At 41.1% G+C, this 57,671-nt stretch carries 42 protein-coding genes and 1 pseudogene; 16 read left to right on the top strand and 27 right to left on the bottom strand.

The annotated features are described in order from the left end of the window. Nucleotides 1-9: 9 nt before the first annotated feature. The 5 genes from A3775_RS10130 to A3775_RS10110 form a co-directional block, all read right to left on the bottom strand. On the bottom strand, nucleotides 10-606 hold the full coding sequence (locus tag A3775_RS10130) for a DUF3122 domain-containing protein (protein WP_066379021.1): 597 nt from the start codon (nucleotides 604-606) through the stop codon (nucleotides 10-12). Nucleotides 607-734: 128 nt separating this feature from the next. Further along, nucleotides 735-1,451, bottom strand: coding sequence for a bidirectional hydrogenase complex protein HoxU (hoxU, locus tag A3775_RS10125; protein ID WP_066379023.1), 717 nt, complete (start codon nucleotides 1,449-1,451; stop codon nucleotides 735-737). A 129-nt stretch (nucleotides 1,452-1,580) separates the two neighbouring features. Further along, a complete protein-coding gene (locus A3775_RS10120; protein ID WP_066379030.1) occupies nucleotides 1,581-3,200 on the bottom strand; it encodes a NuoF family protein in 1,620 nt (539 codons plus the stop codon). Nucleotides 3,201-3,451: 251 nt separating this feature from the next. Next, nucleotides 3,452-3,973, bottom strand: a complete 522-nt coding sequence (gene hoxE / locus A3775_RS10115) for a bidirectional hydrogenase complex protein HoxE (RefSeq protein WP_066379034.1) — start codon at nucleotides 3,971-3,973, stop codon at nucleotides 3,452-3,454. A 334-nt stretch (nucleotides 3,974-4,307) separates the two neighbouring features. Beyond that, nucleotides 4,308-4,838, bottom strand: a complete 531-nt coding sequence (locus A3775_RS10110) for a universal stress protein (RefSeq protein ID WP_066379035.1) — start codon at nucleotides 4,836-4,838, stop codon at nucleotides 4,308-4,310. A 711-nt stretch (nucleotides 4,839-5,549) separates the two neighbouring features. Between A3775_RS10110 and A3775_RS10105 the strand changes: the two genes are divergently transcribed. The 3 genes from A3775_RS10105 (at nucleotide 5,550) to A3775_RS10095 (ending at nucleotide 11,576) form a co-directional block, all read left to right on the top strand. Beyond that, a complete protein-coding gene (locus A3775_RS10105) occupies nucleotides 5,550-10,862 on the top strand; it encodes a response regulator (RefSeq protein ID WP_066424824.1) in 5,313 nt (1,770 codons plus the stop codon). After that, nucleotides 10,834-11,226: a response regulator gene (locus tag A3775_RS10100; protein WP_066379040.1), complete on the top strand. Its 393-nt coding sequence runs from the start codon at nucleotides 10,834-10,836 to the stop codon at nucleotides 11,224-11,226. The genes A3775_RS10105 and A3775_RS10100 overlap by 29 nt, the downstream gene beginning before the upstream one ends. A 77-nt stretch (nucleotides 11,227-11,303) precedes the next feature. Next, nucleotides 11,304-11,576: a DUF5132 domain-containing protein gene (locus A3775_RS10095; RefSeq protein ID WP_066379043.1), complete on the top strand. Its 273-nt coding sequence runs from the start codon at nucleotides 11,304-11,306 to the stop codon at nucleotides 11,574-11,576. Nucleotides 11,577-11,654: 78 nt separating this feature from the next. On the opposite strand, the gene ftsH is transcribed toward A3775_RS10095, so the two are convergent. Together ftsH and A3775_RS10085 are read right to left on the bottom strand one after the other, a co-directional pair. Next, nucleotides 11,655-13,634 carry an ATP-dependent zinc metalloprotease FtsH gene (gene ftsH, locus A3775_RS10090; protein WP_231866979.1) on the bottom strand — a complete coding sequence of 660 codons (1,980 nt, stop codon included), beginning with the start codon at nucleotides 13,632-13,634 and terminating at the stop codon, nucleotides 11,655-11,657. A gap of 110 nt (nucleotides 13,635-13,744) precedes the next feature. Continuing rightward, nucleotides 13,745-14,464: a dienelactone hydrolase family protein gene (locus A3775_RS10085; RefSeq protein ID WP_066379044.1), complete on the bottom strand. Its 720-nt coding sequence runs from the start codon at nucleotides 14,462-14,464 to the stop codon at nucleotides 13,745-13,747. Nucleotides 14,465-14,862: 398 nt separating this feature from the next. On the opposite strand from A3775_RS10085, the gene A3775_RS10080 reads away from it, so the two are divergent. The 7 genes from A3775_RS10080 (at nucleotide 14,863) to A3775_RS10050 (ending at nucleotide 27,502) form a co-directional block, all read left to right on the top strand. Then, the gene (locus tag A3775_RS10080) at nucleotides 14,863-15,369 is read left to right on the top strand and encodes a universal stress protein (RefSeq protein ID WP_066379049.1); all 507 of its coding nucleotides are present in this window, start codon (nucleotides 14,863-14,865) and stop codon (nucleotides 15,367-15,369) included. Between the two features lie 77 nt (nucleotides 15,370-15,446). Beyond that, nucleotides 15,447-17,198 (top strand): peptidoglycan-binding protein, encoded by a 1,752-nt coding sequence (locus tag A3775_RS10075; protein ID WP_066424822.1) that lies wholly within the window; start codon nucleotides 15,447-15,449, stop codon nucleotides 17,196-17,198. 782 nt (nucleotides 17,199-17,980) lie between these two features. Beyond that, the gene (locus A3775_RS10070) at nucleotides 17,981-19,195 is read left to right on the top strand and encodes a response regulator (protein WP_066424887.1); all 1,215 of its coding nucleotides are present in this window, start codon (nucleotides 17,981-17,983) and stop codon (nucleotides 19,193-19,195) included. A gap of 327 nt (nucleotides 19,196-19,522) precedes the next feature. Continuing rightward, a complete protein-coding gene (locus A3775_RS10065; protein ID WP_066379054.1) occupies nucleotides 19,523-19,885 on the top strand; it encodes a response regulator transcription factor in 363 nt (120 codons plus the stop codon). A 47-nt stretch (nucleotides 19,886-19,932) separates the two neighbouring features. Then, nucleotides 19,933-20,406, top strand: a complete 474-nt coding sequence (locus A3775_RS10060; RefSeq protein WP_066379057.1) for a chemotaxis protein CheW — start codon at nucleotides 19,933-19,935, stop codon at nucleotides 20,404-20,406. 70 nt (nucleotides 20,407-20,476) lie between these two features. Continuing rightward, on the top strand, nucleotides 20,477-23,788 hold the full coding sequence (locus A3775_RS10055) for a GAF domain-containing protein (protein WP_066424820.1): 3,312 nt from the start codon (nucleotides 20,477-20,479) through the stop codon (nucleotides 23,786-23,788). Nucleotides 23,789-23,968: 180 nt separating this feature from the next. Next, entirely contained in the window at nucleotides 23,969-27,502 is a 3,534-nt protein-coding gene (locus tag A3775_RS10050; protein WP_066424818.1) for a hybrid sensor histidine kinase/response regulator, read from the top strand. A gap of 60 nt (nucleotides 27,503-27,562) precedes the next feature. On the opposite strand, the gene A3775_RS10045 is transcribed toward A3775_RS10050, so the two are convergent. From A3775_RS10045 to A3775_RS10030, 4 genes and pseudogenes are all read right to left on the bottom strand, one after another. Then, a complete protein-coding gene (locus A3775_RS10045; RefSeq protein WP_066379065.1) occupies nucleotides 27,563-28,453 on the bottom strand; it encodes an ABC transporter permease in 891 nt (296 codons plus the stop codon). Nucleotides 28,454-28,527: 74 nt separating this feature from the next. Continuing rightward, nucleotides 28,528-29,610 carry a spermidine/putrescine ABC transporter substrate-binding protein gene (locus A3775_RS10040; protein ID WP_066424816.1) on the bottom strand — a complete coding sequence of 361 codons (1,083 nt, stop codon included), beginning with the start codon at nucleotides 29,608-29,610 and terminating at the stop codon, nucleotides 28,528-28,530. Between the two features lie 34 nt (nucleotides 29,611-29,644). Next, a pseudogene (locus tag A3775_RS10035) lies at nucleotides 29,645-29,995 on the bottom strand (four helix bundle protein); the annotation flags it as partial. Between the two features lie 61 nt (nucleotides 29,996-30,056). Continuing rightward, nucleotides 30,057-31,184 carry an ABC transporter ATP-binding protein gene (locus tag A3775_RS10030; protein ID WP_066379067.1) on the bottom strand — a complete coding sequence of 376 codons (1,128 nt, stop codon included), beginning with the start codon at nucleotides 31,182-31,184 and terminating at the stop codon, nucleotides 30,057-30,059. Nucleotides 31,185-31,629: 445 nt separating this feature from the next. On the opposite strand from A3775_RS10030, the gene mrdA reads away from it, so the two are divergent. Further along, nucleotides 31,630-33,447, top strand: a complete 1,818-nt coding sequence (mrdA, locus tag A3775_RS10025) for a penicillin-binding protein 2 (RefSeq protein WP_066424815.1) — start codon at nucleotides 31,630-31,632, stop codon at nucleotides 33,445-33,447. Nucleotides 33,448-33,563: 116 nt separating this feature from the next. On the opposite strand, the gene A3775_RS10020 is transcribed toward mrdA, so the two are convergent. Next, nucleotides 33,564-33,968, bottom strand: a complete 405-nt coding sequence (locus A3775_RS10020; RefSeq protein ID WP_066379072.1) for a biopolymer transporter ExbD — start codon at nucleotides 33,966-33,968, stop codon at nucleotides 33,564-33,566. Further along, nucleotides 33,952-34,605 (bottom strand): MotA/TolQ/ExbB proton channel family protein, encoded by a 654-nt coding sequence (locus tag A3775_RS10015; protein WP_066379074.1) that lies wholly within the window; start codon nucleotides 34,603-34,605, stop codon nucleotides 33,952-33,954. The genes A3775_RS10020 and A3775_RS10015 overlap by 17 nt, the downstream gene beginning before the upstream one ends. 262 nt (nucleotides 34,606-34,867) lie before the next feature. Here A3775_RS10015 and A3775_RS10010 point away from each other — a divergent pair, with 262 nt between their 5' ends. Further along, nucleotides 34,868-36,436 carry an energy transducer TonB gene (locus A3775_RS10010; protein ID WP_066424813.1) on the top strand — a complete coding sequence of 523 codons (1,569 nt, stop codon included), beginning with the start codon at nucleotides 34,868-34,870 and terminating at the stop codon, nucleotides 36,434-36,436. 132 nt (nucleotides 36,437-36,568) lie between these two features. On the opposite strand, the gene A3775_RS10005 is transcribed toward A3775_RS10010, so the two are convergent. The 9 genes from A3775_RS10005 to A3775_RS09965 all read right to left on the bottom strand — a co-directional run bounded on the left by A3775_RS10005 (nucleotide 36,569) and on the right by A3775_RS09965 (nucleotide 47,971). Further along, complete coding sequence (locus A3775_RS10005) at nucleotides 36,569-37,723, bottom strand: glycosyltransferase family A protein (RefSeq protein ID WP_066379079.1); 1,155 nt, start codon at nucleotides 37,721-37,723, stop codon at nucleotides 36,569-36,571. 61 nt (nucleotides 37,724-37,784) lie between these two features. Continuing rightward, complete coding sequence (locus tag A3775_RS10000; RefSeq protein WP_066424811.1) at nucleotides 37,785-39,098, bottom strand: glycosyltransferase family 4 protein; 1,314 nt, start codon at nucleotides 39,096-39,098, stop codon at nucleotides 37,785-37,787. A 227-nt stretch (nucleotides 39,099-39,325) separates the two neighbouring features. Further along, nucleotides 39,326-40,192: a class I SAM-dependent methyltransferase gene (locus A3775_RS09995; RefSeq protein ID WP_082803710.1), complete on the bottom strand. Its 867-nt coding sequence runs from the start codon at nucleotides 40,190-40,192 to the stop codon at nucleotides 39,326-39,328. A 13-nt stretch (nucleotides 40,193-40,205) separates the two neighbouring features. After that, on the bottom strand, nucleotides 40,206-40,970 hold the full coding sequence (locus A3775_RS09990) for a class I SAM-dependent methyltransferase (protein ID WP_066379085.1): 765 nt from the start codon (nucleotides 40,968-40,970) through the stop codon (nucleotides 40,206-40,208). A 69-nt stretch (nucleotides 40,971-41,039) separates the two neighbouring features. Further along, on the bottom strand, nucleotides 41,040-42,341 hold the full coding sequence (locus tag A3775_RS09985; protein ID WP_066424810.1) for a glycosyltransferase family 2 protein: 1,302 nt from the start codon (nucleotides 42,339-42,341) through the stop codon (nucleotides 41,040-41,042). Further along, nucleotides 42,338-43,549 (bottom strand): glycosyltransferase family 2 protein, encoded by a 1,212-nt coding sequence (locus A3775_RS09980; protein ID WP_066379096.1) that lies wholly within the window; start codon nucleotides 43,547-43,549, stop codon nucleotides 42,338-42,340. Before A3775_RS09980 ends, A3775_RS09985 begins: the two co-directional genes overlap by 4 nt. 20 nt (nucleotides 43,550-43,569) lie before the next feature. Beyond that, nucleotides 43,570-45,363 (bottom strand): ABC transporter ATP-binding protein, encoded by a 1,794-nt coding sequence (locus A3775_RS09975; RefSeq protein ID WP_066424808.1) that lies wholly within the window; start codon nucleotides 45,361-45,363, stop codon nucleotides 43,570-43,572. A 59-nt stretch (nucleotides 45,364-45,422) separates the two neighbouring features. After that, nucleotides 45,423-46,526 (bottom strand): glycosyltransferase family 2 protein, encoded by a 1,104-nt coding sequence (locus A3775_RS09970; protein ID WP_197480124.1) that lies wholly within the window; start codon nucleotides 46,524-46,526, stop codon nucleotides 45,423-45,425. Nucleotides 46,527-47,164: 638 nt separating this feature from the next. Continuing rightward, a complete protein-coding gene (locus A3775_RS09965) occupies nucleotides 47,165-47,971 on the bottom strand; it encodes a D-alanyl-D-alanine carboxypeptidase family protein (RefSeq protein ID WP_066379100.1) in 807 nt (268 codons plus the stop codon). 101 nt (nucleotides 47,972-48,072) lie between these two features. On the opposite strand from A3775_RS09965, the gene A3775_RS09960 reads away from it, so the two are divergent. Continuing rightward, on the top strand, nucleotides 48,073-48,996 hold the full coding sequence (locus A3775_RS09960; protein ID WP_066379102.1) for an AEC family transporter: 924 nt from the start codon (nucleotides 48,073-48,075) through the stop codon (nucleotides 48,994-48,996). A gap of 150 nt (nucleotides 48,997-49,146) precedes the next feature. On the opposite strand, the gene A3775_RS09955 is transcribed toward A3775_RS09960, so the two are convergent. Continuing rightward, nucleotides 49,147-49,656 (bottom strand): phosphoribosyltransferase, encoded by a 510-nt coding sequence (locus tag A3775_RS09955; protein ID WP_066379109.1) that lies wholly within the window; start codon nucleotides 49,654-49,656, stop codon nucleotides 49,147-49,149. A gap of 71 nt (nucleotides 49,657-49,727) precedes the next feature. On the opposite strand from A3775_RS09955, the gene A3775_RS09950 reads away from it, so the two are divergent. Continuing rightward, a complete protein-coding gene (locus tag A3775_RS09950; RefSeq protein WP_066424806.1) occupies nucleotides 49,728-51,182 on the top strand; it encodes an MFS transporter in 1,455 nt (484 codons plus the stop codon). Nucleotides 51,183-51,469: 287 nt separating this feature from the next. Then, the gene (locus A3775_RS09945) at nucleotides 51,470-53,779 is read left to right on the top strand and encodes a bifunctional serine/threonine-protein kinase/formylglycine-generating enzyme family protein (RefSeq protein ID WP_066424804.1); all 2,310 of its coding nucleotides are present in this window, start codon (nucleotides 51,470-51,472) and stop codon (nucleotides 53,777-53,779) included. A 246-nt stretch (nucleotides 53,780-54,025) separates the two neighbouring features. On the opposite strand, the gene A3775_RS09940 is transcribed toward A3775_RS09945, so the two are convergent. The 3 genes from A3775_RS09940 to A3775_RS09930 form a co-directional block, all read right to left on the bottom strand. Further along, nucleotides 54,026-54,469 (bottom strand): PIN domain-containing protein, encoded by a 444-nt coding sequence (locus tag A3775_RS09940; protein ID WP_066379115.1) that lies wholly within the window; start codon nucleotides 54,467-54,469, stop codon nucleotides 54,026-54,028. Then, nucleotides 54,466-54,717, bottom strand: a complete 252-nt coding sequence (locus A3775_RS09935) for a hypothetical protein (RefSeq protein ID WP_066379121.1) — start codon at nucleotides 54,715-54,717, stop codon at nucleotides 54,466-54,468. The genes A3775_RS09940 and A3775_RS09935 overlap by 4 nt, the downstream gene beginning before the upstream one ends. Before the next feature lie 118 nt (nucleotides 54,718-54,835). After that, complete coding sequence (locus tag A3775_RS09930) at nucleotides 54,836-56,242, bottom strand: hypothetical protein (protein WP_066379124.1); 1,407 nt, start codon at nucleotides 56,240-56,242, stop codon at nucleotides 54,836-54,838. A gap of 818 nt (nucleotides 56,243-57,060) precedes the next feature. Here A3775_RS09930 and A3775_RS09925 point away from each other — a divergent pair. Further along, nucleotides 57,061-57,270: a hypothetical protein gene (locus A3775_RS09925; protein ID WP_066424801.1), complete on the top strand. Its 210-nt coding sequence runs from the start codon at nucleotides 57,061-57,063 to the stop codon at nucleotides 57,268-57,270. Between the two features lie 91 nt (nucleotides 57,271-57,361). On the opposite strand, the gene A3775_RS09920 is transcribed toward A3775_RS09925, so the two are convergent. Beyond that, on the bottom strand, nucleotides 57,362-57,671 hold a 310-nt coding region (locus tag A3775_RS09920), incomplete at its 5' end, for a zinc ribbon domain-containing protein (protein WP_156481593.1).

Raw genomic sequence — 57,671 nt, 5'->3', positions numbered from 1 at the left:
CCTGCTTCCTCAACCCTCTCCACTCCCTACTCGTTGCCATTCTTGGACGACGCGCAAGGGGACGGAGATGTTAATGGAGCGATCGCCCGGTTGAGGTATGCTTAAGACTAGAGGTTCTGTTGGTAATTTTGGCAAAATATCTTGAAAGTCATACTGACCGATGGTGGGTGCTGGTGCTTCATCTAAGAAAACATCAGCCGCAGACAAGACTTTACCTGTAGCAGTGGTAATTTTTAATGGTTGGGGATGAATGAGTTCGGCGGAACCAGGAAACCCCACCAGCCGCAGGTTTAAAGTTTCGCCTTCACCGGGATAAACTTGTTTAAACAGTATCACCTGCCAAACCTTGCCTGATTGATCATCTAATCGTGTTTGTGAGCGATAAAGAAGTTCTGCTGTTGCTGTTTGTTGTTGCTCAACAGCCGCAATTACCGTTTCTGTAGACAAGCTTCCTAAACCCAGGAACATAAAAAACGTCAATATCCCCAACAACAGTAGCCACCAAAATACACTTTTGATAGAAGTTGGTGACAGACACACAGAAAACCTGGGTAAATTTTTCCGGTTCCTTGTGTACTGGTTCGCTTTGCGTCTGATTTTCATCATCAGATTTACCTCCTAGTGTGCGTAAGAATGGGATGAGGGAGTGGAGGAGCGGAGGAGAAAAACTAATGACCAATGACTAATAACTAATAACTAATGACTAATGACTAATGACTAATGACTAATCCCCACTATAGATTCCATTGCTGTTTTTCCCGTGCGGTAACTAAGAAATCGAGTTTGGCGCGATCGTGTTTCATTTCGCCGACGCTGGAACCTTGGTAAAATAGCGCACCTGTAGGACAAGCACTTACGCATTTACCGCAGGATGTACAAGTTTGGGAAGTTCCCCAAGGTTGGCTCAAGTCAGTGATAACATGGGAATTTGTTCCCCGTCCTGCCATATCCCAGGTATGTGCGCCTTCTATTTCATCACAAACACGGACGCAACGAGTACAAAGTACACAACGGTTATGGTCTAAGCCGTAACGCTCATGAGATAAATCAACTTTGCGGTCGGGGAAATGGTAGGCTAAACGTACATGATCCATCCCCATTTCAATGGCTAGGTCTTGCAGTTCACAGTTACCGTTAGCTACACACACCGAGCAGATGTGATTTCCCTCTGCAAACAGCATTTCGATAATTGTACGCCGATAACTTTGCAGGCGATCGCTCTTAGTCTTCACCTCCATACTCTCTGTAACTTTCGTCACACAAGCCGGAAGTAATCTATTCATCCCCGCGATTTCTACCAAACACAGACGACACGCACCCACATCTCCCACACCTTCTAAATGACACAGCGTAGGAATATGAATACCTGCTTCTTGTGCCGCCTGTAGTACGGTGTCTTCCTCGCGCGCACTCACCATCTGACCATCAATTGTTAGTGTTTTTACGGTCATAATAAATATCCATTAAAACTTGGGCATTGGGGACTGGGGACTGGAAGGGACTGTTGACTGTTGACTGGGAAAATATCCTCTCTCTCATCCCCCTCATCTCCCTCATCCCGCTCATCTCCCTCATCTCCCCTACTCCCGAACCAAAGCCAAATATTCATCACGGAAGTAGCGCAAGGTACTAAAGACAGGATTGGGTGCAGACTGGCCTAAACCGCATAAGCTGGTGTGCTTCACCATGTCGCACAGTTCTTCTAGGAGTTGTAAATCAGCCTGTGATGCTTTACCTTCGCTAATCTTGGTTAATAATCCATGTAACTGCACAGTTCCGACTCGGCAAGGAATACACTTACCACAGGATTCATCCATGCAAAATTCCATAAAGAAGCGGGCGACATCTACCATGTTAGTAGTTTGATCCATGACGATCATCCCACCGGAACCCATCATCGAACCCAGACTGGTTAAGGATTCATAATCTACAGGAGTATCAAACGCGGAGGCGGGAATACATCCCCCAGAAGGGCCTCCTGTTTGTACTGCTTTGGCAATACCACCATCGGGAATACCGCCACCCATTTCTTCTACTATTTGCCTTAAGGATGTCCCCATTGGCACTTCGATTAAACCTGTGTTGCGGATTTTGCCAGCTAGAGCAAATACTTTTGTGCCTTTGCTTTTGCCAGTGCCGACACTAGCAAACCACTCCGCACCTTTACGGATAATCGGCGCAATATTGGCAAAAGTTTCTACATTGTTAATTAAGGTCGGATGTCCCCATAAACCAGATTCCGCCGGATAGGGGGGACGAGGGCTAGGAAGACCACGTTTACCTTCGATAGAAGCCATTAACGCTGTTTCTTCACCGCAAACATAAGCCCCTGCACCGATGCGGATATCAATTTTAAAATCAAAGGGAGAGTCAAAGATTTGACTGCCTAAAAGACCGAGGCGTTGGGCTTGATGTATGGCAGTTTGTAAGCGTTTGATGGCAATGGGATATTCTGCCCGGACATAAATATAACCTTGACTTGCACCCACCGCATAGGCAGCGATCGCCATTCCTTCTAATACCCGGTGGGGATCACTCTCCAACACACTCCGATCCATGAATGCACCAGGATCTCCCTCATCGGCATTACAGATGACAAATTTGCGCTGTCCTTTCGCCTTAGCAACTGTCGCCCATTTCAAACCTGTGGGATAACCAGCACCACCCCGTCCCCGCAAACCACTGCGGCTAACTGTATCGACAACTTCCGCCGATGTCATCTCCCGCAGGACATGATAAAGAGCCTGATAACCCCCAGTAGCAATATAAGACTGAATCCTTTCTGGGTCAACTTTGCCACTGTTTTCTAACACTATCGGCTTCTGATATGTAAAAAAGGGCTGCTCTAGCTTCACCACCGACAGATGAGACTCTTTTCCTTTCAGCGTCCCAATAATTGATGTTGCATCTTCAGGAGTCACTTTTTCATACAGAGTTTCTTGAGTCTCGCCTTTCGACTCTCCACTCCCCACTTTCTCAACTTCCACTAAAGGCCCCTGACAGCACAAGCGCATACAACCCACGCCTGAAACTTGTACTTCCTTCTCCAAACCTTCTGCTTTTACAGCTGCTTCTAGTTGTTGTTTCACCGCTTGAGAGTTAGAAGAAAGACAACCAGCCGCCGTACAGCAACGTATTTGTACTGGTTTGGCTTGAGAACGTTCTTGTCGAGATATTTCTAATAATTCAGTTAGTTCCATGTTTTATACCAACTCTTCAAAAGCGGTCACGTCGCTGCGCTCCGAATTCTTGCATAGCCTACGGCATCGCGTAGCGTCCCGTAGGGAAGGCTTACGCCTACAAAATTCTTGCATTCAATACCCCCACGGATAAATCCGGGGGCTTGAATTAATGTTGTTTCACTTTTTTTCTTCTCCATAAATCAATTTAGGCGGCTCAGATCCTTGTTTTCTTCGGTCAACAGATGTCAACCTGAGAACCCTTATCATGTCTACTGTTCCGAATTTTGAATTGCTGTTAACCATCCTTGTATATGTTGCTCTACTGTTTCCGGGGTTTGATTACCTAAAACCGCACCATCAAACACCACCGCCGGCGCAATGCCACAAGCACCTAAACAGCGTGCCGTGAGTAGTGATAATTCACCATCAGCAGTAGTTTCACCAGGGTGAATGCAGGTAGATTTTTCCAAATTTGTTAAGATGGCTTGCGCGCCTTTGACATAACAAGCTGTACCTGTACATACCACACAAGTATGCTTACCCTGTGGTGCTAAAGAAAATAAATGATAAAAAGTTGCTACCCCATAAACCCTACTAGGTGGTAGTTTCAAGCTATGGGCGATATACAGTAATAAATCCGTTTCCAAGTAGCCAAAGATTTCTTGAGCTTTATGCAGAATTTCAATCAGGGCATCTTGTTGATATTGATGACGCTTGATAGTTGCATCTAGCATCTTCAATCGTTTATCCCCACTAGGATGAGTTTGGTTTGGTTTGGTTGTAGTTGTCATCAGAACCTCCCAGGAGACTCCCGCTTATCCTGACAAGGAAAGCGGTGAGAGGAATGGGAGGTGAATTGTAAAACGTCCCATGAACACATTTTTGTGTTAACAAAAACAGTGATTGGGACAGTTGAACAATTCACAAATTCTCTACATGGCATAAGCATAACCATCTTTTTTGTGAATAGTTTTACAGTATTTATTGCTTTTTAGTTAGGGAATGAGGACTGGGGATTGGGAACTGGGGATTGGGGATTGGGGATTGGGTAAAAGTTTTTCTTCCTCCGCTCCCTCCGCTCCCTCCGCTCCCTCCGCTCCCCTGCCCCCCTGCCCCTCCGCTCTCCTACACCCCTACACTTTCTTGCGTATCTTCTTTGACAGTGGTTTTGGCTGGATTTGCACAATGGACTATGTGAACTGAACAGGGGGCATGGTGGAGGACATAGTTACTTACACTACCTATAACTAATTCTTTAAATCCAGCTAAACCCCTATGTCCCATCACGATTAAATCCGCATTCCACGTAGTCGCGAATTTACAAATTGTGCGTCCAGGGCTGCCTAAGATTTGTTGAAATTCTGTAGATACATCTGCGGTGTTGGCTTTAGCACTGAAAGCTTGTAACATTCTCAAGCCTTCATCTTTAAAGCGATCCCACTGTTTTTGATATACCTCAAAGGTTTGACCGCTTATTCCTGGATAGTAATCATAATTTGTTACCATAGGTATATTAGGACTACCGTCTTCTTCTGCTGACAACACGTGTAACAAGAATAAGCTGGCTTGTGTGGCTTTTGCTAAGGTTAATGCTTGCTCAAAAACCTGTTGTCCTGTTTCCGAGCGATCCAATGCCACTAAAATTTTTTTGAGCATATAGACCTCTGTTATTATTTATTGAGGTTTTTGGTTTAAAATTAAGTTCTTCTATAGGAATCCGATTTGATTATTGAAATTACTTGTTTAGTTAGGGAACAGGGAACAGGGAACAGGGAAAGAGGGAGCAGGGAACAGGAAAAGAGGGAACAGGGGTGTACTGAGTTGTTTTCAGAAATCAAATATGATTCCTATAGTAGTTAGTTTTAGTGAACTGCTGAAAGGCTAGAGGTTAGATATGAGAGTCTATGAGCTAGGATTTTTTACTGAAAATCAGCATCAGCTATAGTCTGAATATACTAACAGCACTCAGCAAAGACTCATTTGCCTCACACTATTGCTTATAAGACAAAAATTTGAGGAACTTGTGAGGAAAATAGCCACTCTCATTTCATCTATAAAAGATGATTGATGTTGATTTTTTGGAAAATATCTACACAGTTTGTGAATATTGCTCGTAAACAGGTAACAAAAATCTTTTAATATTAAGATGTATTGATTTTATTTGTGGATAACGCCAAAACCCTGCTAGTTAGATATTGATATCTTAAGTGTGAATCTATTTCTAAAGTTTGATAAATATTGATATTTGTTAATTAAAATTAATATTCAAGAGTTCCATCATCTAATATAAGTTTAAGTACCAAATATTACTAATTTAGAGTTATCAGTTAGACCATTTGTTGATGATTGTTTAAATCTTAATTTAATATGAAAATTTTAATAGTAGAGGATGACGAATTAAACGCTTATGCGCTCACAGCCGTTCTCACTAACCAAAACTATGTGGTGGAAGTGGCGGCTGATGGTGATGCAGCTTGGGATTTAGTCCAAACCTATGACTATGATTTAATTCTTTTAGATGTGATGCTGCCAAAGCGGGATGGAATTAGCCTGTGTCGGCAAATTAGGTCAAATGGTAAACAAATGCCTATCCTGTTATTAACAGGTTGCGATAGTAGTCACGAGAAAGCAATAGGTTTAGATGCGGGTGCAGATGACTATGTAGTGAAACCCTTTGATGAGGAGGAATTGGTGGCGCGTGTGCGTGCGCTGTTGCGGCGAGGCGCGACAAATTCCCAACCAATTTTAGAATGTGGCGACTTGCGGCTTGACCCTAGCAGTTGTGAAGTGACTTATGGACAAGAGTTACTTTCTTTAACTCCGAAAGAATATGCGCTATTGGAGTTATTTTTACGCAATCGTCGCCGGGTGTTTAGCTGTTCGATGATTTTAGAGCATCTTTGGTCTTATGAAGATACTCCCGGAGAGGATGCAGTTCGCACCCATATTAAAGGATTGCGAATGAAGTTGAGAAATGTGGGAGTGCCTAGTGATTTAATTGAAACTGTTTATGGTATCGGCTATCGACTCAAGCCACAGGAGGAAAGTAAGGGAACAGGGGAGCAGGGAAATAAGGGAGCAGGAGAGAAGAAAAAATCTCCCACATCTCATAGTAAATCTCAAACAGAGACAACACTCACAGCCATAGCGGGAATTTGGCAGAAATTTTATGGACGGGTGGATCAGCAAGTTAAAGTTATCGAACAAGCTGCATTAGCAATTACCCAAGAAGCTCCTGATTTAGAATTATATTCGCAAGCTAGACAAGAAGCCCATACTTTAGCCGGTTCTTTGGGGACGTTTGGTTTACCGGAAGGCTCAAAACTAGCACGCCAAATTGAGCAGCTATTGAAATCTGGTACAAGTTGGACACCAAGAGAAATTAGCAAGTTGCAAAATTGGGTGCAAGCATTACGCCAAGAAGTTGCAGCGCAAAAACCCGCAGCATCTTCACCGTCTGTGACTAATTCCCTTCCCTTGGTATTGGTAGTTGATAGGGATGCTACTTTAGCTGAACAGTTAACACAAGCATCTGCTGACTGGGAATTTCAAGTGACTACTAGCACCAGTCTGAAGCAAGCCAGAAAGATACTCTACCAAGAGCATCCAAGTGTAGTGCTGCTTGATCCTCAAGTTGCGCCTCATCAAGAAGATAGTTTGAGTTTCTTAGCAGAACTAGCCCAATGTAAACCGTCTATACCCGTTATAGTGTTTACAGAACAGACAGGTTTTCAACATCGCCTACAACTAGCGCGTCATGGGGAACACACCTTTTTACAGAAACCCCAAGGGATATCTGAGGTATTGGGGGCGATCGCTCACATTTTACAACAAGTTCCCCACGCCGAAGCCAAAGTCTTAGCTGTAGACGACGACCCCAAAATTCTCGCCCTATTGCAAACTCTCCTATGTCCTTGGGGTTTGAAAGTCATTACTTTAGATGATCCCCGGCGGTTTTGGGAAACATTAAAAGCCGAAACACCAGACTTATTAATTCTGGATGTAGAAATGCCCCATACAAATGGTATTGAATTATGCCAAGTAGTGCGTAATGATGCTGAGTGGGGTGAGATACCTATATTATTCCTCACAGTTCACAGCGATGCCGAAATAGTTAACCAAGTCTATAGCGTCGGTGCTGACGACTTCGTGAGTAAACCCATCATCGGCCCGGAATTGGTGACGCGAATTATTAATCGTTTAGAACGAGTGAAATTATTAAGGCGAGTCAGTCAAAGGCATGGAGCAGGGGAGCAGGGGAGCAGAGGAGCAGGGAAGCAAGGGAGCAGAGGGGAAAAATCCCATACCCAATCCCCAATCCCCAGTCCCCAGTCCCCAGTCCCCAGTCCCTTTTTCACCAACGGACGCGCAATTTTTGATACACAACCAGAGTGTGTGACAATTGTGGCGGCTGATGGTACTTTATTAGAAATTAATCCCGCAGGTGTGGCGATACTAGAAGCGGATAACGCCGCCGCATTGGTGGGTAAATCTATATATAATCTGATTGCGCCGGAGTACCAGCCAGCTTTTCGCCAATTGAATCAAAGTGTGTGTCAAGGACAACAAGCTAGTCTGGAATTTGAGTTGATTACTTGTGAAAATCATCGCCGGTGGATGGAAACTCAGGCTGTACCTTTGCATAACGCCGCCGATGGTAGCTTAGTCCAACTAGCAATTACACGGGATATTACTCATTACAAACAAGTAAAAGCAGAAATACAGCGAGTTTATCGCACATTGCAAACCTTGAGTAATTGTAATCAAGTGCTAGTTCGGGCTGAAGACGAGGATGATTTACTACATCAGGTGTGCGACATTATTGTTCACGTTGGGGGTTATCGTTTGGCCTGGGTAGCCTATGCTGAAGATGATACCATGAAAAGTATCCGCCCGGTGGCGCAAGCAGGTTATGAAGAGGGATATTTGCGATCGCTCAATCTCACTTGGGCTGACACAATTCATGGTCAAGGGCCGACAGGAACCGCTATCCGTACCGGAAAAACTACAATTATTCAGAACATTTTGACTGATAGCCGCTATGAGATTTGGCGGTGTCAAGCCATCAGTCGGGGTTATGCTGCTGCAATTGCTCTACCAATGCTGGCTAATGGTCAAGCCTTTGGAGCTTTAAATATTTATGCCGATGAAGCCGATGCTTTTGATGTCAATGAGGTGAAACTGTTAGAAGAGTTAACGGCAGACTTAGCCTATGGGATTTTAGCATTACGCAATCAGCGCGATCGCCAATTAGCAGAAGCCGCCCTCCAAGAAAGTGAAGAAAGTTTAACCCTGGCTCTCGAAGCCGTTAACCTGGGTATTTGGGATTGGAATCTTACCACCAACCACATCACCTGTTCTGATAGTCATGCGCGGTTATTTGGGTTGGAGCCTGGTAAGTTTAATGGTGCTTATGAAATCTTTAAAGCCTGTATTTCTCCAGAAGATTGGCCGGGCTTAGAGCGAGCATTCCAGACAGCCCAACAGCAAAAAACGGATTTTAATCATGAATTTCGCGTAGTTTGGCCTGATGGCAGTATTCACTGGCTGGAGGGTACTGGCAAACTCTACTATAATGAGCAGGGCGCAGCTGTACGCATCCTGGGTACAACCAGAGATATCAGCAATCGTAAACAAATTGAAGCCGCCCTACAAACCGCGAAGAACGAACTAGAGTTAAGAGTAGCAGAACGGACTGTTGAATTAGTCAACGTCAATCAACAGTTGCATTCTGAACTAGAAGAACGTCAGCGAGTAGAAGCAGCATTACGGATTTCTCAAGTCCGACTCGCCCGGATTTTAGATATTGCCGATGATGCCATCATTTCTATTGATGGTAATCAAAAAATTACTATATTTAACCAAGGAGCCGAGAAAATCTTTGGCTACTCGGCTCAAGAAATTATCGGACAACGGCTGGATGTTCTCTTACCCCAGCGTTTTGTCGAGGCTCACCGTCAGCACGTTACCGGCTTTAGACAAGCTCCCAGCTTGGCGCGACGCATGGGAGAACGGCGAGAAATCTATGGTTGTCGCCAGGATGGAACGGAATTCCCCGCCGAGGCTTCTATCTCGAAACTGCATATAGATAACGAATTAATTTATACAGTTATTTTGCGTGATGTTACAGAACGCAAACAAATTGAGCGCATGAAAGATGAGTTTGTGTCTGTAGTTAGTCATGAACTCCGCACCCCTCTAACCTCCATTCATGGCTCCTTGGGAATGCTCACCAGTGGTTTATTACCAGCCGACTCAGAGCAAGGTAAACGCCTGTTGCAAATTGCTACTGATAGTACAGAGCGTTTAGTCCGCCTGATTAATGACATCCTAGACATTGAACGCATCGAGTCAGGTAAGGTAAAAATGGAAAGAGAAACCTGCAACCTGACCGAGTTGATTGAATCAGCCGTCAGTATTATGCAACCCTTGGCGAATAAAGCAGGTGTAAAACTCTCGATTTCTAGCCCATCGGTACAACTATGGGTAGATCCAGACCGCATTGTGCAAACCTTGACAAATTTGCTGAGTAATGCTATTAAGTTCTCTGCACGGGATAAAACTGTTTGGTTAGTGGCTCAACCATACGGCGATGAAGTATTACTGACAGTCAAAGACACCGGGCGTGGGATTCCGTCTGATAAACTCGATACTATCTTTGAACGGTTTCAACAGGTAGATTCTTCAGATTCCCGTAATCATGATGGTACGGGTTTAGGTTTGGCGATTTGTCAGAGTATTGTACAACAACATGGCGGGCGGATTTGGGTAGAAAGTATTGTAGGTGAAGGTAGCACCTTTTACTTTACGCTGCCGATTTTACCAGTTTCCCCCAGTGTAGAGTTAGTAGATTCTTTGCCTTCCCACTCCCCACTTTCCACAACCCACTCCCCACTCGTCTTAGTTTGTGACGATGATCCGGTGATTCGCCTGGAAATACAAACACTGTTAGAAACAGGGGGATATCGAGTCATGACTGTAGCTAGTGGTGAAGATGCGATCGCCTTAGCATCTGAGGAACATCCTGACGTGATTTTACTAGATTTGCTCATGCCAGGGATGAATGGTTGGGAAACAATGGCACTATTGAAAGAACGAAGCGAAACTAAAGACATTCCGATTGTAATTTGCAGTGTCTACAAGCAAACCAGCACTAGCCAAAACAGTGCAGATTTTGTGGATTGGGTGAGTAAACCAGTCCAAGAAAGCTATCTGTTAGATTCTCTCAGAGGCGTGATTACTAAATCTTCTCAGCGAGCCAGGATTTTGATTGTAGAGGATGATCCTGATTTAGCAGAACTACTCACTACCCTGTTTGAACGCCATGATATTGAAACCTTCCAAGCTAGAACCGGACGAGAAGCGATTCGTCTGAGCCAGGAAGTGAAACCAGATTTGTTAATTCTGGATTTGATTTTACCAGAAAGTGATGGCTTTGCGGTAGTAGATTGGCTACAACAACACAATCACCTGTGTAACATTCCTTTGGTAGTATATTCAGCCAAAGATTTGGATGAATCAGAACGGAAAAGGCTTAAGCTAGGAAATACAGAATTTTTGACTAAAGGACGTGTTACCACCCAGGAATTTGAACAACGAGTCATAGAACTACTTCAGCGAATTACGCACAACTCACAAGAGATAAGCCGTCATGAAAACCAAGCGAATTCTAGTAGTTGATAACGAGCAGTATATTCAAGAAGTCGCCAAAATTTGCTTAGAAACAGTCGCAGGCTGGGAAGTAGTAACGGCGAGTTCTGGTAAAGAAGGGATTAACCAAGCCGCAGCTTGTCAACCAGATGTGATTCTTTTAGATGTGATGATGCCAGACATGGATGGTATCACTACCTTTGAGCAACTGCAAGCTAATCCAGATACCAAAGACATCCCCGTGATTTTATTAACCGCCAAAATCCAAGCTAGCGATCGCCGGCGTTACTCACAACTGGGCATGGTGACAGCGATCGCTAAACCATTCAATCCGTTAGAATTAGCTGGACAAGTCGCCACAGCACTCGGTTGGAATTTAGACAACAAAAATTAAAATCTGCATCGATTTCCAGCTGAAAAAACAGAGTTAAGCTAAAATTAAATCAACTAAAACAGGGGGTTAAAAACATTATGTCAGTTAAACTTTTACCCGACCTGGGCGATTTAGTAGAAGGATTAGGAATTACAGGTATTGTCGGGATAGTTCTCATCCCAGTATTGTTACCAGTCATAGGTAGTGCAGGTAGACCAATAGCTAAAGCCATTGTCAAAAAAGGCATTGCTTTCTATGAAAATAATAAACACACCATAGCAGACTTAGGAGAAACCTGGGAAGACATCATTGCCGAAGCTAGGGCGGAAGTTGGCGAAGAACGCATGAAATCAGCCGAACCTACCCCTTAAAATCTTGCTGATATCTCAAAAAATTAGTCAACATAACTCTTGCGTTCTTCTGTACGCCTCTACTTGCTCAAAAATCAATCATTTGAAATTTTGTAGCTTATTTTGCTGCGGAGGGGTAAACCTACCCACAGGGTATTTTGAATTTTGACTCGATATTATTCCTGTTTGCAACCATTGATCCATTTCTGGGGGACGTTGAACACGATAAAGACGCGATCGCAATTCTTCCCCTTCCAAAATTTCTTTCTCTAACAAAATTTCGGCTGTTTCTCGCAACAGTGCTTGATTCACCTGCAAAATTCTCAACGCCATCTGGTGCGCCCCATCCACTATTTCTGTCACTTCTATATCAATAGCTTCAGCAATTTTTTGACTCACAGCCCGGCGAGGATGGCTCAAACCTTCCAAAAATTCTTGTTGTATCTTCTCAAAAGCTACTGGCCCTAATTTATTACTCATACCATAAAGTGTCACAAAACGTTCCGCCAAATCAGTAGCTTTTTGAATATCATCACTCGCCCCAGTGGAAGCCTTACCAAAAGTTAACTCCTCTGCGGAACGTCCACCCAAAAGTGCGACAATTCGCCCCCGGATTTCATCTTCTGTCATCAAAAAGCGGTCTTCTTCGGGTAACTGGAGGGTGTAGCCCAAAGCACCCACACCACGAGGAACTACAGAGATTTTTTCGACAATTCCCGCACCGGGAAGTAAAGCCCCAATTAAGGCGTGACCAACTTCGTGATAGGCAACGGTTTTTTTCTCTGTCTCATTCAACACCCGTGATTTTTTCTCTAACCCTGTAATCAGACGCTCAATAGCCTCATTAAAATCAGCCATTGTCACCGTTTCATGATTGCATCGGGCTGCTAACAATGCCGCTTCATTAACCAAGTTAGCTAAATCTGCGCCAGCAAACCCCGGAGTTCTGGCAGCTAACCTAGATAAATCGACATTTTCCCCTAATTTCACTTGTTTAGCGTGGATTTTAAGAATTGCTTCTCGACCACTTTTATCGGGACGATCTACCATAATTTGGCGGTCAAATCGACCAGGACGACGCAAAGCAGGGTCTAAAACCTCTGGACGGTTGGTTGCAGCCAGGAGAATCACCCCAGTATTGGGATTAAATCCATCCATTTCCGATAGTAATTGATTTAAAGTTTGTTCGCGCTCATCATTACTACCAATCATCGGCCCACTACCAGCACGAGACTTACCCAAAGCATCCAACTCATCAATAAATACAATGCAAGGTGCTTGTTGCTTGGCTTGCTCAAATAAATTTCTTACCCGTGCAGCACCAATCCCCACAAATAATTCAATAAATTCTGAGCCAGAGATACTAAAAAAAGGAACACCCGCCTCACCAGCGATCGCCTTGGCTAATAAAGTTTTACCCGTACCTGGGGGGCCGATTAACAAAACACCTTTCGGGATTTTCGCCCCTAATCGCTTATACTTGGCAGCATTTTTGAGAAAATCTACAATTTCTTGCAATTCAACCTTAGCTTCCTCCACACCAGCCACATCAGCGAAAGTTACGCCTGTAGTGCCTTCGGAATAAATCCGCGCATTACTTTTACCAATATTTAAAGCAGCCGGGCCACTCATTTGACTGCGACTGAGCAAAAAGCCCCAAATACCGAGAAAAATCAATGGTGGTAAAATCCAAGCGAATAAAGTAGAAATCCAACCAGTACGACTAGGAGGTTGAGCAGAATACTCAACATTATGCTGTCGGAGAATTTGAGGTAATTGCGAATCTGTCGGCAGAGGGATAGTAGTAAACACCCGATTGCTTTTGTCCTCAGATGTCTCAGCATTAGGTGCTGGTTTTAATTCATATTCAATTTTGTCAGAACCGATAACAACACGAGCCACCTTACCAGCTTCCACCTGAGAGACAAAATCACTGTAAGGTACTTGGGGATAGCGAGGTGAGCTAAACAGAATGACATTTAAAAATATTAAAAATGCTAACCACAATATAAAACCACCCCCAAACTGTCTAGGTTCTGGTGCTTTAGTATTGCGATCGCCATTAGTTTTCATAGGCATAGTAAATTGCTCCTGTGTTGGGGACTCTTGACTGGGAAAAAAGGGGAAAGTCCTCTCCCCTTGCTCCCTGCTCCCGGCTGTGAAAGCCTCCCCTGCCCTACATCCCGGCTTCACCTCAAAGACATAGAATGTAGATGTAAATCTCGTGGAGCCAAAGAAGAGAGATAATGTTTAAACCATTGACTAGCTAAACGTCCTACTTCTTCCATCGCTCCAGATTCACCAAACTGGTGAGTTGCGCCGGGAATAACTTCTAACTGCTTGTGTTGTGTAGCAATCTGAGCGATCGCATCTTCATTCATCGCAATAATAGGTAAATCATTCTCCCCAACAATTAACAAAGTGGGAGTTTGTACACAAGAAAGTGCCGTACTTACCAAATCAGTTTGTCCACTGCGGGAAACAATCGCCCTTACCGCCATTGGACGGGTTGTAGCTGCCAATAATGCGGCACCACTACCTGTATCTGCGCCAAAGTAGCCAACATTAAGATTGTGAGTAGTAGGATTTTCCAACAACCAATCAGTGATGCCCACAATGCGAGCAGCCAGAAAAGCCATATCACAACGGAAATGTTTAGTACGTTGGTCAATAGCTTCCTCTTCCTTCGTCAGCAGGTCAACTAATAAAGTCGCCAACCTTCCTTCCTGACGCAAAACATGAGCCAAATAATGATTATAGCTACTATATCGACTGCTGCTACCGCTATGTGTAAACAGCACAATTCCCTCAGCATCAGTAGGTAAAACCAATTCTCCTGTCAGATGAATCCTGTCTAATTCCAGAATCACAATTTGCTCTTCAACATTGGATAAAGGTGTCTTATTCATGGCAATATCTCAAAAAATGAAAGTAACCGCAGCAAAAAATCCTATTTTATTCCCTCATCCCACAATTAATTTTGCAACTACCAAACCTTTGCGTTCCTCCGCGTTTCCTCCGCGTTAAAAAAATCTCCACCTAGAGGATGCTCCTTATTTACTGTAGCTATAAATAACTGCCCAAACCAATTAGCTGTTAGTATGAATAACGAATTGCCAAATTAAACCTTTACCGAATTATTGATAAGTCACTTAGCAATAATTTTCATCCTCAAGATAGATTGCAAATCCTAAAATGAGCATCTAAATCAGATTAAATCTATCTACATAAATGGGAGTCAGCTTTTTCTCTATATTAGCTTTGACTCAATCATATCTACTACCGATATTAGAGGAGACTCTTAATGATGTATCAGAGAATTTTAGTAGCGATAGACCCATCAGAAATAGAAAAGTATATTTTTGAGCAAGGTATATTTGTAGCGAAAGCAACCAATGCAGAAATGATGTTGCTGCATGTGCTTTCACCATTAGAAGAACCTTATGTCAGCCCTATATTCATGCAGCCAGATGCTATATATCCAACCGTACCACCTGAACAGATGGACACATATTTGCAGCAATGGGAAAAACTGAAACAACAAAGACTAGATTGGTTGCGATCGCTCACCAACACCGCCATCAGCGCAGGTGTCAAAACCGGCTTTACCCAAAACGTTGGCGATGCTGGGCGGATCATCTGTGAAGTAGCCCGCAGTTGGCCGGCTGACTTAATTATGCTCGGTCGTCGCGGTCGTGCGGGACTGAGTGAGTTTTTCTTAGGTAGTGTGAGTAACTACGTAGTTCATCATGCACCTTGCTCAGTCATGGTCATCCAAGGAAAAATGCCTACCACAACTGAAATGCTCACATAACCGTACATCTTTGACAGATGGTAAAATGAGTTGTAAATTTTACTCCTCATTAGCCAGGTCTTGGTGATTCCTTAACTATGGACACACTTGCCTACTTGCATCTCGCCGAGAGTTACGCAGCCTCTAGCAATTCAGAACCGGCAACTGTTACTGATTCGGATTTATACATTCCGCAACCAGCTTGGATAAAAAACCACAGTGGAGCAATCATACTAGCGGTTTCTGTAGCTTTGGGTGCGGTGAATTTATCTAACCAAGCTATGGCACTCAAACGAGGTGACAGCAGTTCTCAAGTGGTGTCCCTCCAGCAAAAGTTACAAGCTGCTGGATACTTACAACACAAACCCACAGGATATTTTGGCTCAATCACAGAAACCGCCGTCAGAAATTTTCAGAAAGCCAAAGGTTTAACACCTGATGGCATTGTCGGGCCGAAAACACTGGCGGCTCTAGAGTCTAGTTCTGGGTGGGATAAAATAGCCTCATCTTCCTCCCCACCCACCACCTCGCCAGATGTCGCCCAGCAGCAACAATCACCACCAACATCACAGCGATCGCTCAGACAAGGCGACAAAAATGATCAAGTCATCTCCCTACAACAACAATTGCAAGCGATCGGATACTTTAAACAACCCATCACAGGTTACTTTGACGCAGCAACACAAGCCGCAGTCATCAAATTTCAGCAAGCAAAGCGGCTGACTATTGATGGTATCGCAGGGCCGCAGACATTTTCTGCCCTCAAATCCCACTCTAGCAACTTAGCCTCTGCACCTGTTGTCACCACAAAAACTCAAGTGCCAGTCAAACCGCCAACAGCTACTACTTCCAAACCTTCCCAGGGAATGAAGCACATCAAAACCATTTCTGGGAATATTTCCCCTAAATCAGTGGTTTATTCGGGGAATGGGTTATTTTTTGCCCAAAACATGATGTACAACCACACCATCACTGTATACAACCGCAACTATGAATTAGTTAAAGAAATTTCCGATGCAGTAGATTTATCACAATACGGTTATAGCAAGGTCAAAGGGAAATATAGAGGCGCACCAGTTGAGGCGAGTTTTTCCCATAATGGCAAGTATGCTTGGGTGTCTAACTATAAAATGTATGGCCCCGGTTTTAATAACCCTGGTAGCGATAACTGTTATCCTGCTCAAAAAACCGACAAGAGTTTTTTATATCGCATTAATACAGAAACTCTCGATATTGATCAAGTAATTCAAGTGGGTTCTGTCCCCAAATATGTAGCAACCTCAGCCGATGAGCGACTGATATTAGTCAGTAATTGGTGTTCTTGGGATTTGAGCGTCGTTGATGCGGTGAAAAATCAAGAAATCAAACGCATTAAATTAGGTAAATATCCTCGCGGCATTGCCGTAGATGGGAATTCCGAAACAGCCTATGTTGCTGTCATGGGTTCTTATGATATTGCACAAGTCTCTCTCAGAGATTTTTCGGTGAAATGGCTCAAAAATATCGGTCGTTCACCAAGACATCTCAACATAGATCCCAGTGGTGAATATCTCTATGCTTCTTTAAATGGTGAAGGAAAAGTTGTCAAAATTAGTTTACCCCAAAGAAAGGTTATAGATAAAGTCTTTACAGGTAATGCTCCGCGTAGTATGGCGTTATCTGATGATGGTCAAATCCTTTATGTTGTTAACTACAAAGAACATACCGTGAGCAAAGTTCGGACTAGGGATATGAAAGTGTTACAAAAAGTAAATGTAGAAGCTAATCCCATCGGCATTACTTACGATCCAAAAACTAGAGAAGTTTGGGTAGCTTGCTATTCTGGCAACATCATGATTTTTCAAGATTAAAAAGTAGTGGCGTAGCAAATATCAAATAGTGCAGCATTTAAACTTAACTCAACGTGTAAAAACACATAGTGTCAAAACTGTCTATTTCTAAGCCGATAAATACTGCTCAGACGGATATTTGTGAATGCAGTATTTTAAACCAGTCTTGCTCATGCGGTAGTTTTAAAGAAATATCTGCTTGATATTAGATTATTTAAATGATGTTTTAATTAATTTAACGTTATTAGGTTTGATTTTCTGTTTAAATTTGCTTACACGGATTTTTTAGTTTGTTATAGAAAATATACTAAAATTTATAGTTGTCATTAAGAATTGTAAATAGATTAACTAAGTGAGAATTTTTGGAACCATTTGCCCAAAACTCATATATATTGCGGAAGTATATGATTTTTCTTGAGAAGAAAAATCAGAATTTGTACGGATATAAAATAAATTAACAATCTCTACAATAGTTACATCAAATAAATCTATCTGTATATTGGAGTCTAGACAAAGGTGTAACATTTTTTTTATTTAATAGAGAAAATTTAACGGTAATTTCCACTATTTGAAGAAAAAGTGTTGCATTCTGTTGGCATCAGCAGGATTAATGTCTGGCATTTACAGTTAACTGAATATTTTTACTCTTCAGTCAAGTCTGTTAGATGCCCAGTCATAGAAAATAAACAGGCTGATATTCAACATATTTAGCCAAATAAAGCGATACAGATAAATAATCCTGCTTAAAAAAATGGCTAGGTTGGGTGTTGAAAAGGCTGATGGACAAAGTAAAGGTAGAAGGTATGACCCACCCGGAACTGATGGTATCAAATAACATTTTGAATGAATTTAAAACTTGTACTCAACTACAGTACAACGGACAGTTAGTTATTAGTAGCCCAAAAGGAAACCGATGGGTTTTTTACTATCGCTTAGGCCGGATAGTGTGGGCGACTGGCGGAAAACATCCTTTTCGGCGATGGCGTAGACATATAGCTCAACATTGTCCACAGATTGATGTGGATAAAATGCAGCTACGTCAACAAGATACTGTAACTGAGTATTGGGATTATCGTCTGTTGGAAATTTTGTATAAAAGACAAAAAATTCAACGAGAACAGATTAACACCATTGTAGAGAACACTTTGTCGGAAGTTCTCTTTGACATAGCCCAACAGACAAATTTTGTGTCTGTGAGTTGCACTCGCAACCAAGAGGTGATTCTGGAAACACCCATGAGTTTCACCAGTGCAGATTTGTCAATCAAACAGATGCAGGATTCATGGCAATCGTGGGCAGAGGCTGGTTTGGCGAATGTTTTCCCTGACTTAGCACCAATAATTAGAAGACCAGAACAGCTACAGCAGCTAGTTAGTCCATCTGTTTACAAAAACTTTGTCAGTTTGATTAATGGTAAACAGACATTGCGAGACTTAGCCGCCAGAATGAAGCAGAATGTTGTAGCTATCTCTCGTTCATTACTGCCTTATGTTCTCAAAGGTATTATCGAATTAATAGAAGTCCCTGATTTACCTTTAGCTGTATTAGAAACTGCCAACAAGTCTATATCTGCACCACCAAAAAAATCTCATCTGCCGTTGGTGGCTTGTGTGGATGATAGTCCTCAAGTTTGTCAAATCATGGAGGAGATTATCACTTCCCACGGACTGAGGTTTATCAAGATTCAAGATGCGGTACAAGCTTTACCAACTCTTATCCAAGAGAAACCAGACTTAATTTTCTTAGACTTGGTTATGCCTGTGGCTAGTGGTTACGAAATCTGTACTCAGTTGCGGCGTATCTCCTCTTTTGCTAATACGCCTGTGATTATCTTAACTGGCAATGACGGGCTGTTAGATAGAGTCAGGGCGAAAGTGGTCGGTTCTACAGATTTTCTGACTAAACCTGTAGCTACAGATAAAGTATTGAGTATTGTTCGTAAATACTTGCCTGTACAGGCGCAATCTCAAGCCAACAGCAACTCAGGTTTAGGAGTTGTGCGTGAACGTATAGCTTGAGGTTGGCAAACATCAAGATTTTCATGAGTTGTGGAGATGTTTTCTTCAGCTTTAATTGTTGCGGAATTTTAAAGCTGTGACATATTTTAACAAATATGCGCCAAATCAACCATCTGTAGAGATGCGAGTCATTGTGTCTCTCAAAGTATTTTGGTGATTATTCATGAGATAGGCATTAAATCAAGAAATGTAACAGTCAGTATTTTTACTGAACTAAATTCAGCAGAAACAAATCACAATATAACAAGATAAAAGCCTGTTGGCATCTGGATGCAAGGGCTATTGATTTGATTGTCTGACCACTAATAATTTTTCTAGGTAATGTCTATGACTACTGTTTTAGTAATTGAAGATGGCTTAACTGATATGGAGATTATCAGCCGTTATTTGCAACAAGCTGGCTGTTCTGTAATTAGCGCAACCAGCAGTGAGGAAGCGAAAGTCAAAATCGATAGAACTAAGCCAGATTTAATTTTTCTCGATGTCATTCTGCCGGGTAAAAGTGGATTTGAAATCTGTCGAGAACTAAAAAGTAATCCAGATACGAGCAAAATACCTGTAGTTTTTTGTTCAACCAAAAATACTGATGTCGATAAAATGTGGGGAAATATGCTAGGAGCAGAGGCTTATCTTTCTAAACCGATAAATCAAGAAGAGTTGGCATTAACACTGAAGCAATTCTGTAAATAGGCAGTGTTGTCACTCTAGTAAAGGATAACATCAAAGGACAAATAGCTTTGGATAGTCAGCAAAAGTTTTTAAGTTTTCATTTAGGAGCCAGAGATACAGCAGTAATTTCTTTAGAGAATATCACAGAAGTTTTGCAGGTATCTTTGGGTGATGTATGTAGTATGCCTCAGATGCCTAGTTGTATATTAGGTGTTTATAACTGGCGCGATGAAATGCTGTGGTTAGTGGATTTAGAGGAGATGTTAGGGTATCCGCCTTTGCCACCAGCCACAAATCTGATGACAAAAATGATGACGATTGTATTAGAAAAAAATGGCAAGCATTTAGGGCTATTAGTTAGGCAATTGATGGATATTGAATGGCTAGATATGGAGCAAATGAAAGCACCATCTGCGGAATTATTTTCTCAATCGATATCGCCTTTTTTGCAAGGATACTTTATTAACGACGCAGAGAGAATGATGTTCAATCTCGATGCTGATGCTATTATTCATTCCCCGATGTGGGCTACACATAATTGAGATTTGGGTAATGGCTTTAAAAATTCATTACTAACATTATTAAACTAATAAATGGCTAGAGGTCTATAAAATGACAATTGCGTATCATAACAGTCATGAAAGTGATGATTTAGTTTCTACAGTAGAACCGTTAGAAAAAACTAAAGATGGTGTGAATTTAAGTCATAGTTCTCATCATAATGTATCTAGTGCAATTACTCAAGAATTTAAAACTTGGAGACAGCAACTACAAGACATTACTAACCAGATGCGCCTAGCATCAGATAAAGATGCAGTCTTAAAGGTTACGGTAGCGAAAGTTAGAGAAAAAATTACTTGCGATCGCGCGGTAATTTATCAGTTTTTAGCATCAGATTCTGGGACAGTATTATCAGAATCGCGTACTCTCGGTTGGACACCGGCTGTAGGTGAAATTCTCCCTGGGATTCTATTTGGTTTATATACCAATCAAGACTATGTAGAACCAGTCACAATTGATGATGTGACGCAAGTACAAGTAACTCCCTATCAAAAACAACTGTTCGATAAATTTCAAATCAAAGCCAGTTTAAGTTTACCGATAGTGGTAGAAGGGAAAGTTTGGGGATTACTCGCAGTACATAGTTGTGCTTGTGCCAGACAATGGCAAGAATTAGAAATTACCTTACTATCGCAAGTTACCACAGAATTAACCTACAGACTCCAGAGCTTTGAACTGCATAAAGAATTGCAATTGCAGACTCAGGCTAAACAATCAGTAGCCAAAGTTATCGATAAGATTTTACATATAAATGATATCGAGAAAATTTTCCAAACCACTACCCAAGAAATCAGACAGTTATTGAAGTGCGATCGCGTGGGTATTTATCGCTTCAATCCTGATTGGAGTGGTCAATTTATTGCCGAATCAGTTGGTAGTGGTTGGGTAAAAATAGTGACTCCCGACTATAAAATGGTTTGGGAAGATACTCACCTGCAAGAAACTCAAGGTGGTCGATATGCTAAAGGTGAAAGCTTTGTGGTTAATGATATCTACAAAGCTGGTCATTTTCAGTGCCACATTGAGATTTTAGAACAATTTGAAGTCAAAGCTTACATGATAGTTCCTGTATTTGCAGGTCAACAATTATGGGGATTATTAGCAGCATATCAAAATAGTGGGACTCGTGATTGGCAAGAGTGGGAATTGAGCTTTTTAAATCAGATTGGCTTGCAGTTTGGTGTGGCGATCGCTCACGCCGAATATTTAGACCAAATGCGTTTGCAATCTGAACAATTAAAGCAAATTGCCGAACAAGAAAAAGCCTTTACCAAGATAGTTAACCGCATCCGTCAAGCGCAAGATGTTGATAATATCTTTAAAACCACCACCCAAGAAGTACGGACAGCATTAAAATGCGATCGCGTGGCTGTTTATCAGTTCAAACCAGACTGGGGTGGTATGTTTGTGGCGGAGTCAGTCGGCAACGGTTGGACAAAATTAGTAGGGCCAGATATCAAAACCGTTCTAGACGATACCTACCTGCAAGACACTAAAGGCGGTCGGTATGTCAGAGGTGAAAACTTTGTAGTCAATGATATTTATAAAATAGGGTTGACGCAGTGCCATATAGAAATCTTGGAGCAATTTGAAGCCAAAGCTTACATCATAGTGCCAATATTTTTTGGTGAACAACTCTGGGGTTTATTAGCAGCGTATCAAAATTCTGGCTCACGGGAATGGCAATCATGGGAAGTCAACTTTTTAACTCAAATTGCCTCACAATTTAGTTTAGCCAAATCACAGTTAGACTATCTAGAAGAAGTGCGAATCAAATCTGAGAAACTCGCTCAGATAGCAGAACAAGAAAAAGCCTTGACTAAGATAGTTAACCGCATCCGCCAAGCCGTAGATATAGAAGAAATCTTCAAGATTACCACTCAAGACTTACGGCAATTATTAAGATGCGATCGCGTGGCTGTCTATCGTTTCAACCCTGATTGGAGTGGCGAATTTATTGCCGAATCAGTGGGTCATCTGTGGGTGAAATTAGTCGGGCCAGATATCAAAACCGTCTGGGAAGATACCCACCTGCAAGAAACCCAAGGCGGTCGCTATGCTAAAGGTGAAAACTTCGTAGTTAATGATATCTACAAAGCTGGTCATTTTCAGTGCCACATTGAGATTTTAGAACAATTTGAAATCAAAGCTTACATGATTGTTCCCATCTTTTTCGGTGAACAATTGTGGGGACTATTAGCAGCTTATCAAAATTCCGGCGTGCGTGAATGGGAAGAGTCACAAGTCACCCTGTTATCCAGAATTGGCGACCAATTAGGACTAGCATTACAACAGACGGAATACCTGCAAAAACTGCAAACACAATCAACCCAACTAGCAGAAGCCGCCGCACGAGATAAAGCCGCCAAAGAGTTATTACAACAACGTTCTATTCAACTGCTGATGGCGGTTAGACCAGCTTTACAGGGGGATTTAACAGTACGTGCGCCGATTACAGAAGATGAATTAGGCACTATCGCCGATGCTTACAACAACACCCTGCAAGCATTGCGCCAGATTGTATTGCAGGTACAATCATCATCTCAAAAAGTTGCCCAAACTTCTAGCGACAGTAATGCTTCCTTGGCAGAACTAAATAACCTTGCCAAACAACAGTCGGATGAGATTAACATCGCTTTGGGTGAGATTCAACAAATGGTACACGCTACCCAAGCTGTAGTTAATAGTGCAGATTTGGTACAAGAATCAGTCAAACAAGCCAACCAAACCGTTGAATCTGGCGATGCAGCCATGAACAAGACTGTACAAGCCATTCAAGCGATTCGAGAAACCGTAGCGCAAACTAGCAAAAAGATTAAACGCCTCGGTGAATCCTCACAAAAAATCTCTAAAGTAGTGAATTTGATTAGTAGCTTTGCTACCCAGACAAACGTACTGGCTTTGAACGCTGCCATTGAAGCCACACGCGCCGGAGAATACGGTAAAGGCTTTGCAGTCGTAGCTGATGAAGTGCGTTCTTTGTCTCGCCAATCAGCAGCAGCGACAATTGAGATTGAAAAATTAGTTCAGGAGATTCAAGAGGAAACTGGGGAAGTTGCGGTAGCAATGGAAACAGGAATTCAGCAGGTAGTAGAAGGCACAAACTTTGTTAATGACACCCGTCAAAACTTAAATGCCATTGTGTCTGCAACTGCGGAAATTAGCCAGCTAATTCAACGTATTACTGACGCAACCCAAAAACAAATGGCGCAATCTGTTTCAGTAACTAATTCCATGAAAGATGTTGCAGACATTGCTAACAAAACCTTTGGCGAATCCCAAGAAATTGCGGCTGTATTCCAAGATTTATCAGATATGGCGCAAGAGTTGTTAACAACTGTCAGTAAGTTCAAAGTGAATTAACAATCAGGGAGTGGGGAGTAGGGAATAGGGGAGCGGAGGAAGCGGAGGAAGCGGAGGAAGCAGGGGAAGCGGAGGAAGAAGAATTTTTACCCAGTCCCCAATCCCCAATCCCCTGTTCCCATTCGCAACTCTCCAATACCCAGTCCCCAATACCCAGTCCCCAATACCCAGTCCCAGATTATGATTACAGATACTGAAATTCGTGAGCAGGGCTATATTTATTTCATAGCAGAAGCCCCTGAATTATTGGAAACTATTGAACAGGAATTATTAAATTTATCGACAAGTTATAACAAGGGGACAGTGCATAACTTAATGCGCGCTACCCATACGATTAAAGGTGGTGCTGCTACTGTTGGCTTAGAAGTAATTAAGACCATAGCCCACTCCTTAGAAGATATATTTAAATCTCTATATAATCCAGATGTATTGATAGATTCGGAACTACAAACATTTTTACATCAAGGTTATGAATGCTTGCATTTAGCCTTAACCGCAGAAATCACTGGTAGCGTGATTAATCATGAGGAAATTTTAGAAAGAGCCGCTTCAGTATTTGCCAAAATTCAGGCTAAATTAGGTGATGCTTTTGGTGATGAGCATCATATTCCTACTTCCGAAGAATTGGGTTTTGATATTGTCCAATCTATATTTGAGACTGGTGTTAAACAACGGTTAGAAAATATTGCTGAAGCTATTGAACATAGTTTAAGTCCAACTGAATTCAGCGAGTTGTTAACTGAACAAGCTGAAGTATTTATTGGCTTGGCAGAATCTTTAAATTTACCAGGGTTTGGGGAAATTGCTCAAACAATGCTGTTAGCTTTACAAACTAATCCTGAGCAAGTAGAGCAGATAGCTAAGATTGCTCTGGTTAATTTGCAGGAGGCACAACAAGCAATTTTAGCAGGCGATCGCACCCGTGGCGGTGAACCATCTACGGCGTTACAACAACTCACATTAACTACACAGGCTGTCAATCCTCAATCTTGCGATAGGGAAGCAGAATTTTATCAATTTTTAACAACATCCGGCAAAAATAAGCAGGAGTGCATTCAACCCACAACCGCTAAATTTTATTTAAAAGTTGTGCGCTGTATGCTGGGCTGGTTTAATCATGAAAGGGCAATACCAGAATCAGAATTATCGCTGGAGATGTTGATTACCAATCCTGAAGGCGAAAATTTGCTGAGTTATGTTGATAGCTGGCTGAGTCAATTTTTAGAGTATATTCGTAGTGATGATGATAGTGATAGTCTTTGTCTTTATCGCCACGGAATGATTGCTATTATTCTGCTAGCAGTTGCTAAATTTCACTATTCAACTAAAAAATCTGAGTATATTATTCCTTTTATTCAAGCATTACAAAATAAAATTAGTTTACTAGCAGCAGAATATAAAAAACATCCGCCTGTAAATGCTGAAGACAAAAATTGGTCTGATAGTCCTAAGTTACAAACACTATTAGTTTTTCAACCCATATCAAAGCCTGAATCTATTGCAAATGATCAACTCCTAGAAGAACTATGGGGAGGAGAAACTGAGGAAAACTTAGCAGATGAGCCAGTTAATCAAGATAACAATGAGCAAACAGCTTTAGTGGTGAGTGAACCCACCACTACAGAGATGACAGAAACAGCAATTGATGTTGTGAATGAACCATCAGAAGATAAATCTCTGTCTTATCAAAATAGGAAAAATCAACAGCATACATTTATTCGTGTTGATGTAGACGGACTGCAACGCCTGAATTACTTAGCTGGTGAATCATTAATTTATCAAAAACGACGTACTTTAAATGATGAACAAACTCAAGACATTTTAGAGAGATTGTTGCAACGTCTGAGCAGACATCAAGAAACTTTAAATAAATTACGGGATTTACCGTTACAGATGCAAAGTCTCAATGGACAATATAGCCAAGATTTTGCATCGGTGAAATTTGACGCATTAGAAATGGATGCTTATACAGAATTTCAGTTGACATTACACGAAGCGATAGAAGAGACACTACAATTACAAGAAACTACAGAATCAATTGATTTACTTCTCAAACAAGCTAGCCAAATCAACGACAAGCAACAAAATTTAGCTTTGACGATGATTGATAATTTAGTCGAAGCTAGGATGTTACCTTTAGGTAATATTTTGAATCGCCTTCCTCAGATGGTGCAGAAATTGGGGAATGTTTATCAAAAATCAGTGGAATTGCGCCTGACTGGTACAGGGTTACTGGTAGATAAGGCGATCGCGGAAAAACTTTACGATCCGATTGTACAATTAGTGCGTAATGCTTTTGACCACGGGATCGAATCGCCGCAACTACGCCGGGAACGTGGTAAACCAGAACAAGGTGTGATTGAAATCTGCGCCTACCATCAAGGTAGTCAAACAGTGATTGAAGTTCGAGATGATGGACAAGGATTGAGTTTAGAAAAGATTCGCAAAAAAGCTAATGAACTGAATTTTAACCCAGATAATGAACACTGGCATGAAGCAGATTTATTAGATGTGATGTTTGCGCCCGGATTTTCCACTGCTGAACAGGTGAGTGAGATTTCTGGGCGGGGAATGGGGTTAGATATTGTGCGTTCTCAAATGCAAACTCTTAACGGCTCAATTGCAGTTCAATCCTTACCCAATCAAGGAACAACATTTATCCTGAAAATTCCTTTTTCTATGACTACCGACCAATTAATGTTAGTCCAAGCTGGTGGTACTATTTACGCTTTACTATTAGATAGTATCGAAAAAATTGTCATTCCCTTACCGCAACAAATCAAAGAATTTGAAGGTAAAAAAGTTCTGCACTACCATACAGGGGATGATGAAAATATGGTCAGCCTCTATCAACTATCAGAGTTGATGTCTTATAATAATTCTTTTGATTACAATGTAAATAATCGCTATTTACTGAGTGAGAATAACACAGAAGTTATGAATAATCCTGTGTTAGTGTTGCGGCGAAATCATGGTATTTTTGCTTTAGAAGTTGACCAAATTATCGGCGAACAAGAATTAGTTATTAGACCTTTAGGAAATGCGATCGCACCTCCCAAATACATTTATGGTTGTAGTAGTTTGGCTAATGGTACTCTCATCTTAGTAATTGATGGTGCTTTGTTGCTACAATCTATTGAGATGCAAGCCACACTAGATGTAGGCGCATTACCAGCAGCGAATCCTGCCGATGAGCAAGCCTTACCACAGTCAGAGTCTAACCTAAAACCAATACCACTATTGAGTGCTTCTCAACCGACAAATACTATCAAAGAACCTCCCAACCAATCGATAGAAGCACCGCAGAAAACACCACCAGTAATTTTAGTAGTAGATGATGCTATTAGTCTGCGCCAAACTCTTTCTTTAACGCTGCAAAAATCTGGGTATCAAGTTATAGCAGCACAGCATGGGATAGAAGCTTTAGAACAGTTACAACGACATCCCGAAATTCAAGTTATCATCTCGGATTTAGAAATGCCACGGATGAATGGATTTGAATTATTAAGCAATATTCGCAAATACCCTAACCTCTCCGAATTACCTATAGTTATTCTGACTTCTCGCAGTGCAGAAAAACATCGCCAACTAGCTGAAGAATTGGGTGCTAAGGGTTACTTAACCAAGCCTTATTTAGAACATGAATTGTTAGCTATGATTGAGAAATTACTGCATACAGAACAACAGAAACACCATCAGTTAGTTACTCTGTGAATTATGTAGAGACGTTGCATGCAACGTCTCTACATTTTGTAGATAGTCTCTACTACAAACTTATGCCTTTGGTGTGGCTTCACCAAGTCTAATGAGGAGAGCGATCGCAATACTGACAGCTAAAATTAACGTCATACTCAAAGCTGAACCAAATCCCCAGTTTTGAGTCACGCCCAGAAATTGATTATAAACTAATCGCGCCGCCGTCATACTAGCAGCACCACCTAATAATTCTGGATCGATAAAATCTCCTAATCCTGTGATCAAGACTAGCAAAGAACCAGCCGCAATTCCTGGGAAAATTTGCGGAATCGTCACTTTCCAAAAACTCTGTACTGGATTTGCACCTAAATCGGCTGCTGCTTCTAATAAACGCTTGTCTAACTTTTCCAGGGAAGCATATAAAATTAACACCATGTAGGGTAACAAGCTGTAACTCATGCCAATTAATACAGCCGGCACTCTGTTGAGTAATTCTAGCGTAGGTAAGCCTACACTACTAAGCAAACTATTTAGTAACCCAGTAGGGCGTAAAATTGTAATCCAAGCGTAGGCACGCAGTAGGGAAGAAGTCCACAAAGGTAAAACAAAACCCAATAATAGCAAGTTGCGCCACCGTTGCGGTGCTATTTGAGCTATCCAATAGGCGACAGGGAAACCCAACACTAAACAGATGATAGTTGTACCAACTGCCAACCCAAGCGATCGCACAATCACCTGTAAGTATAAAGGGTCAATTATACGGATATAATTATCAAAACCACTAGGGTTAACTATATCACCTGGTCGAATATTTGGGACTAAACTTAATTGCAAAATTATCAGTGTTGGTAACACCAACAAAAGTAACAACCAAACACCAGCCGGCGCAAGTAATATCAAAGGTTGTAGCCAATTAAATCGGGGGCGATTTAGTTCGTTCTTGTCAAAATTACGAATTTCAGTAGACACGATTTTTAGAAACTAATGACTAATGACTAATGACTAATGACTAATGACTAATGACTAATGACTAATGACTAACTTTAACTGCTAGTTAATTGAGTCCAATATCGCTCATAAACTTCTTCAAAATTACCCAAGGGGCTAATGCGTTCACACTTTTCTAAAATTGCATCGGGAGGAAAAAAATTCACATTATTTTTAATGTTATTTGGCAATAGTTCAAACCCTGCTTGATTAGGTGTAGCAATTTTTAATCTTTGGCTGATGCTAGCTGCTATTTCTGGCTGTAACATAAAGTTAATCCAAGCATAAGCACCATCTATATTTGGTGCTGATTTTAGAATTACCATTGTGTCAGTCCATAATGACGAACCACTGCGAGGAATTACATATTTTAGCTTGGGGTTTTCCTTACTCACTCTGATGGCATCTGCGGAATAACACATTGCGATCATTAAATCACCTGCCAAGATTTGATTTTGCCAAGCGTCAGTATCAAAAGCTGCGATCGCAGGTTTTAATTCTGTTAATTTTTCATAAGCTTGTTTGATTTCATTTTCATTTTGTGAGTTATACGAATAACCCAACATTCGCAATACAGCACCCATAACTTCCCGCACATCATTTAATAATGTCATGCGTTTATTGAGGATATCTTTATTTTGCCAAAGATAATCCCAATCTTCAGGTGCTTGTGGCAAAACTTCCGAGTTATAAAGTAACCCAGTTGTTCCCCAATTAAACGGGATGCTGTAACGGTTGTTAGAGTCATAACTAGGATTTTGAAACTGAGGAAATAAATTCTCTAAACCAATTAGGCGATCATGTTGTAACTCTATTAATAAATTCCTGTCTACCATCTTCTGCACCATATAGTCAGATGGGTAAATCAGGCTATAAGTACCACCACCTCCCGCTAACAATTTTGCTAACATCACTTCATTAGATTCATAAACATCTACTAATACCTTCAGCCCCGTTTGAGTAGTGAAGGTTTGTAATAGTTTTTGATCAGAATATTGTGTCCAAGTGTATATATATAATTGATCGGTGCGCCCAGAGTTAGTAGAAGCCCGCACATCAGCCAACCTCCAGCCACAACCAGCTAAAGATAAAGTAGAAAGTGCTGTTACTCCTTGGATAAAATTACGTCTTTTAGTCATTAGTTATTAGTCATTAGTTATTAGTCATTAGTCATTAGTCATCTGGAATATTGCCGATAGATTTTAGATAGGCGTTTAATTGAGGTGCTAAATCATTAATGATTAGACTTAGTGCTTTTATTTGTTCAGATGTTAACAGATTACGTCTATATGCTCTTCTTAGCCAGTGTTGTGTCTCATACAAAGAACCTCTTGCCATTCTGACAAATCTTCTATTATCTTGATAACTACCTCGACCTACTCCTTCAGCAATATTTGCACCAATGCTATCTGCTGATCGAATAATTTGTCTACCTATTGTATCTTTCGGTAATGACTCCCACTCATTGACAATTTTCCAGATATTATCAGCTAATTTTTCTGCCAATTGATAAACTCGTAACTCTTAAAACCTCCCATGCGGCATTTTCCAGCTTAACCCATAATTAATGACCAATGACTAATGACTAATGACTAATTGCTAAACAATCTTCTTTTGCCCACCAAGCATAAATGGGGGTGTCACGGTCTGGTAAACTGCCAAAAGTATTGGGTTGTAAAACATTAATATTGATACCGTTAATTAATTCCACAACATAATTAACGTGAGTTCCTAAATACATCACATTTACTAGCCTTCCCTCAAAGCAATTGTTGACTGTGCTAGGCTGATATAAGGAAAGCTGAATTTTTTCTGGACGTACACTTACTGCTACAACTTTTAATAATTCTGTGGGTGTATCTTCAGTACGATGCACTGCAATAGTGAGTCCAGTTTTTGTCACAACTTGCACTGTTGAGGCTTCTACAGATGTAATTTCACCACTAAATAAATTGGTATCGCCAATAAAATCAGCGACAAAAGAGGTTTTGGGACGTTCGTAAATTTCGCAGGGAGTACCAATTTGCTCAATTTTACCTTGATTCATGACAGCGATGCGATCGCTTAATGATAAAGCCTCTTCTTGGTCATGCGTCACCATAATGAAAGTTAAACCCAGGTTTTTGTGTAAATTAGATAACTCAACCTGCATTTCCTTGCGTAGTTTTAAATCTAACGCCCCCAAAGGCTCATCTAACAGCAGCACAGCCGGACGATTGACTATAGCCCTGGCCAATGCTACCCTTTGCTGTTGACCCCCAGACAGTTGACCAGGAAAGCGCGATCGCAAACTTTCCATTTTTACGAGTTGTAAAGCTTCCTTGACGCGACTTTCAATTTCTGCCTTACGGAATTTTTTTAAGCGTAGTCCAAAGGCGATGTTATCCCACACATTCAAATGGTTAAACAAAGCATAACTCTGAAATACTGTATTCACGGGGCGACGGTAAGCAGGTACATTAGTCATCGGCTGACCCTGAATCAATAACTTACCCGCATCAACTGTTTCAAACCCAGCAATCAGACGCAGTGTGGTTGTTTTCCCGCACCCAGAAGGGCCCAAAATACTAAAAAACTCCCCCTGTCTGATGTCCAAATCTACACCGTGTACTGCTGGTTCTTGCTTGAAAAACTTGAACACATTACGCAATTCCACATCAAGCGGCTGAAAAGCCAAAATTCCTTTCTGGTGCTGGGTCACAGTTTGAGCCATAATCTTCAGTAGAATGCCACGAGTTTACGTGAATTTGTCACCTAATGTAGCCTATTAAGTAGAACAAAAATCACACTTGGGTTTATTGTATCTGCCGAAAACCACTGTGCATCAAAGAATGTTCCCAATTGTGTCACACTCAACAGGATATGGCAGTTTCTAGGAACTCTATACAAAGAATAGTGATCACTTGTGCTGTCTTTTGTGGTTGACTTTACCTCTGAGTCATGTTTTGCAATACTAGGCTCACAATTATTAGATTTAGCTCATCTCTCAGTTGATAGACTTGTGGAATAAAGGCAATTCCTGATTTGGCATCATCAATTGAGCCATAATTTTGAGTAAAATCCTAGGGCAGAGCGATCGCAATTTCTTTGATTATCAATAATTGACAAGCTGTTAACAGCATCTTACCCAAATCGTAATAACTAATAAATTCTCTCTTATGACTTTGTTACAACCATTTTCTCCACTTGGCGGACAAAAAAATACCCGTACAGTCGGACGTAGTTATCAATCTATATTTTTGATTATCTTTACCCTGTTAATGACGACTGGGATCGGTGTCCGCTTGGCATATTTACAAATTGTGGAAGGAGAATACCACCGCAAGCGAGCCGAAGCTAATCGGATTCGGACACTGCCTAAACAACCAGAAAGAGGTAATATTTTTGACCGAAATGGCAAACTTCTCGCCAGTACACGTTATCCCCATTCTGTATATTTATGGCCAATGGCACATACTAAACCCGCTTGGGCTGTCGTCGGGCCGCGTCTATCCCAGGTTTTGGATATCCCCCAAGCAGAAATCGAAAAGAAACTCGAAGAAGCTGGTGCTAACTCCTCTTCATTGATTCGGATTGCTCGTGATTTAAATGAAGCCCAAATCACAGCCATGAAAGAGTATGAAAACGAACTCCCAGATGTAGAAATACATACAGAAGCCGTGCGCTATTATCCCCACGGTCGAGAATTAGCTCATGTATTGGGATATACACGAGAATTAACTCCCGAACAACTCAAAGAAAAGAGAAAAGAGGGCTATCGTTTGGGAGATGTGATTGGGCAAATGGGGGTAGAGAAAGCCTATGAAACCTTACTGAGAGGAGAATGGGGAGGTCAGCAAGTAGAAGTAGATGGGGCTGGGCGACCATTGCGGGTATTGGGAGAAAAACAAGCCAAAGCTGGTAATGATATTCGCCTCACCATAGATTTAAATGTACAACTGGCAGCAGAGAAAGCCTTGGGAACTCGCAATGGTGCAATTGTCGCCCTTGACCCCAAAAATGGTGCAGTCTTAGCAATGGTGTCTCATCCCACCTTTGATCCCAATATTTTCTCCAAGCAAAAACTCTCACAAAAAGACTGGCAATCTGTACAAGGCGAAGAACATCCTCTAGTTAATCGCGCCCTCAGTGCCTTTCCACCCGCCAGCACCTTTAAAATTGTCACCAAAACCGCAGGGCTGGAGTCCGGGAAGTTTTCTCCCAACACAGTCCTACAAACCTACGGTTCTTTAACTATTGGTGGAACTCGATTTGGTGAATGGAATCATGCTGGTTTCGGCCCATTAGGTTTTGTGGGAGCAATGCAGTGGAGTAGTGATACTTTCTTCTATCAAGTTGGTAAAGCCATCGGCGGCCCTACTTTGATTGAATGGACTCGCAAGTATGGTTTTGGCAAGAAAACAGGCTTTGAGTTTGTCTCAGAAGAATCCAGAGGTTTAGTCCCCGATGACAAATGGAAACAGAAAGCCTGGAAGATGCCTTGGACTGTAGGCGATACGATTAATATGTCTATTGGTCAAGGTGCTTTACTTGCCACACCTTTGCAAGTGGCTGTCATGTTTGCTGTACCTGCTAATGGTGGTTATCGCGTCCAACCACATTTACTTAAAGACAATGAAGAAGCCAGAAGTTGGCGAGAAGCTGTCAAGATGAAGCCATCTACTATCAAACTTCTGCGTGAGGGGTTGCGTAAGGTAATCACTGAAGGGACTGGCAAAGTTTTAAATAAACCCACAGTTCCCCCAGTCGCAGGTAAAAGTGGCACAGCTGAAGCATGGAAGGGTCGGATCAAACAAAATCATGCTTGGTTCGGTGCTTATGCTCCTGCTGATCAGCCAGAAATCCTTATTGTCGCCTTTGCTGAACATTCCGGTGGTGGTGGCGGTAGCGTTGCCGCCCCGATGATTCTCCAAATTATGGAAGACTATTTCCAACGCAAGTACCCTGGCAAGTATCAAAAACCAGCAAGTAATTAGTCATTAGTCATTAGTCATTAGTCATTAGTCATTGGGGAAGGTTGACGGTTGAATGGGTAAAAGTTATTCTCCCTCCGCTTCCCCTGCCTCCCCTGCTCCCATTCCCCACTCCCTGATTACTGCTTTTGAGTGGCGATCGCTAGTTTTGCCCCCTTGACTTGTCTTACCTGATCCATCACGGCTACAACTTTACCGTGTCCTACTCTTTCATCAGCATTAATAATTACCACAACCTCTGAGTTAGAACCAGCTAAATTACGTATCTGTTCGGCTAGAGAATTCACTAAAATTGGTTGACGATTTAGGCTAACTTCTCCTTTTTCGTCCACCGTGATTGTAACTTTTTCAGGTACTTGCTGTTGATTGGCTGTAGCTGCCTTTGGTAAATTAACTGGTAATCCTTCTGACCTAGTTAAAAATAGCGTTGACATAATAAAAAATGTCAAAATCGCAAAAATTACATCAATCATCGGCACAATATTGATTTGTGCTGGCAGATCCGGTTCATCTTGCAGACGCATGGGCTTTTTCTCCTCGTTCATAGCGACGACGATAGAGTAATTCTAACTGTCCTCCGTATTCCTGAAACAAAGCCATCTGTCGGCTATAAAGTCCCCGGAAGGAGTTGGAGAACAACAGTGTAAATATAGCAACCACTAACCCGGCGGCTGTAGACACCAAAGCTTCACTAATCCCAGCAGTCACACCTGCGGTTTTCGTACCTCCGACATCACCAATATCCAAAGAAGCAAAAGACGTAATCAAACCTAATACAGTCCCAAGTAGACCTAATAATGGGGCTAAACCAATGATGGTGTCAAAAATATTTTGAAAGCGTTTGAGTATAGGTATCTCAGCTTGTGCTTCACTTTCTAAAGCTAAACGAAATTCTTCCGGCGTGGGTTCTTCTAATTCCAACGCTGCTAAAAAAATCCGTGCAAGCGGCAAATCTGCATTTTTTTGCAGTTTATCCATTGCACCCACTAAATTGTCTAATCGATAGAGTTTCAATACCTCTTTAATCACACGGCTTTGACGGTTATGGATTCTCAACCAAAACTTAATACGTTCAATAATTAACGCCACTGCCAATATAGAAAATCCCAATAGCGGCCACATGACTATGCCGCCAGCCGTGAACAGATTCTGAATTACCATGCAAAGCCTCGTAATCCCAAACACACAAAAACTACTAGCATCCTCAGCTAAGTTGAGAGATATTGTCAAGATAGTTTCAAGAAATCTGCAAATTTTTTTGCAATTATTTGGGAAGAATTTTCACTAAAAAATCGCTAAAAAACCCTCTATAACTATTTTATAGCCATTTTATACAGCTAAAATCTTAACAAACTAATTACTTGATATTTCTATCTGAGCATTCTACTATGTCTAAGTTAGTAATATTGACTCGCAATAAATCATGACCTTTTCGGGCATAGCTGTTGAACAGCGTTCCAAAGAAACTAACGCTCTCAGGTCTTTTCTGGTTTACAGTCTAATTGGCTCGGTAGCGTTGCATATTGGTATAGTAACTATAGGTATAAGTACGTTATTGCGTAGAACTTCTGAAGTTGAAGTTGAACCTCTAGAGGTAACAATACTTGATTCTCCGATTGAAGAAACAGAACCAACACCACAAGAAATTAAACCAGAACCAAAACCTGAACCAGAAACTCCTTCACGCCCAGTTAAAGCAGATGTCAGCAATAACAGAGAAATTGCATTAGTATCTCCACCACCTACTCCAGTCGCTCCCGTGGCGATCGCTCCTCTAAAATTAAAACCTGAGCCAGTACAAAAGTTTTCTAGTAACCTGAAAACTCCCCCTGTTCAACAGCAACCCGAAAAAACTAGCGTCACACCCGAAAAACCACAGCCAACAACACAACCCAGCCAAGTAACAAAATCTCAACCTGTTAATCCACAGCCAACTACACCGCAAGCTGGAGGAGAAAGCAGTGAAAAATTAAGAAGCTTGTTGAGTGGACTCAGAGATACTAGAGCCAGTCAAGGAAACAACAGTAATACTGCTGGCAGCGCAAGTTCTAACGTTCTTGTCGGTTCCGGCAATGGCGTGAGTCTTGGCACTGGCACAGGAACTGGTAATAATGCTGGGACTGGTAATAATGCTGGTGCGGCAACTGGTAATACCAGAGAAAGTCGTGGCATCATAGCTACAGGGCCAAGACGTAGACGAATAGAAATCCCTCAAACTGGTGATAGTGATAATAGTAAACCTGCCAGCCCAGGAAATGGGCGTGCAGCTTGTCGTGAGTGCGGCACTAAGTACCCTGAAGCAGCTAGAAGAAGAGGCATAGAAGGCAAAGTTGAAGTAGCAGTTGATACTGATGAAAAAGGTAATGTTACTAATGTCAGGATTGTGAACTCCAGTGGTAATCGTGAATTAGATGAGGCAACCCTCAGACAAGCACGTAACTGGAAATTAAAACCTTCTAATTCTGGTAGACAGGGTGTGTCTATAGCTACTGAATATGCTATTACAGGTTCTCGACGTTACCGCGAACTACAAGAACGCAGAAGACAAGCACAAGCAAGAAAACAATCAACCACAGAAGCAGCATCTAGTAGTCGGCAAAGTTCCAGAACATCAAATACATCAAATAATACAGAAGCTGCCGTCAGCAGAAATGCAGAAACTCGCGTCAGACGTAGACGAATAACCCCAACATCATCTCCAAATACCCCGAAATCTCAACCATCAACAGCATCAAGCAGCAACACGAGAACATCCAACAATCAAAGAAGCGTCAGAAATTCTTTACGTAGGGTGCGACGTGAACGTACAGCTACCCAATCATCACCCCCAGCACAACCAACTGCAACTCGGCGACGGCGCAGGATTGAGAAACAAGAAAACTCATCTTCTAGTGCCAGTAGATTACGGAATGCTTTACGTCGTTCTCGTCAGCCATCTCCATCTCAACCGTCATCATCAGAGGCTTCTACCCCTACGGCAAACAATGATTAACAGAATATCATATCATTGTTGACTGTTGACTGTTGACTGTTAACAGTTAACAGTCAGGAACTTTAAGCGGTTGTTTTTATGTTTGGGAGTTCCCTAATTGTGGATCATAAACCAACTGATAAAAAAGATAAGTTATCCTTTATTGATTAGCACCCTCTTAGACAACCAATGAATTCTCATATTTTTATAAATTGTTGACGGCAATATTTTTTGTATTTTCATGAAAGTTTGAGAATCATTAATTGTTAGCTCTTGACGGTGACTATTTTGATTTGAGTCCAAATATTTGGATAAATAGGGAAATATATAATAGATAAACGATGTGAATGCAGCTATTGAAATTTTCAAAAGTTGTGTATATAAATCATGTCGTAACAAGGTCATAAAAAAATCTTGTTCTAAACTCTTGTATAAATAATATAAAGTTTCTAAAGATTTGCCAGATACGCTACTTTTACGAGCTATATAAATATAAAAAAGACTACGAGACCATCGGTAAATAGCATGAGGAATTTCAGGATGTTTTTTCTGAACAGCAGTTAAGACAAATTGCTGCGAATTTATCATTGAAGTATAATTGTGAGACATACTATTAATAGTTTGGCGGTAGCCAATGAGAAATTCAGGTACAACTCTTACCTGATAATGTTCGGCAATTCGCAAATAAAGCTCCCAATCCTCACAACCTTGACAGCCTTTAGCTTTCAATTCACTGTCATAACCGCCTACCCTTTGCAAACAACTACGGCGAATTAAGCTGGAACTGGCATTTCCTAAAAAGTTACTATATAGCAATGCCATATAAACTTCACCTTGATATTCAGAGACATGAAAATCACCACTAGGGGCATCATTCTCATCAATTACAATTGACCAAGCATAAACTAAACCGACAGATGAATCAGATTCTTGAAAACATTTAACTTGTTTTTCGAGATTTTCAGGATACCAAATGTCATCAGCATCAATCGGGGCGATAAATTCTCCTTGTGCATATTTGATGGCTAAGTTACGAGCCGCAGCTACACCAGAATTAGGTTGTTGTAATAAGCGGACACGAGCATCTTTCTGGACAATTGATTGCACGATATCAGTTGTCTGATCACGAGAACCATCGTCTACAACTATCACTTCAATATTTGTGTAGGTTTGATTCAACACAGACTTCAAGGTTCTTTCTATAAAAGCTGCTGCATTATAAGCTGGAATAATTACAGAAACTAATGGGAAATTATGAGATGTTTTGGATAATAATGTTTGATGATTTAAAATGACAGATTCACCCATAAATGTTGTCTAAATTGGTTTAAATAAATTGGTAAAAGTCTGTGTTCGTTCCAGCAAAAAATTAGTAACTTTTCGTCACAATCAACTCACGTAGTTGCTGCCCAATAGCAGCTAGAGAAAAACATTGTTCTGCGCGATCGCGGGCGCGTTTACCCAATTCATACCCCCAAGGCTGGTTATCTAGGATAGTACCCAGGGCTTGAGCTAAGGCTGTACTGTCTTCACGGGGTACTATAATACCCCCAGATAACTCGTTGTCTGCCAAAATATCAGGAACACCAGGGGCATCAGTGGCAACAACGGGTAAACCGCAAGACATGGCTTCGATGGGTGCGACAGGAAAACCTTCGTGGCGAGATGGGAGAGTATAGACATCCGCCGCCGACAAGTAACGTTGAATAACCGTGCGATCGCGCACGTATTCGTTTTTCCAAATTATGCCGGGTAGCTGCTTCTGAGTAATCAGTTGTTTGAACTTCTCGGCATCCGAACCTGTACCGACAAGCAGTAAACACAAATTTCTCCCTGGGCGATCGCGACATAGTTTTTCCCAAGCATCAACCAGAATATCCAAACCTTTGCGGTATATTTCTATACGACCATGATACACTACCACCTGAGCATCTAAGGGGATACCCAAAACCTTCCTTGCTTGAGTGCGATCGCTAGCGTGCCAATTCGCCACATCCATTGGGTTAAAAATCCGTGCTATTTTTCCCAGAGGTAATTTGTAGCGAGACTCTAACCTCTCCACCTCGGTTTGGGTGGCGACTATTAAACCAGCACAGGCTGATAGTGTAAGCGGACGTAGCAAACCTTCCCAACGCGACAGTTGAAAGTCTCCGCCTTGAAAAGTGGCAAACACAGGTAGACCGATGATTTTACCCAATAATATGCAACTATCAAAGCGAGCATATTCATACTCTTGACACAAAATAGCTTGGCATCCTTCCCGGCGCAGTTCACGCCCCAGTGCAATCAATGGTGTAGCTAGATAAGGTGCAGCATCTTTCACCACTGCCAAAAGATGACGACGGATTCCATGCACATCGCCAAATACCTCAGTAATATTCCAACCATAAGGGTTTAACATGGGACGACGCACAACTTGATACAGTTTAGGCGCAGGTAAAACACAGATAGTTGCACCTGTCGGCTTATGGGTATAGCGCACAGTTGTAGTCACCCGTGCGGAAATGCAAAACAACACCGTCCGCACGTTAGCCAGCTTTAAAGCATCGATATAGCCGAACATCCAACCGCCCGTCATCTCATTGCAAAAAGCCTCGAAGCTAACTCCGATGGTGTCTAAAAAATCTTCAATTAAATCACCCCAATGTAAAAGGGCAATGGTAAATTCTGCTTGGTTGCTCATGAGATGATGAAGATTATTTTTGACTAAGGAGAAAAACGTTGTATTTTCATTGCTCAAACTTGAGCCGATTGATTGTGAATAAGTAGCTGGTTGCAATTAAATATAAAATGTGGTATGGGCATACTTCGACAAGACTTCGGCGTGAGCTCAGTCGAACGCTTAGTACAAGTCTTGCCCGTCAACAGGCTAGAAGCCTGTTCCACTATCTAACAATTAATTAAGCCTACTTACTTAGACTTTTTTAAAATTACTAGGTCTTGTGCGCCTACCCAACTTGAAGCACTACCAGACCACAGTCCTGTTACGGGTGCTTGGACAAACTCTAAACCTGCTTGTGTAGCAAACTGTTCCAGCAAGCGCAGACTGTATGCTGTCATATATTCAGGGTTGTCTGGTTTCACCAGGGCAAAATCGCTACCATAACTACCATATTGATAGTCAAAGTTGAAGTCAGGGCGATTAAATCCCAAAGGTCTTGGTTTTCCAGGTTGATAATTGTCAAGTAGAAAAAAACTAAACAAACAACGTCCTTCTGGTTTCAACACCCGCGCCGTCTCTTGGAAGTAATGCGCTGCTATTTCCGGGAGCAGATGGGTAAACACAGAAGCAGCGTAGACAATATCAAAGGAATCATCCGCGTAGGGGAAGCGATAATCACTTGCACGGATTTCTCCATCAGGATTGTAAAAGGTATTATGGATGTTAGCCCAGATGAAACGAAAGTTAGGATAGGCTTTGTGAAAAGTCTGCTCTAGAAATTTGATTTTGTTTTGGCAGATTTCAAAACCATCGTAAGAACCATCAGCAGACAAAATATAGCGGAGAGGAAAAGCTGTGCGACCTAATCCACAGCCTATTTCTAATACAGCACTGTTGTTGGTAATTCCTCCATAAACTCTGAGGAACATACTCCATTCTTCCGCCCAACGAAACCATTCTTCGAGTACACTAATACCTTCCTGACGCATCAAAGCCAAGGGTGGAATTAAGTCTGGTTCATAAGTCACCCAGTCTTTTTGCAGTTTATCTTTTATATGCAGAGTTTGTTTCCAGTGAAATGAACTTTTAACTAAATTTTTCAGGAGACTTTTCATAATAATTATTGCTCTAATTTTTCTGCCAAACGTAAGCTGTTTCTGTTCCTAATGCTTGTGGTTGGTGCAGATAATAACTCAACCATGTTACAGGACTGAGCATCGTACACAAAATGCGCCGACGACGATGGGATAAGTTAGAGAATGCGACATCATGACATAGAACAGTCACAGGATTAATAAAAGTAGCATATTTCTCACAAGGTAACTTGATTAAATCTTTTAATTCTGCTAATGTGTAACCACGTCTTACGTGACCCCATTCCGCCATCACTGCGGCTTCACTGGGACAAAGAGATTTCATAAATTGATAGTAGGGAAACCGCCAATTTTCATTAGGCGTACTAATTAACAGGAAACCATTGGGACGCAATACTCGTAACGCCTCTGATACTGCTTTTTGATCATCTGGGACGTGTTCTAATAGGTCGAACATTGTCACTGCATCAAAGGATTCATCCGCAAAAGGTAAAGCTGTCGCATCTCCACAAACAAAGTTGACTCGCTCTTGCTGGTTGCAAGCAGCTTTGGCATATTCAGGATTAAAGTCTATATTAGTAATTTTGGATTGGGGATATAGTAAAGCTGTTAATCCACTTTGACCACCACCTACCTCTAGAATTGTTTGTAATGGTTGGTTGGGTGCAATATGATGAATAGCACGCATTTTTTCCCGATAAAAAAATCCTTGAGTCAGAGGTTCTGGAAAAGGATTACAGGCTAAAAATTGCGATAAAGGCAGTTTATAATTATCTAGTTTGGTAGATGCTGTCAGCATATTTGATGGTGGTGATTTCCGATTAAGTGATTTTAATTAGCTCAGTTGATGTTAGTTATGAAATATTTTCTAGCTAATTTTATCTGTCCACGCTGGTTTTTTTCGATGATTTATGTAAAACTTAATTCCCGCTAAACAACCAGCAATCTGTACAAATATATAACTAGATTTTGACTCAAAACCATTTTTGACTGTTCGCAAAATTGATGTCAGATAATATTTGGGCAATGTGAGGTACAAACGGCGTAAATTTCCCCAATGTTTGTAATTAGCAAATTGTACTAACAAGGCTGTTACATGACCGCGCATATATTGATAAGCTTGGTCTTGGAAAGCATCAAAATCACGGCGATGATAGTGAAAAACTACTGCTGTTGGTTCATAGCGACATAGCCAACCTTCCGCCAGGATTCTGTACCATATTTCTGAATCTTCACTACATCCAGATGCACCTGCTCCTAGTCGTTCGTCGAAGTATCCCACGATTTCAAAAGCTTGACGACGAAAGGCCATGTTAGCACCTGCTCCAATTCGCCACACAGGGACACCACGATACTTCATATTTTCAAAGAACTCCATCCCAAAGTTTGTAGCGCGGTATTCCCAACTGGAATCTGCTGAACCTTTATGGAAAATGTATTGCGCTTCTGTTTCGAGTTCAGCCGGTAACATCAGTCCAGTCACAGCGAGGACTTTCGGGTTAACAAAAGCTTGCTGTAAACGCACACACCAGTCTGGGTGAACTTCTACATCATCATCTGTAAAAGCAATAATTTCTCCGGTACAATGGCGAATACCTGTATTACGCGCTACGCTTAGTCCTGGTCGTGGTTCTAAGACATACTCAATCTCAGGCATTTGTGCAACTATCTGGCGTGTGCTATCGTCTGCAGGTGCGTTATCGACGACGATAATTTGTTGCGGAGGTTGGGATAAATTCAGCAGCGATCGCAAGCATCGCGCCAGTTGTTCGGGACGGTTGCGTGTACAAATTACTACAGAGATGCTATTGTTGACTGGCTGGTTGTAAGTTTGTTGCAGTTGCTCCAAGGGTTGCTGCAAAGCCAACAAAGCCTGAAAATCTGGTGGTTTATCCCATGCTGGATCGGGATAAACCACTGGTAGAGGTGCGTTGAAACCGTTTTCTAACAGGCGATCGCCTACAGCTGGTGTAATCGCTGACAATGCTAGATTTCGCAGTGCGCTTGGAGGGATGGGTAAATCTGCTGTAAAAATCTCGCGATCGCCCAGGGGAATACCCCGCCACCAAAACACAGCATATATCCCCTGATACTTTGGTTTAGGTTGCAGTTCTGGTATACCTTTACTCAAGTCAATATGCAAAACTTTCCAAGGAGTAAAATTACTCATGAAAATTTCCTCCGAATCATTTCAATTCGTTTTAAAGAACGGCGATATTCCCCAAAAAATCCCATAATACCACCCCAAAGTTCTGCCCATATCATATTTGAGGGTAAAACATGGCGACCTCGCCAACTATCTCTTAATTGCTTGAGTTGATCCTTAATCCACCACAATATTAAACTGCGTAAACGAGAACGTTGAGTCGGATCAGTTTGATAAGCTTTCATCACAAAAGCCATAAATCCTAAACCCCAACTCCAGTATTGACGATGCAATTTTTCGTATTCCCGACGGTGTTGATGATAGATTAAATATTCAGGTTCATACACTAAGGTATAACCAGCCCGAATTACACGGTAAAAAATATCTAAATCTCCCCCACCCGGTAAGGGCGCGCCTGTATCTAGGGCTTCATCAAATCCCCCGATTTTTAATAAAATTTCTCGCCGAAATGCCATATTACATCCTGCCCCAAATATTCCCGCGCCACAGGGATATAAAGGATTACCTGTGACAATTTGACCATAGCGAATTTTTTCAAAACCCCGACGAAATCCGCCTCGACTTTCAAACAAAATTTGCGCTTCTGTCTCTAATTCATAAGGCAATACTAAACCCGTAAAAGCTGCCGCATCAGGATTTTCTCGCCATGCTGTGATCAGTCCTAACAACCATCTGCGATCTACAACCACATCATCATCTAGAAAGGCGAGGATTTCACCATTTGCTGATTGCAAAGCTTTATTTCTGGCAAAATCTAGCCCTGGTTTCGGTTCTCGCACATAACGCACCCAAGGTAATGACTCAACCAATTTTTGAGTGCGATCATCTGAGGGTGCATTATCTACAACTAAAACTTCTAATCGAGCAGTTTGTTTGGCGAATTCCTGTAAAGATTCTAAACAACGTGCTAAATTGTCCGGGCGGTCTTTGGTACAAATGGCAATAGTTATTGAGGGGAAGGGAGTTTGATTAACACCAACATTTAATTCTGCTTGGAGATATTCTTGAATCAGTTTAGTGCTAATTTCTGGAGCAATTAATTTACCTATTGCTTCGCCATCCAGTACAGTTTTTGCTGGTAATGCTTGTATAACAAACCCAATCGGTTTATCTTGGCGGCGGACAATTAAAGCAATACCCGTCTCATCAGGGGATAGTGATACCGTGGGTAAGGGTTCTGTCAACTCGATTTCTTGAATCTTATAAGGCATAAAAATTTACTTAAATTATTTTAGATATTAGCGTTACGGTGTTGCAAATTATAAAGTTGGGCAAATAATCCTTGTAATTGGAGTAAATCTTGAATATTACCTTGCTCAACTACTTTTCCCTCATTTAGCACAATTATTTTATCTGCTTGTTCGATAGTAGCTAGGCGATGGGCGATTACAATTACTGTGCGATTTTCACTGAGAGTATTGAGAGCTTCTTGAATTAAATGTTCCGAAATACTATCAAGCGCATTTGTGGCTTCATCCAGAATCAGAATCTCTGGATTGCGGACTATCGCCCTAGCTAAAGCAATGCGTTGTCTTTGTCCTCCCGATAAGCGCACGCCGCGATCGCCTACTTTTGTATCATAACCTTGAGGCAATTCACTAATAAATTTATGAGCATTTGCTAGTTTTGCCGCCTCTATAATTTCATTTTCTGTTGCATCTAAACGACCATAAGCGATATTTTCTAAAACTGTGGTGCTAAACATATGCACATCTTGGCTAACAATTGCAATTTGATTGCGCCAGTCAGTTAAGTTGAGTTCTCTAAGCGGATAATCATCAACATATATTTGTCCTGATTCTAGATTATAAAACCGACATATTAAGCCAATCAGTGTAGATTTACCCGCACCTGAAGGGCCTACTATAGCCGTGGTTTTACCTTGAGGAATAAAAATTGAAATATCTTGCAGCGCAGGTTTTTCTGCTACGTTGTAAGCAAAGTTAACTGATTCAAAATAAATTCCTTGCTTTAAACTGTTAAAGTTAATCTTACCTGAACGAATATAAGGTTTATCATCGCTATTTAACAAATATATTACATCTTCTACAGCACTAGACAAAGCAATCAGATTTACCCTAGCCCCATCTAGTTGCTTTACTTGAGGCTGCAAGCGGTAGAGAATAAAAATAAATGTAAGTAGTCTTGGTAGAGATGTTTGGTCTTGCAGTAACGTAATGACTAAAATACACACTAATAAAATTGCCGATAAAACCTCAGAAATCGGATTAACAATTCCGGTGAGTGTATCAAGCTGGAAAAATATATTACGTACCTTTCTAGACACCCTATCAAAACGTTCTTGTTCGTAATCTTCACGCCCAAAGGCGCGAATTACTTTCATTCCAGCTAATCCTTCCCACATCCGGTTAGCCAGTCCAGAATTAGTTTCTACTGCTTGCTGACCTAAGTTTTTGACTTGGCGTGTAACTAGCTGGATAATCACAGATATTAACGCCATCAAAATAGCCACTAATATAGTTAGTTGCCAAGAAAGCAACAGCAGCAAAATTATAAACACAAATATCGTACAACAATTGATGATGATACTCACAAATGCTGATAAAGCCTGACCAGTCCGCCAAGTTTCAGCCGCCAAAGTATTCATCAATTTCCCTGATTCATTCCCTTCTAAAAAACTATAGCTAATACTTAAAAGTTGCCTGAAAATTTTGGAACGCAAATCATGGCTGATGCGTGAATTAAACCAAGCAAATAAAACACTATTACTATAAATTAGCAGGTTTTTTAAAAAAATACTGCCGAGAATACAAACAGCAATAACTATTAAACGGTTATTCGGAGTAATATCCACAAATAAGCGATTGAGCCAATCAACTAAAAAATTGCTATTTCCTGTTTGTAAATCTGCCTGTTCTAAGCTTTGCAATAATGGAATAAATAAGCTAATACCTATCCCTTCAAAAAAAGATGAGAGAGTTCCCAGTAAGACAATTACAGGAATCGCCCAATAATAACCTTTTAAAATAAATAAGATATTGCTATATACATGATTTCGTTTCATTATTTTTTATGCAAGTTTATAGATTATTTTTGATTTACAATAGAAAATGAACGTAAAAATTATGTTTTTTGCGACATCATTTCTAATCTTTGAGACAAAATCATGTCATATATTTTCCATGTTTTTTGTTGTTGGATTTTGATTTGATTGATATCAGTTATTTGATAGTTAGCACTCAAAGGTTTACTTGCTTCTAACCTAGAATGAGATTTTTCTTTAATTAAAGTTTTCAACTGCTGAATTATAATATTTAATATACATTTATACACGCCAGGATGCAAGAGCAACATCACATCTAACCTAACTGCTTTGTACAACAATAGTAGAGCATTCCCATAGTCATCACACTTGAGAGTTTGCTGTGCTAAATAGTATTGAAAATAGCTAGCAGACCAATTAAATATATTATTGGGAATCTCTGGGTGTTTTTTTTGGGAATCTTGCATGACTAAGTTATAAGATTTCTCCATTGATAGATATGACCTAGACATACTTCCATTTACCTGACGATAGCCCACTAAAAATTCTCGCACTACACGGAATTTATAATGTTCAGCTATTCGGAGATAAATGTCCCAATCTTCACAGCCTTGAGCATTCTGCCGTTTTAGTTCACTATTATAGTAACCAACTTTGTCAAAACACTCTCGCCGGATTAATGGTACACTAGCATTACCTATAAAATTTGTGTACAAAAGTTGTTTGTACACCTCTCCTTCTATACTATTTATATGTCGATAATACCAAAAGTTATATTTGCCAATAATAGCATCATCTTCATCAATGAATGCTGACCAAGCATAGACTAATCCTACAGAATCATCAGCATTTAATAGGCATTTTACTTGTTTTTCGAGTTTTTGAGAATACCATATATCATCAGCATCAATAGGCGCAATATATTCTCCCTGAGACTTAGTAATTGCTAAGTTGCGCGCAATGGCAACTCCTTGATTTTGCTGTTTTAGTAAGATGACACGATGATCAGTTTGAGCAAAAGATTCCACAATTTCAGCCGTTTGATCAAGAGAACCATCATCAACTACTAAAACCTCAATATTTTTGTATGTTTGAGATAACACAGAATGTAAGGTTTTGCCTATAAATTTCTCGGCATTATAGGCAGGGATAATCACCGAAACTAAGGGAGTATGTGATTTCATAGGCTTGAGGTTATCCTAAAATCAACTCAACTAATATTTGGCTTGTAATTTTAGTAGTTTGATAGTCAACATGAGTACGGACATGAACATATTGATTGCTTTGGTTTCCAAAGCAACTCAATATGTATTTGATGCTGAACAGAGTTGATTGTTTGATTGTTTACTACTCTGTAAGTATCTAATGTCAGTATACCGAAAAGGTTTCCCAAAGTTTTACTATTCCCTCATTTCCTCTTGGGAATATAAGGACAAGTTTTTGGTATACCAACTTTCGGTAGTATCAACTATTTTACTTGATGTGTTTTACATTACCACAGGCTTGTCATTTATTTTGATAAAACTTCTGTAAAGTACAAGACAATAATGATTAAGTAAGTGGATAAGAGAGTCAAAGATTAACTCTTTACCACCTCTACCTTAAATGATTATCATTATTTATAAATTTTTCGGTGCTTCTCACTCAGATGATTAAGCATTTTAGTATTTATTCAGTGTCTCAGATAACTTTGTCATCAGCATGCAGACTTTCAGGTTGTATGTGATTCTTTGTATTACGAGTTTACAAGATGAGAAGCCCAATAGCTCTGAGCAGTTGGGCTTCTAGTGGTACATCAACGATTGAACAATATATACGAATGTTATGGAGATATTTTAGCTGGTTTGATATTTCTGGCTTTATAGAATGTTTCTAAGCTATCGCGATCGCCTACAAAACGCCAGTGCCAAGGTTCATAACTTACCCCTTGGGAATTATCTTTCGTAAAAGACATCTCAAAGCCAAAGCGGGCAGCATTCGCTTGTAGCCATTTAAAAGCTCTGGTATTTTCAAAGATAACTTGTAGATTCGTCGCGGGTGCGGCTCCATCCCCAATATCCACAGCATAACCGGTATGATGTTCACTATACCCAGGTGGCGCACTCAAAGCTGCTCTTTGGGCTGGGGTTTGATTGCGTTGCGCGCCAATGTTAAAAAATAACTGTTCCTGTTCTTTCACAGCACGAAAGCCAGAAATTGGGACTAAAATCACCCCCTCACTCCGTGCCGCTTGAGCCATCGCCTGATACCTTTCGGCGGCAACTTTTCGCAGTCTGACGCGTCTATCGGCGGTAATTGGTACTAATTCTGATTCAGGTGCTTCTGGGTATGCTAAATGTCCTAATACTACCTCACTATTATTGGGGGAATTAGTCGCCATAGGTGTAGGGCTAGGATTAGCTGGTGCAGTTTCAGACTCGGCGGTTGGTTTGGGTGTAGTCAGGGAAAATAAAAAACCGCTAATAATAGCCAGCAGCACAAAGATTGTTACTCCCCCACCCAGCAAAACCCAGGGTTGCAACTTTGATTTAGGCGCGACATCGGGAGTATCGCGTAAAGCTGCTGGAATATCATCATTAGGTTCACTCCATGAGTTTTCCGGTTTTCCAGAATATCCAGCTTTATTCACAGGTCAACTCCTGCTGATGTTCACAATTCATAACAGATTTTAAACTGAATAGAAATAAACTTATTGGGTAGCATTTTACATTTATATCTTCAGACACAACATTGATAAATCTCCTAGAACTATACGTCAAACTTGTGGGATTAGTCTTAGTAGGATTTACGTTGGGACGAAAGTTACCCAATACAGTACCTACCCGTTTAGCTCAATACCTTTTCTGGGTGGGAGTCCCTATCAGTATTATTGCTTTCTTACGTCAAGCTGACTTATCAGGGCAAATTTGGATTGCTCCGGCGATCGCTCATCTTGCTATCCTACTAGGAGCATTGTTAGCATGGCTAGGAATCAAAGTCCAAACATACTACAACAAAACTAGCCCGGAAAAATCCACTCAAGGTAGTCTGCTATTAGCCGCCATGATTGGTAATACCGGTTATCTCGGCTTTCCCGTCACCTTAGCAATGGTAGGTAAAGAATACTTTGCTTGGGCTTTATTTTACGATTTACTCGGTTCTTTTCCCGGTGCTTATGCTTTGGGTGTGGCTTTAGGTGCGCGTTTTGGTGACAATGGCCAACAAAGTCAAATTACTCAAGTCGCTAAAGCTATCTTGATTAACCCCGCTATCTGGAGTTTCGGCGTGGGTTTGCTACTGCGCCAAGTAGCAATTCCTGATGCAGTCGCATTCACTTTAGATAAATTAGCTTGGACTACAGTTGCTTTATCTTTAGTATTAATGGGGATGCGCTTGGCAAAACTTAATACTTCGGTTAACTTGCCCCAGGTGGGCATCAGCTTAATGATTAAAATGCTGATTGTTCCTGTTATTTTAGGCTGGACTTTGCCATTTTGGGGTGTAACTGGGTCTGCTGCTAAGGTAATTATATTACAAATGGCTATGCCTCCCGCTTTCGCTTCTTTGGTGATTGCGGAAACTTTTAATCTTGACCGTAATCTCGCTGTGTCAACTTTGGCTGTGGGAGTTATGCTTTTGTTGGTGACTTTGCCTATGTGGTTGTGGTTATTTTGAGGGAGGAAAGGGAGGGTTTTTTAAACGCAAAGGAGCGCGGAGGAAACGCAAAGGAGCGCGGAGGTTTTATTGGGAGGAGTTACGCAATATTCCAGCATTGTTGACAGTTAACCGTTAACAGTCAACCGTCAACCAGTTTTTGTCTCGTTTTTAACTGTGTTTTGCTGCTAATTCGGCGGGTGTTAGATGTTCGTAATGTTCAAATGGTTGATGTATCCAGGGATTATCTGGTAAATAATCTATGTAATAGTTGGGTGCGATGACTGAGCAAGCTTTATACCAAATTACTGCGCTGCGAATTTCTGCTATTGGGCTGTTGATGTTTTCTTTGAGCCACGGAATTGTTTCTTTTAGGGTGATTCCAGAGTCTACTAGGTCGTCTACAAGTAAAATGTGTGAACCTAGTTTTTCTGTGGTCGTGGTGAGATGACGGGAAAAGGTTAAGTTACTTCTTTCTTGTTTGCCAGGGCCACTGTAAGATGATGTTGCTAAAATTGCCAAAGGTTGTTGATATATGCGGGACAGTATATCACCTACTCGTAGTCCGCCTCTGGCTAAACAGATAATTTGATTAAATTCCCAACCAGAGTGATAAATCTGAGTCGCTAATTGTTCGATTTTATAGTGATATTCTGACCAAGAAACGTAAAGGTCTGGCATAAGGTAAGTATATTTTAGGAGATACTGAAGGCGATCGCAAACTCTATATTTTAGTATGAGGGCGAAACATTATGAATGATTCTGCTGCTGATGATTATCCCCAAACGACTCAAGTCACCCAAAAACTAAACTTACAAACTAAGTTAGCTTATGGTGCTGGTGATTTAGGCCCCGCAATTACCGCTAATGTATCCATATTTTTTCTGTTACTTTTCTTTACCAATGTTGCTGGTATTCCGGCGGGTTTGGCTGGTAGTGTTTTACTAATTGGGAAAATTTGGGATGCAGTTAATGACCCCGTAGTGGGGGTACTGACAGATAAAACTCAATCCCGTCGTTGGGGTCGTCGTCTGCCTTGGATGTTGTATGGGGCTATTCCTTTTGGGATTTTCTTTTTCTTACAATGGATTGTACCCCGATTTAGTAGTAACCAGAGTAGTAATGTTTGGGCTTTGTTTTGGTATTATGTGGTGATTGGGTTGATTTCCCAGGTGTTTTACACTGTGGTGAATTTGCCTTACACCGCACTCACCCCAGAACTTACCCAAGATTATGATGAGCGTACCAGTCTGAATAGTTTTCGGTTTGCTTTTTCTATTGGTGGGAGTATTCTATCTTTAATTCTGGCACAGATAGTTTTTTCCCGCATTCCTGACCGCCAACAACAATATTTAGTTTTAGCGGCAATTTGTACTGTCATCTCGGTGATATCATTATATTGGTGCGTTTTTGGTGTGCGCGATCGCGTCCTGGCTTTTGAAGCTAAACGCATACAACGTGAAGAACCTGAATCTCTCCCCTTTCTCCAACAACTTAAAATAGTATTTACCAACCGTCCCTTCTTATTCGTCATTGGTATATATCTGTGTTCTTGGCTAGCAGTACAAATCACCGCTAGCATTATTCCTTACTTCGTGATTAACTGTATGTCTCTCCCAGAAGCAGATGTACCTACAACTATGATTGCAGTTCAAGGAACGGCTTTACTCATGTTATTTGTTTGGACATCTGTAAGTAAAAAAATCGGCAAAAAATTAGTTTATTTTCTGGGTATGAGTCTATGGATAATTGCAGCTGCTGGACTCTTTTTCTTACAACCCGGTCAAATCAGTTTAATGTATATCATGGCTGTCATGGCGGGGGTTGGTGTCTCCACAGCTTACTTAGTTCCCTGGTCGATGATACCAGATGTAATTGAATTAGATGAACTGCAAACCGGACAACGCCGAGAAGGGATTTTTTATGGTTTTATGGTATTATTGCAGAAATTTGGGTTAGCATTTGGTTTATTTTTAGTAGGAAACGCTTTGCAAGCATCCGGTTTTAAAGAAGCTGTAGCTGGACAAACTGCACTACCCATACAACCTGAATCTGCATTACTCGCTATTCGCATAGCAGTCGGGCCGTTACCCACCATCTGTTTAATTTTAGGTTTAGTCTTGACCTATTTCTACCCCATCACCCGTGAAATGCACGCAGAGATTCTGCTCAAACTCAAACAACGTCAACAACACCACAATTCTTAGTAGGGTGCGTTAAAGCATAGCGCAACGCACAGTTTATAAATCATCACAAAAACAGGAAATTCCAAAACCTTGTAGAGACGTTGCATGCAACGTCTCTACACTAAAAGACTGATTGCACTAATTCCGAATTTATACCAATGTTAAAAAAGAATGCAACAGATACACAGGCGCAAACCTTTGTGATATTTATCTTTTTGAATTTTGAATTGGTATAAACCCGTATTGCCAGATTTCATCATTAACAATTACACTAAACTGTAGCAAGCATCTGAGGGTTTACACGTATCGTGAACACGCTGGCGGGACGCTACGAAATCATACGACAATTAGGCGGTGGTGGTTTTGCTGTCACATTTCTAGCTAGGGATAATTTCCAACCCAGCAAACCTTTGTGTGTCGTTAAACAACTACATCCCCACCAGACAGAACCCCGCGTTATTGATTTCTTTGAAAAAGAAGCTGCTATCCTGGAAAGACTGGGTAAACATCCCCAAATTCCCCAACTCCTCGCCCATTTTAACCAAGACGACAATCTTTATATTGTGCAGGAGTTTATTGAGGGACAAGACCTGGGTCGAGAAATTATCCCCGGTAAGCGACTGAGTGAAGGTTATGTCACCAAACTTTTATATGATGCCCTAGAAGTTTTATCTTTTGTACATAATCAAGGAGTTATTCACCGCGACATCAAACCCCAGAACCTGATGAGACGAAAACAGGATGGTCAGATTATCCTGATTGACTTTGGGGCTGTGAAAGAGCTTACTACATTCATGCTGAATGCTCAAGGTAAACTCAAGACTAGCGTTCTTATTGGTACAACTGGTTATATATCCTATGAGCAATTTCGGGGTAAACCTTGTTTTGCTAGCGATATATATGCGTTAGGAATAATTGCTATTCAAGCTTTGACTGGTCTTCTACCGTCACAATTAGACGAAGACCCCGAAACATATGAGATTATCTGGCAAAATCAGGCACAGGTGAGTGATTCTCTGGCTGAGGTGTTAACTAAGATGGTGCGCTATCAATCTAGTTCGCGCTATCCTAATGCAGCCGAGGCTTTGCAAGATTTAATGTCAAGAGCATCGCCGATACCGCCCACGATTATAGTCGATATTAACAAGGAATTATATCTGCAAGAAGTCACCCTACGTGCAGAACAACGTCAAGGTAATTTGTCTGTGTTTGCTTTGAGAATACTAGAATCGAAGCGGGTGGAGTTGGGGTTATCTGAGGAGGAAGCAAAAGAAATTCAAGCACAAGTTCTGCAACCCTATCGGGAGTATGAACGGAAGTTAAAGGAGTATGAACAGGCGTTAATTGATGCGGTCAAGGTAGAATATCCCTTTAGTCAAGCTACACAAAAGGATTTGCAAGAATATCAGCAATATTTGGGGTTACGAGATGAAGATATTGCAGCGATAGAAGCACGGGTATTTGCGCCGAAACTAGCTGAATTACAGCGTCAGCAGGAAGCGGAAAGGTTACGTCAAGAAAAACAGCGACAAGCTGAATTACAACGTCAGCAAGAAGCGGAAAGGTTACGCCAAGAACAACAACGACAAGCCGAATTACAACGTCAGCAGCAGGAAGCGGAAAGGTTACGTCAAGAACAACAACGACAAGCTGAATTACAACGTCAGCAAGAAGCGGAAAGAGAACAACAACGACAACGAGAATGGGAAGCATCTAAACCTAAATCTCCCCCAGGTATTCAAACCCAAACTTTTGAATTTGACACCGCCACTATAAAGTTAATGAGTTCAGGGTTTTTAGGTTTAGGCAAAAAGTATGAAATTAACCGCAGTCGCAGATATGCTGAGTATTTCCGGGAAGACTTGGGTAATGGTGTCTTTTTAGATATGGTAGCTATTCCTGGCGGTAAATTTCTCATGGGTTCGCCAGAAGATGAGGAAGGACGATATGATTCTGAAAGTCCACAGCATAACGTCACTGTAAAACCCTTTTTCATGGGTAAATTTCCCGTCACCCAAGCTCAATGGCAAGCTGTTGCTGCTTTTGCTAAAGTCAAGATTGATTTAAATCCCAACCCATCACGTTTTAAAGGTGCTAATCTTCCTGTAGAACGTGTGTCTTGGCATCATGCGGTTGAGTTTTGCGCTAGACTATCTCAAAAGACTGGGAGAATCTATCGTTTACCCAGTGAAGCGGAATGGGAATATGCTTGTCGTGCTGGAACAACTACACCATATTACTTTGGCGACGCTATCACGACAGATTTAGCAAATTACAATGGTAATTACACCTATGGTTCTGCTCCCAAGGGTGAATATCGTCAGCAAACAACAGATGTGGGAAAATTTCCTGCAAACCCCTTTGGTTTATTTGATATGTGTGGTAATATATGGGAGTGGTGTCAGGATGAGTGGCACGAAAATTATATAAAAGCACCGGATGATGGTATTCCGTGGCTATATGGTAAAAATGAATACCGAGTGCTGCGCGGTGGTTCGTGGGACGACTTTCCTGGTAATTGCCGTTCTGCTAATCGCTACGGGGTCAACCCCGCCTTCGACTACTTCAACGACGGTTTTCGGGTGGTTTGCGTGGGTGCTGCGGCGAGGACTAAGTAGCACTTTACACTTTTGCCCTTTTGCTCTTTACACTTTTTTCTTTTCCCTTCTTAAGTTCTCGCGCTTGGCGCGATCAAATTTTTTGGCGATTTTTGGATGAGTAATTAACATAATACATGATGCTAGGGATTTTGGCAAGTGATGTAACTCAAGACGCTTCAGGTAAGGGTGATTGTTGGGGATAATTGCTATTTGAGGAGGCGATCAATAGCTTCTCTACAATGTAGGTTGTCGGTGATGTTCGCTTTACCCTATCTCTAACTCACCTACTACCAAAATCCTCAACTCTGTTACTCGTTTCAAAGCTACATCATTAGTCAAAAAAGCATCACAGTTACTGGTTAAAGCGATCGCTATCTGCAAAGCATCGGCTAACTGAAGGTTGTAACGTATTCGGATGTTAGCAGCATCCCGCGCGATCGCCGCATTAATATCAATAAATTTTACCTCATCACTCAGTAAAACATCTATAAAAGCTTGCTCTAAATCCTTTAATCCCCAACGGATAGCACCCACCAAACACTCAGACAATGTTATGGGAGATATTACAGCAGTAATATCAGTTTCCAATCTTGCAAAAATTGGGTCAACTACATTGACAAACTGCGGATTACGCTCTACAAAATAAATGACTGGTGCTGTATCGATAAATATCTGAGAAACACCTGTCAATGCTTCACTAATTTTCATTCTTCCGTTTTTAACAAACCTTCGCGATACTCATCTCCTTCTCGTCTAGTTTGAGAAACCCACTCTTGAGCATCTTTACCCAATAGTGGATAGGAAGCCATACCTTTTAAATCGCTCCATTTACGTTTTGATGGTGCTGGTATTACGTGCTGTTTCATCCGTTCTACTAAGTACCCCATCACTGTCAATTGCTCTTGTGGAGTGAGTTTGTCAATTTCGTTTAACATTTTTTGCAGTGATAGACTCATCAACTTTATCCCAATAAATCTGATGTGTACAGAATGCGGTGTGGCGATCGCTCTACGTCTAATTTAGATTTTATTGATGTACAATAACAGCGTCTCGACTCATTTCAACGCTATATATTTACAACCTATAACTGTCTTCAGGCTGCAAACCATACCAGTTATACCAGTGACGCACCGCTAACCAAATAGCAGACAACAAACCCGCGATACTCAAAGTCAAACCGCTAAAGGTGACTAATAAACCGAAAACTGGTAATACTGCTCCGGCGATGGTACAAATAATTGCAGCTATGGATGCACTGCGATTGTAACCCAATCCCCAGGTTAAGGTCAGCAATATCAAGGATATCATCCCCCAAGCCAACCCAGCATCCATGTAGCGGCTGAGATAGGTTAAAGTTAGTATACAAGCAAAGAAAATGCTAGCGGCGATCGCCACATTTTTTAAACTCATGGGGATAGATAAATACAGCAGCAATATCCACCACAAAAACAAAGCCGGCGTTAGCAACAACAACCGAGGTAAGATACCCGTTTGACGAATGGGGTTAGTGTTGGTAAACACGCCAAAGGGATTTTTTACCGCCACATTATCGTCAAATATCCAAGTAAATTGCGTGGTACGTCCATCAACTTTAGTCTCACTGGGAATTATACCACTAGCAAAATCAGCCCCAGGAAAGTTAGCAATTGCTGTCAGGCGAAAGTTAGATAATAACTGTGAGGTTGCGCTATAAACCCAACGTGAACCCCCTTGTGCTTGATAGGTGACACGAAAGCTCGTTTCTTCACCCGGTTGTAACTGGAAAGCAAAGCTATAATTACCCGGTTCTACTGGTTCTAGTCTGGTGCGATCGCGTTCTACTTTATAGTTAGACAGTAAGGAATAACCGATGGGTGGCGGTGCTTCAAAAAAGAACTTATCAATATTATTCAGGCGGTTAACTACTTTATATTCAGCACTATAGTCTACACGATAAACCGCGCTACGGTTTTGAACATCTGTGCTTTGGTCTAACTTGACTTGAATTTGCGACCCAGCCAAGGACAGCAACCGATTAATTTCTCGCTGATCATTGACTTTGACTATCTTACCATTTACCTGAGTCGTATAACTAAATGGCTCTTGCATCACATAACGCACTTGCGGCGCGATTTGTTCTAACCTATCTCCAGCTACACTTTGAGCTACTTTCGCTACTTTCGCTTGTTCCCAGTGGTGATAACGATTGCTTAAAGTAGAACAAAGCAAAAATCCTGCTACCAACAATACTAATACTAGACTTAAATGCTGTAAACCCTGCAACATTTGCGAGTAACGAATAGCCCAGTCACCAATGACAATTGCTGATTCTGCTTTTTGATGACGTAAAGCAAAACTGATTAAGGCGATCGCTATTCCCAAGGCTACCACTAAAAACACCAATAACAGCAACCCTGGTAGTAATTGCGAACCAATCTGAATTAACTCTGTTGGATGTGTAATATCAGGTAATCCGGGAATACCCTGACTGGTAGGAGACATTAGCAGTTTTTGAAATAATTTACAACTGTAAGACTGCTAAAGCCTCAGTCAAGTTTCTGTAAAAAAACTGTTACTTGTTAAAATTACTGAGGAGTTTTCACAAAATATTACTAATTATCAACATTCAAATAAGTATATTTACTCTCAAAAACCGTAGTGGAACAACTACGGTTTTTTTGAGTGGAACACTGAACTCTAAACCTAGGTGAACAATGAGAGCCTTACAACTTCAGCTCTTTACCTGAAGTAATCTCTTTGAGAGTTTAACTGGTATACAACAGGTTTGTCATTACTGAAATGATACATTCCAGATGGTGAGAAATACATCTTATTTACCGTCAAATTCTATAAATTTAAACAAAATTAATCCAGTTCAAAAATCTAGTTATACCGTAATATTTCTGATTTTATGAATTTTTTAAATACATTTATCTACTTGTTTGCAAGGTTATTTAGTTATAATTATTACTTAAGTATATTTAGAAAAAATCAGTAACTAAGGTGATCAAAATTTATAGTGTTCACAAGTAAATGTCAGTAAAAATCTGAAGAGTTATGCAAAGGCGACATAATTTTTATTTCGTAGTCGGGGCGGATTGATCAATAATGCCGTCTACCTAGAGATTCACTGCTTTAACCAGCCCTGACTTGAATCCTGATTGTGTGGTGGTAGCGTCTGAAATAAAAAACTCCAGTCTTGATTACAAACCAAATGAGAATTTTTGTGACACTTGCGTAAGTTATGTATAAAATTGGTGATTTGGCTGGGGATCTGAGAAAATTGACCACTAATGCCATAGTCTTTATTCACAAAACCAATGAGCGATCGCTTCCAGTGTCCCCGGTACAACATCACCCTCAAGAATCTTGAAACTCCAGAATCTGATGAGGGATTATGTGATTTTTGCTGGTACGAATACTGTTTTTGTTGGGCTGAGTATTGTCTAGACGCGTGGTTGCAAGCACAAGCCAACTCTGGCTCACCCACTAGCAATGAGCAAGCAACACCAATTCACAATTCAAAATAGCCTATGAGAATTCACAAAGCCAGCAAGTCGGGTGCGTCAAATGTGGAAATCCGTTCATATTTACCAACATATCCGAGGTGAACTACTCCAACTAAGCTGACGCTATAGTTGGAGCTTCCAACTTCACGGAAGATTGCCTCATCTTGGATTTGCGTCCGCGAATTGGTCTTACATCCTCTCCATTGGCGTTAGCCTCCCCCGTCCCAGAGGAGGACAGCATTCTGATGCCTTCTGCTCTAATATTTATCGCTGCATTACCATCTCTATGGTGATGAGTACCGCAGCTTGGGCAAGTCCAAGTTCTCACATCTAGTGGTAACTCCGAAATTTGACAATGACAATTAGAGCAAAGCTTGGAACTAGGGAACCATCGATTTATTTCTATCAACTTTCCACCACTA

The organism is Anabaena sp. 4-3 (assembly GCF_001597745.1).
Classification (GTDB): domain Bacteria; phylum Cyanobacteriota; class Cyanobacteriia; order Cyanobacteriales; family Nostocaceae; genus Trichormus.
The sequence above is the reverse complement of the archived record's forward strand: the minus strand, read 5'-3'. Positions and strand labels throughout refer to the sequence as shown.

Bases quoted from the DNA above. Each gene is read 5' to 3' on its own strand.
- A3775_RS10095 (WP_066379043.1), top strand. From the start codon at position 11,304: ATGTCAGTTAAACTTTTACCCGACCTGGGCGATTTAGTAGAAGGATTA.
- A3775_RS10075 (WP_066424822.1), top strand. From the start codon at position 15,447: ATGGACACACTTGCCTACTTGCATCTCGCCGAGAGTTACGCAGCCTCT.
- A3775_RS09970 (WP_197480124.1), bottom strand. From the start codon at position 46,526: ATGAAATCACATACTCCCTTAGTTTCGGTGATTATCCCTGCCTATAAT.
- A3775_RS10055 (WP_066424820.1), top strand. From the start codon at position 20,477: ATGACAATTGCGTATCATAACAGTCATGAAAGTGATGATTTAGTTTCT.
- ftsH (WP_231866979.1), bottom strand. From the start codon at position 13,634: ATGCCTATGAAAACTAATGGCGATCGCAATACTAAAGCACCAGAACCT.
- A3775_RS10130 (WP_066379021.1), bottom strand. From the start codon at position 606: ATGATGAAAATCAGACGCAAAGCGAACCAGTACACAAGGAACCGGAAA.
- A3775_RS09950 (WP_066424806.1), top strand. From the start codon at position 49,728: ATGAATGATTCTGCTGCTGATGATTATCCCCAAACGACTCAAGTCACC.
- A3775_RS10100 (WP_066379040.1), top strand. From the start codon at position 10,834: ATGAAAACCAAGCGAATTCTAGTAGTTGATAACGAGCAGTATATTCAA.
- A3775_RS10030 (WP_066379067.1), bottom strand. From the start codon at position 31,184: ATGGCTCAAACTGTGACCCAGCACCAGAAAGGAATTTTGGCTTTTCAG.
- A3775_RS09955 (WP_066379109.1), bottom strand. From the start codon at position 49,656: ATGCCAGACCTTTACGTTTCTTGGTCAGAATATCACTATAAAATCGAA.
- A3775_RS10040 (WP_066424816.1), bottom strand. From the start codon at position 29,610: ATGACTAAAAGACGTAATTTTATCCAAGGAGTAACAGCACTTTCTACT.
- A3775_RS10020 (WP_066379072.1), bottom strand. From the start codon at position 33,968: ATGCGTCTGCAAGATGAACCGGATCTGCCAGCACAAATCAATATTGTG.
- A3775_RS10005 (WP_066379079.1), bottom strand. From the start codon at position 37,723: ATGGGTGAATCTGTCATTTTAAATCATCAAACATTATTATCCAAAACA.
- A3775_RS09980 (WP_066379096.1), bottom strand. From the start codon at position 43,549: ATGCCTTATAAGATTCAAGAAATCGAGTTGACAGAACCCTTACCCACG.
- A3775_RS10050 (WP_066424818.1), top strand. From the start codon at position 23,969: ATGATTACAGATACTGAAATTCGTGAGCAGGGCTATATTTATTTCATA.
- A3775_RS10010 (WP_066424813.1), top strand. From the start codon at position 34,868: ATGACCTTTTCGGGCATAGCTGTTGAACAGCGTTCCAAAGAAACTAAC.
- A3775_RS10065 (WP_066379054.1), top strand. From the start codon at position 19,523: ATGACTACTGTTTTAGTAATTGAAGATGGCTTAACTGATATGGAGATT.
- A3775_RS09935 (WP_066379121.1), bottom strand. From the start codon at position 54,717: ATGAGTCTATCACTGCAAAAAATGTTAAACGAAATTGACAAACTCACT.
- A3775_RS09930 (WP_066379124.1), bottom strand. From the start codon at position 56,242: ATGTCTCCTACCAGTCAGGGTATTCCCGGATTACCTGATATTACACAT.
- A3775_RS09985 (WP_066424810.1), bottom strand. From the start codon at position 42,341: ATGAGTAATTTTACTCCTTGGAAAGTTTTGCATATTGACTTGAGTAAA.
- mrdA (WP_066424815.1), top strand. From the start codon at position 31,630: ATGACTTTGTTACAACCATTTTCTCCACTTGGCGGACAAAAAAATACC.
- A3775_RS10120 (WP_066379030.1), bottom strand. From the start codon at position 3,200: ATGGAACTAACTGAATTATTAGAAATATCTCGACAAGAACGTTCTCAA.
- A3775_RS10105 (WP_066424824.1), top strand. From the start codon at position 5,550: ATGAAAATTTTAATAGTAGAGGATGACGAATTAAACGCTTATGCGCTC.
- A3775_RS09995 (WP_082803710.1), bottom strand. From the start codon at position 40,192: ATGAAAAGTCTCCTGAAAAATTTAGTTAAAAGTTCATTTCACTGGAAA.
- A3775_RS10080 (WP_066379049.1), top strand. From the start codon at position 14,863: ATGTATCAGAGAATTTTAGTAGCGATAGACCCATCAGAAATAGAAAAG.
- A3775_RS09975 (WP_066424808.1), bottom strand. From the start codon at position 45,363: ATGAAACGAAATCATGTATATAGCAATATCTTATTTATTTTAAAAGGT.
- A3775_RS10015 (WP_066379074.1), bottom strand. From the start codon at position 34,605: ATGGTAATTCAGAATCTGTTCACGGCTGGCGGCATAGTCATGTGGCCG.
- hoxU (WP_066379023.1), bottom strand. From the start codon at position 1,451: ATGACCGTAAAAACACTAACAATTGATGGTCAGATGGTGAGTGCGCGC.
- hoxE (WP_066379034.1), bottom strand. From the start codon at position 3,973: ATGACAACTACAACCAAACCAAACCAAACTCATCCTAGTGGGGATAAA.
- A3775_RS09940 (WP_066379115.1), bottom strand. From the start codon at position 54,469: ATGAAAATTAGTGAAGCATTGACAGGTGTTTCTCAGATATTTATCGAT.
- A3775_RS09925 (WP_066424801.1), top strand. From the start codon at position 57,061: ATGAGCGATCGCTTCCAGTGTCCCCGGTACAACATCACCCTCAAGAAT.
- A3775_RS09990 (WP_066379085.1), bottom strand. From the start codon at position 40,970: ATGCTGACAGCATCTACCAAACTAGATAATTATAAACTGCCTTTATCG.
- A3775_RS10070 (WP_066424887.1), top strand. From the start codon at position 17,981: ATGACCCACCCGGAACTGATGGTATCAAATAACATTTTGAATGAATTT.
- A3775_RS10085 (WP_066379044.1), bottom strand. From the start codon at position 14,464: ATGAATAAGACACCTTTATCCAATGTTGAAGAGCAAATTGTGATTCTG.
- A3775_RS10110 (WP_066379035.1), bottom strand. From the start codon at position 4,838: ATGCTCAAAAAAATTTTAGTGGCATTGGATCGCTCGGAAACAGGACAA.
- A3775_RS10000 (WP_066424811.1), bottom strand. From the start codon at position 39,098: ATGAGCAACCAAGCAGAATTTACCATTGCCCTTTTACATTGGGGTGAT.